Here is a 46,105-nt window from a genome sequence, read left to right on the forward strand (position 1 = left end):
TCCACGGCGACTCGCGCGGCTGGTTCAAGGAGAACTGGCAGCGCGCCAAGATGACCGCCCTGGGCATCCCGGACCTCAGGGTCGTCCAGAACAACATCTCCTACAACGACAGCCGCGGCGTCACCCGCGGCATCCACGCCGAGCCCTGGGACAAGTTCATCTCGGTGGCCCGAGGCTCGGTCTTCGGCGCCTGGGTCGACCTGCGCGAGGGCAGCGCCACCTACGGGAAGGTGTTCACCTGCACGCTCGACCCGAGTAAGGCCATCTACGTCCCGCGCGGCGTGGGCAACTCCTTCCAGGCCCTGGAGGACGGCACCGCCTACACCTACCTGGTGGACGCCCACTGGTCCCTCGAGCTGAAGAGGACCTACACCTTCGTGAACCTCGCCGACCCCGAGCTCGCCATCGAGTGGCCGATCCCGCTGGCCGAGGCCACCGTCTCCGAGGCCGACCTCAACCACCCGATGCTCGCCGACGTCGTCCCGATGGCTCCCAGGCGCACCCTCGTCACCGGCTGCAACGGCCAGCTGGGCCGCGCGGTGCGCGCGCTGGCCGAGGAGCGCGGTGTGGCGAAGGACTTCGACTTCTGCGACATCGACACTTTCGACATGTCCGACCCGGACGCCTATTCGCAGTACGACTGGTCGCTCTACGGCACCGTGATCAACTGCGGCGCCTACACGGCCGTGGATAAAGCGGAGACCCCCGAGGGCCGCGTGACCGCCTGGAAGGCCAACGCGACGGGGCCCGCGCTTCTCGCACGCACCTGCGCCGGGCACGGGATCACGCTCGTGCACGTGTCCTCCGACTACGTCTTCGACGGCACCGAGGAGGTGCATGACGAGGAGGAGCCATTCAGCCCGCTGTCCGTCTACGGCCAGACGAAGGCCGCCGGCGACATCGCCGTGGCCGGGTGCCCGCGCCACTACGTCATGCGCAGCTCCTGGGTCATCGGCGAAGGCCACAACTTCGTCAAGACCATGAAGGGCCTCTCCGACCGCGTCGCCGACCCCGAGGACAAGCTGGACAAGGTCACCGTCGTGGACGACCAGCTGGGACGCCTGACCTTCACGCGCGACATGGCCGAGGCCATCTTCCACGTGCTGGGCTCGCACGCCCCCTACGGTACCTACGACTGCACCGGCTCCGGTGCCGTGAGGTCCTGGGCGGACATCGCCCGCGCCGTCTTCGAGGCCGCCAACGGCAATGGCGACAAGGTCGTGCCGGTGTCGACCGCCGACTACTACGCGAATGCCGCCGGCCCCGTCGCCCCGCGCCCGGTCCACTCCGCGCTCGACCTGTCCAAACTCGAGTCGGTCGGGTTCCACATGCCCGACTGGGAGGAAGAGCTGGGGGAGTACCTCAAGACGCTCTAGCCGCTATTAACTTTTCGAGAGTAAAAGCCGCCGTTCTTTAACGGCGGCTTTTCTTTTGCCTGGTGAATAGCCCCGCTGCAACAAGGGCGGCGGCGGTCGCCAGACTCACTGCAAGCCCCGCAAGGGCGCCCGGAGTCTTGTAGGTCATCACGATCCTATTCGCGCCTTTCTGCATGTTCAGGGATGACAAGCCCTTATCGGCGGCGGGCGTTAGTTCTGTGGCGGTTCCGTTTGCCGTTACGTTCCAGCCCTCATCGTACGGAACGCTCAGCAGTAGGTTGCCGTCATCCTTGGCGGTATACTCGCCTTCGATCCTTCCGTCCTCAAAAACCGTCGGAACAAATTCGCTCATCTTAAGCTCGTTAATAATCTGCTCGAAAACGTCCAGATTGAGGGCGTAAAAGACCGGCTCATTGTCTTGGGGCATGTCTGTATAGCCCTCTGCGACTCCGATTGACACCGTATGCTGGCTCGGGGAGTCCGATGCATCCGCAATCTGGCGGATATTATTGTCGAATCTCCAGGCCTCGTTTCCGATCGTTCGCTGGTCGATGGTAAGGGTGACGGGCCAATAACTGCCGGCGGTCGCATCTTTGTTGATGTAGAGATACCCGATGGAACCCGACGGCACGGTGGCGTTCCACTGCCTTAAGTTCTCGTCATCCTCCGTGTTTTTGGCCTCGATTTTGGTATAGAGCATTACCTCGCGGCCCAGGATTTTGCTGTAGAGGTCGTTTTGCTTTTCGAAGGGGTTCTCGCCCTTCAACGTGCAGTTTTGAATGTCATTGGATGTCATGACACCAACGCTGAGCGCATAGGGGTTCTCGTACACCGCACTTGCTGTATCGGCTATTTCAGTCATTGCCGCGTATCCCGAAGGCGCGTGCTCGGCGATGGCGTACTTGACTCCCAACAGGGCATCAACGGCAAGAATGGGCTCGGCATAACGGGTCGAGAATTCGCCGACGCTGCTGTATCCAAGGGAGTTGAGCAGTGCGATGGCCTGCGGATTGTTGGCAGACGAATACGAAGACAACTGGTTGTACCCAAGCGCCAAGCCTTCGTTGAGGGCGGCGCTGTCGACGCGTGTGGTTGTGCGGTCAATGCGATAGAACGACGCCGAAGTCTGGTCTTGAATGGTCGTGATAGTGTCGGTTGCGGTGGCGACATAGGCGCTGTTGGCTTTTTCGGAATAGCCTGTGTACAGCTGGTTCCACATAACATGGGCGTTGGCAAACAACTCAATGGCGGTTAGTGCCAGGAGGGGCATGATGACGACGGGGCGATAGGCTTGACGCAATTTAGGCTGGTTTTTGAGCGCATGCAGCGCGTGTCCTGCGGCCCACAGCGCAAAGAAGCTCAGCAAAAAAGCCGTGCGCGAGTAGAAGCCGTTGGGAACGCGCATGCCGCACCAGATGTACTCGAGCGGGCTCAAAACGGAGCTTGCGACCAGGATTATCGTGACGACGAGTGTTGCGATGCGCGTCTTGATCGAAACCGTGCGGTTAACCAGCAGGCTCACCGCAAGCAGCATCATGACGATGCCGCAATAGAACTGCGGTGTGCTTTCGTTGCTTACCCACATGCAGGGAAGAAAGCCCCTGATGAGCGACTTGAGGCTGGTTTTAAGTAGGGGGCCGAGTGCTAGAACGGGACCGCCCTTGGACATGGCAAGGATGGTCGGCAAAAAGGTCCAGGCGGACAGAAGCAGTCCGAGCGCGATAGCCCCGGCGAACCGCAGGGCCCGATCGAGCATGAGCTTCCAGCTAAAACCTTCTTCTGCAACATAATCGACAAATTCGACCAATACGAAGATGCAGAGGAACAGGATGCTGATGTAGGCCGTATACCAGCAGAACATGACATTGAGCGCCGTTGCGATGACGAGGCGGATCATGCGCTGCTTGCGGATGAGCTCGTAGCATCCGTAGGCGCAGATGGGCAGCAGGATGAGGCAATCGATCCAGAGCGGGTTGCGTAGGTTGCTGATGGTCCAGCTGCAAAACGTGAACGAGAGGGAAAGCAGGAATGCTGCGGGCTTGGGTAGGTCAAAGCGCTTTTGCACATACCAAGCGCTGCTGATGTGGATGCAGCCCAGTTTGAGCGCGGAGATAACAAACACGAAGAGCGTTAGCTTGTCTGCGGGAAAAAGCGCGCAGAGCAGGTTGAAGGGGCTGGCGAGGTAGTAGCTATAGAGCCCCCATGTGTTCATGCCGAGTCCTTGCGAGAAGGAATAGCGAAGGCTTGCCTCGCCTAAAAGGACGCGCCGGAACCAAGCAAAGAAGTCGATGTATTGGTATTTGAGATCGTTGGTGAGAAACGAGTTGTCGCCAAAGGGGTAGACATGCCCTGCCACTGCAAGTGCGACAAAGAGTGCGACGGAAAATGCGAAGCAGGCGGCGTAGAACGCCACATTCTTGAGCGTGCTGTTATTGGGCCGTGTCATCAGATTCCTCGTTGGATTCTCGAATGATATAGATGGGACGTCGCTTGGTTTCCAAGTAGGCTTTTGCCAAGTATTCACCTATGATTCCCAGGCACAGAAGCTGCATGCCGCCAAACAGCGTTATGAGGCAGGCGAGCGACGGCCATCCGCCGACGGGGTCGCCCCAGACAAGCGTCTTTACTAGGATGACGACGAATCCCAGAATAGCGATGAGGCAGAAGACGATACCCGTGAGGGCGGCGAGGGAGAGCGGTGCCGTGGAAAACGCGACGATACCGTCGATGGAATAAAGGAGCAGCGACCAAAAGCTCCATTTGGTCTCGCCGGCCACGCGGTTGACGTTTACGTAGGGGAGCCATTTGGTCTTGAAGCCGACCCAGCCGTAAATGCCCTTGGAGAATCGGTTGTATTCGCCCATGGAGATGATGGCGTTGACCATAGGCCGCTTCATGAGCCTAAAATCGCGTGCTCCGTCGACGATGTCGGCCTTGGAAATGCGGTTGATGATCTTGTAGAACATACGGGCACAGAACGACCTGATGGGAGGTTCGCCTTTGCGGGTGGTCCTGCGCGTTGCGACGTTGTCGTAGTCTTCGGTCTGCAAGATCTCGTACATCTGCGGCAGGAGCGAGGGCGGGTCCTGCATGTCGGCATCCATGGTGGCGACATAGTCGCCTTTTGCGTGCTGGAGTCCGGCGAGTAGTGCCGCCTCCTTGCCAAAGTTGCGCGAGAAAGAGTGCCAGCGGATGGCGTATGGATGCGCCGCCGCGGCTTCCGCCTTCATGACGGCGAGCGTTTTGTCTGCCGAGCCATCGTCGATGAGGACGGCTTCAAAGGAGATGCCGGGGTCTTGCCGGGTCATGATGCGAACGACGCCATCGAGCTCTTTGAGAAAGATCGGAAGTGATTCCTGCTCGTTGTAACTCGGTACGACGATGGAGATGAGCGGCATGGTGGTTTACCTCTCGCTTGGCTTGGAAGTAGGGTGGCCGGGCTGGTCGTCGTAGGCGTACTTGCTATATACGTTGACCTCCCACTGCTTTTTTTCGACCTTTGCTACAGAATCCAGGATGAATCCGGTTGCAAGGCTCAGGCCGCACAGGAACATAAACGACGCGGCGAGCATGGCGGTGGGGAAGCGCGGAACGAGGCCGGTCTGGAAATACTCGACAACGATGGGCATGCCCAGGGCGAGGCCGATCACCGCAAACAGAAGCGCGACGAGGCTGAAGAACTTCAGCGGGCGGTAGTCCTTGAACAGCGTGCCGATCATCGCGACGACTTTAATGCCGTCGCTCACGGTATTGAGCTTGGACTCGGAGCCTTCCGGACGGTCGCGGTACTCGATGGGCACATCTTTGATGCGCCAGCGGTGGTCGACGGCGTGGATCGAGAGCTCGGTTTCGATCTGGAAGCCCTCGGAAAGCACGGGGAAGGTTTTGACGAACGGGCGGCTCATGGCGCGGTAGCCGGTCATGACGTCATCGAAGCTGTAGCCATAGATCCACTTGATCATGGCGCGGACCAGATTGTTGCCAAAGCCGTGGAAGGCACGCTTGTTCTCCTCGGCGTAGGTGCCGTTGGAAAGGCGGTCGCCTACGGTCATGTCGGCCGTGCCGTTAAGGATGGGCTCGCAGAGGGCTTTGGCAGCCTCGGCGGGATAGGTGTCGTCGCCGTCGACCATCAGGTAGCAATCGGCGTCGATATCGCGAAACATCTGGCGGCACACGTTGCCCTTTCCCTGACGGGGCTCAAAGCGGACCGTGGCGCCGTGCTCGGTGGCGATGCGTGAAGTATCGTCCGACGAGTTGTTGTCATAGACATAGACCGTCGCTTGCGGAAGCTCGCGGTGAAAGTCGTCGATGACTTTGCCGATCGTGAGGGCTTCGTTGTAGCAAGGGATGATGACGGCGATGGATTCAGAATTCACTCAATGCTCCTTATACTTTCAATCCTTGAAAGTATAGCCGTTTGGGCTTGGCATCCTAAGATGTGGGTTAGTTCTCCAGTTTTGTTGCGCGAATCGTTTGCATGGCCGTCGGGTCTATACTGTTCGTTTGTCAACGATTACGAGTAAAGGAGTTGCATCCGTGTCGGATCAGACAAAGCAACAAGAAACTCGCAGTCTGCCTGCGACGTTTGCTAAGAACGAATTTGAGAAGGATGCGTTTATCCTTCGTCAGCTGGTTACCAAGGATTTTAAGATCAAGTATCGCCGTAGCGTTCTGGGTGTCGCATGGTCGGTGCTCAATCCGTTGCTGATGATGATCGTCATGGCCATCGTGTTCTCGACGATTTTTGGCCAAGGCCGCAATGGCTCAATGACGCCCGAGATGTACCCGCTGTACTTGATCGTGGGTAACATTACCTTTGCCGTCATGTCCGAGTCTACGAACCAGGCCCTGACGTCTATCGTGGGCGCTGCCCCTCTGCTCAAGAAGGTTAAGGTGCACCGCTGGGTCTTCCCGGTGCAAAAGGTGCTCTTCTCGCTGGTCAACTTTGCCTTCTCGCTGGTCGCCGTCGCCATCGTCATGCTGTGGTTCCGCGTTATGCCTTCTTGGCACCTCATTCTGCTGCCGGTTTGCCTGCTGCTGCTTATGTGCTTCTGCATGGGCCTGGGCATGATGCTCTCTGCTCTTACGGTCTTTTTCCGCGACGTTATGCATCTATGGAGCGTCGTCATTACGGCGTGGACTTACATTACGCCCATCTTCTGGACGACTGACTATATTGCGCAAATGCCGCATCTCGTGCGTATCTTGATGTATGCGAACCCCATGTTCAACTACCTGCAGTTTATGCGCGATATCTTTCTGTTTCAGACTACGCCCTCGCTCATGACGTTTGGTATGTGCGTTGCCTGGGCGGTTCTTGCGCTTATTATTGGCTACACCGTGTTCCATAAGTCCGAGCGCAAATTTATCCTCTACATCTAAGGAGTGCTGTGATGACTGAATCTGTTGTTGATTACAGCGAGCAGCCTCTGGCTGTCGAGGTCGACGACGTCACCATGATCTTTAACATGGCGTCTGAGTCGCTGACCAACCTCAAGGAGTACTTCATCAAGCTCGCCAAGCACGAGTTGTTCTTTGAGGAGTTTAGGGCGCTTAAGCATATTTCGTTTGATATTCATCGTGGCGAGGTCGTGGGTCTGGTTGGCACCAATGGCTCCGGCAAGTCTACGATGCTCAAGATTATCGCTGGCGTGCTTGAGCCAAGCGAGGGCAGCGTTAAGGTGCACGGTAACATCGCGCCGCTGATTGAGCTTGGTGCCGGCTTTGATCCCGAGCTGACCGCCCGCGAGAACATCTATCTGAACGGCGCCCTGCTCGGCTATACCAAGGAGTTCATCGACGCCAACTTTGACGGCATTATCGAGTTCGCTGAGCTTCAGAACTTTGTCGACATGCCGCTTAAGAACTTCTCCTCGGGCATGGTTGCGCGTATTGCCTTTGCAATCGCGACGATTACCGAGCCCGATATTCTGATCGTTGACGAGACGCTGTCCGTCGGTGATGTGTTCTTCCAGCAGAAGTGCGAGGCCCGCATCCAGCACTTTATCCAGAGCGGCGACGTGACGGTTCTGTTCGTTTCGCACTCCATGGAGCAGGTTGAACGCATCTGCCAGCGTGCCGTTTGGATTGAGAAGGGTGACCTTCGCATGGACGGCCCGGTCGATGAGGTCTGCAAGGCGTACCGCGAGCAGTTCAACTAGGTTATAATTACTTGCGCCTGACAGGTTTGCGCTTGCTTGGGCGTGCGGTTATTTGCTCCATTAGCTCAGTTGGATAGAGCAGGGGACTTCTAATCCCAAGGTCGACGGTTCGAATCCGCCATGGAGCACCATCATTTATTAAGCCCGGACCGCTTGGTGGTCTGGGCTTTTTTCATCTTGCGTGCTGCGGTTTTGAAGGGTTCGCCATGGGAAGTAAAAGGCTCGACTGGATAGATATTGCAAAGGGGATTGCAATGATTCTGGTCATTGTGGGGCACACCGTCCCAAATCCTTCTCCCTTGCGGCACGCGATCTTCTCGTTTCACATGCCGGTGTTCTTTATTCTTGCCGGGTATACGTTTAGGCCGAAGCCGTGGCGCGAGCTGCTGAGTGGTTCGGTGTCGCGCCTGCTGGTGCCGTATGTGGTTCTTGCACTGGCGTGGCAGGTGCCGACGTTCTTGATGAGCGGTGTTTCTTTGACGAGCGGTACGCTGGTTGCGGGGCTTAAGACGCTTGTGTTTGCCTCAGGCGTTGATGTGCCTCGGCTTGGCGTTGCCGCCGTTGGCATGGCATGGTTTTTGGCGGCGCTGTTTACGTCGCGCCTGTTGTTTAATGCGCTCGTGCGGCTGTTTGATCGCCGCGGGATCGGGGTTGTTTGGCAGGGCGTTGTCTGTGCCGCGATTGCCTTTTGCGGATTGAGCGTGTCTCGATTAATGGGTGTTTACCTGCCGCTCGATATGGATCTGAGCTGCTATATCTTGCTGCTGATGTGGGTTGGCTATACGGCGCGCCAAAAGGGGCTGGAGCCGAGCGTGAGCAAGCCCCTGCTGTTTATTGGAGCCGGTGTCGCTTGGCTTGTCCTTGCCGCGCTGAGTGGGCTTGAGCTTTCGAGCCGCCGCGTGGATGGGTTTGTGGTTGCGACAGTTGCCGCTCTTGCCGGCAGCTACTGCGTGTGCTGGGTTTCCATGGCGCTGGAGAAGTTGAAAGACGTGCCGGTTTTGGGGTCCTTTGAACAAGCCCTCGTGTTCTGCGGACAGGCCAGTCTTGCCATCTTTGCAATCCACGCGGTCGATTGGTTTATTCCTTGGCAGACGATGCCGCTGCTTATGACGCTGCCGGCATCGTGGCTCTTCGCGTCAATCGTACGCTGTGCCTGCGATATTGGATTGGCATTCGTGATTAAGAAGGCGTAACAAAAGCAGTGTGACTAAGTTGGCCCCCGCTGTTTCATTTGGGTTTTAAGTATTCTGGTAAGACTTTTCTAACGCATTCAGCGATTGCGGCCATAGAACCTAGTGCAGCACTCTGGCCGTATCATCAACATCCAAAAAGTCATTGGTGGCACCGACGAACTCCTGCATGTTCTTGACGATGCGGCCGTCATTTTCAATACGGATTTCGAAACGCTTCCAGGGGAATTTCATGATGTGATAAAGGGTTACCAGCACGTCTTGCTCTTTGCCAATCTTGAGCAGCCAACGGGCGCAGTTGTCTCCGCAGGTGGAAGCATTAAATACCATGTCGGGGAGATTGCGTACCAGCAGCAACGTCTTGACACCGCCAGAAAGCTCGAGTGGCGTAATCGAGCCAAGCTGCTTGCTGATGATGTTGTGGGGGCCGATGAGCTCTGAACCGTCAACACCATTAATCATCTGTGCAGCCATGGGATCTTCGAACCATGAATCCAGGTACGAGTTCCTAAAGTAGGTCTTGGTATCGTAGATGGAACCGGGGTAATCCCCCAGGTGAATGCTCAGCATGTGGGTCTCCAGACGTAGTGTGACTGCAACGATTATATGCCAGTAACAAAATGCCGGAAGCAGCGAGGTCGCTGCTTCCGGCGCTGGAGTTTTGTTCGCGTGAATCGGTGTTAATGAATTGATCCGCGAGGCTACTTTTCGAGATGCTCCTTCAGCAGCTCCAGTGCATGCGCATAGCCTTTCAGGCCTTCGCCGGTGATGGTGGCGAAGCAGGCTAGGCGTGCATAGCTCACCTGGCGGAAGTCCTCGCGGGTCTCGACGGCGCTGATGTGGACCTCGACGGCAGGGATGGCGACGGCCTTGAGGGCATCGAGGATCGCGACGCTCGTGTGCGTGTAGGCCGCCGGGTTGATGACGATGCCGTCGACCTTGCCGTAGGCCTCCTGGATCTTGTCGACGATGCTGCCCTCGTGGTTGGATTGGAAGACCTCGACCTCGTTAAAGCCCTGCGTGGCGCCTGCCTCCTGGCAGATCTGGACCAAACGGTCGTAGTTATCGCTTCCGTAGATGCCCGGCTCGCGAATGCCGAGCATGTTGAGGTTGGGGCCGTTGATGACGAGTGCCTTCATGGTTGCTTCCTTTGCAGTTGGTTGGCGTGGCTGGTCTTGCGATCTTCGGCGATTGCCCAGATAAAACCTGCCAAAATAAACCTGTCCCTTTTTGGCAGGTTAGAGGGTCTCGACGATGGCGGCCGCGGTTTTGGCGGCGCAGTCGCGTGAGTCGATGATGTAGTCGGCCCAGGAGCGGTAGCGCGGCATGCGCTGCTCGGCGAGCTTGTCGATGCCATCGCGCGCCGTGATGGGGCGGCCCTTGTGGGCGAGCTCGTCGAGCTTGCGATTGAGCATCACAATCTGGCTGTTCTGGTGCAGCAGCGGGTAGTTCTCGTCGCGCGTGACCACGCCGCCGCCGGTGGAGAGCACCAGGCCGCTGCGCTTGGAGATGTCGGCCAGCGCCGCCGTCTCCTGCTTGCGGAAGGCCACCTCGCCGCGCTCGACGATAAAGTCGGCACAGGTCATGCCCAGACGCTCCTCGAGCGCGTGATCCAAGTCGATGTGCTCGCGACCCGTGAGCAGGGCGATCTGCTCGCCCACGCGGGTCTTGCCCGAACCCGGCATGCCGATCAGGGCAATGTTTTGCTCGCGGCGGGACAGACGCTCCGTTATGTCCAAGATGCGCTTGCGCGGGGTGACCTGGCCGGTATAGCGCTCAACGGCCTGTGCCGCTTGGGCCACGAGCATCAGTAGGCCGCCGATGCAGGGGATGCCGCGGCGCTCGGCCTCGAGCATCAGGCCCGTGCGAGCGGGGTTGTAGACAATGTCGATAACGCCTTCGAGCGCATCTAGCCCTTCGAGCGTGCAAGGCGCGTCGGGGCAGTGGGGGAACATGCCGGCAGGTGTGCAGTTGACGAGCAGTGCCGCATAAGATTGCTGCGCGATGTTGTCGTAATTGACCTCGCTCGTACGACCCACGGGTACGACGACGGCGCCCAGGTCACCGAGTACCATGCTCGCCGTGGTGCCGGCGCCACCGGTGGCACCGAGCACGAGGACCTTCTTGCCGGCAACCTCTACGCCCAGCTCCTCGACAAGGCACTGAAAACCGAAGTAGTCGGTGTTGTCGCCGCGTAGGCGGCCGTCGGGCAGGCGCGTGATGGTGTTGACGTTGCCCATGCGCTCGGCGAGCGGGCTCAGCTCGTCCAGGTATTCCATGACGGCGCGTTTGTAGGGGATGGTCACGTTGGTGCCTTCCCATTCGTTACACGTCATAAAAGCCTCAAGATCCTCGGGCTCGCGCTCAAATCGCACGTAATCGAGCCCAGCGAGCTCTTTGTAGATGGTTGGGGTGTAGCTGTGGCCCAGCACGCGGCCCAGCACTCCGTAGGGGCGGGTTGCGGCGGTATCGGTCATCTAGAGCACCTCCGTGTAGCTGCCAAAGTAGGTGAAGCTCTCGCACACGTCGTCGATAGAATCGAGCAGGTCGTCGAGGGCCTTGCTGCCAAAGGGGCAGTCCAGATCAAAGTAGAACATAAACTCAAAGTCGCGGCTGGGGATGGGGCGGCTCTCGAGCTTGATGAGGTTGATATTGAGCGCGTAGAAGCGCTCGAGCACGCGATAGAGGGCGCCCGGCTCGTTGACCGTGGTAATCATGAGCGAGGTGCGGTTGGCGCCGGGGTAGACGCGCGGCTCGCGGCTGATGACGACAAAGCGCGTGTAGTTGTTGTCCGAGTCCTGAATGTTGGACTCCAGCGCCTCCAGGTCGTAGAGTGCCGCGCAGCTGCGCGATGCGATGGCGGCAACATCGGTGCGGTCGGAGTTGGCGACCATCTCCGCCGACATGGCGGTATTGGGGTACTTGGTGGCGTGCAGGCCGTGGGCCTCGATAAAGCTGGCGCACTGCGCGATGGCCTGACCGTGGCTGTAGACCTCGCGCACGTCGGCGAGCTTGGTGCCGGGCTTGACGAGTAAGTTGTGGTCGATCTTGAGGCGAAGCGAGCGCACGATGTGGAATTCGAACTGGGCGAGCAGGTCGTAGACAGCGTTGACCGAGCCGGCGGTGGAGTTCTCGATTGGTAACACGCCAAACTCGCAGAACCCGTCGCGTATAGCGCGCATGACGCCCTCGAAGGTCTCGAAGAACGCAATATCCGGCACGTCGAAGAGCTTGCATGCGGCGATCTGGCTGTAGGCACCCTCAACGCCCTGGCAGGCGACGCTGGCAGTCTGGGGGAAGGGCGTGTCGAAGGCTACGGCCGTGGCGTGGGCCTTTTGCGACACTGTGATGCCCTTGAGTTCGTTGATGTAGCGCTGCTGCTCGGCCTTGCTCATGCTCATGAGGAGACGGAACAGGGTGATGGTCTGGGCCTCGTAGCGCTCGGGTGCGCGGCTGGCGAGGTTGTTGAGCTTGGAGCGCTCGCGGGCGGGGTCGAAGACGGCCTTGCCCATCTCGATTTTTGACTTGGCGACCTCGGTGGCAATGTCCATGCGCTCGACAAAGCTGTTGAGGAGCGTGGTGTCGATGCCATCGATGGCCTGGCGAATGTCAGCAAGGTCCATGGAGACCCCTTTCACGTGTCGGGGGATGTTGAGGGGTGGATAGTTAGCGCTAGGCGGCGTCTTCGAGGAGGGCGTCCCAGATGGCGAGGGCGGCGGCTGCCTCGGCTACGGGGACGGCTCGGGGGACGATGCAGGGATCGTGGCGGCCATGGACCGAGAGCTCGGCATTTTCCATAGCGTCCATGTCCACCGTCTGCTGCTCGCTGCCAATGGAGGGCGTCGGCTTTACGGCCATGCGCCACATGACGGGCGCGCCGGTCGAAATACCGCCCAGGATGCCGCCGGCGTTATTGGACTCGACCTTGATCTCGCCTGTCTCGGCATCGATGCGATACGGATCGTTGTTCTCGCTGCCGCGCATGGCGGCCACGGCAAAGCCCATGCCAAACTCCACGCCCTTTACGGCGGGAATGCCAAAGGCGATTTGCGCGATGCGGTTCTCGATGCCGTCGAACATGGGGTCGCCGATGCCCGCGGGAAGCCCGTAAATGCCGCACTCCACGATGCCACCGATGCTGTCGAGTTCGTCGCGCGCAGCTAGGATTTCCTCGCGCATGCGGCCGGCTGCGGCGGCGTCAATGCACGGCAGATCGTTCGTAAGGATCGCCTTGCGGTCGGCCTCGCGATAGACCATATCGTCCATCGGCAGGTCGGAGATGCCGCCGATCTGCGCCACATGTGCCATCACTTTAATGCCGCGGGCCTCGAGTGCCTGCAGCGCAATGCCGCCGGCGATGCACAGGGGTGCCGTTAGGCGGCCGGAGAAGTGTCCGCCGCCGGCGACATCGTGCATGTTGTGATACTTCACGCGCGCAGGGAAGTCCGCATGTCCGGGGCGGGGCTTGCGGCGCAGTTCGGAGTAATCCTTGGAGCGCGTGTTGGTGTTCTCGATAATCGCGGCGATGGGCGCGCCGGTGGTATGTCCATCGACCACACCGGCGATGATGTGGGCGGCGTCGGCCTCGCGGCGTTTGGTCGCGGTCTCGTCGCGACCGGGGGCACGACGGTCAAGGAAGGCCTGCAGCTGCTCCTGGTCAACAGCGATGCCCGCCGGAATGCCATCGAGGGAGCAGCCGATGGCGGGGGAGTGCGACTGGCCGAAGATGCTTACGTGCAAGACGTTGCCAAAGGTCGAGGACATGCTATTCCTCCTCGAGTGTGACCTTGCCGCCCAGCAGGCGGTAGTGGTCGAAGAAATCGGGATAGGACTTGTTGACGGCCTCGGCGCCGTGGATCACGACCTCGCCGGTGGCGCGGCTCGCGGCGATAGCGGCCATCATGGCGATGCGATGGTCGTTGTGCGAATCGACCTTGCCGCCGGTGAAGGCATCGACACCCTTGATGATGAGGTCATCGCCGGCAATTCGTACCTGCGCGCCCAGCGCGGTGAGCTCGCGGGTGGTGGTGACCAAGCGGTCGGATTCCTTGATGCGCAGACGGGCACAATCGCGGATAAAGGTGCGGCCCTGTGCCAGCGAGGCCACGGCCGAGATGACGGGCACCAGGTCCGGAATGTCGTGGGCACTCATCTCAAAGCCGGCGAGCTTGTCGGACTGCACGGTGGCGGCGTTGGTGGAGCGCACGATGCGGGCGCCAAAGCGCGAAAGCGCGGCAAGCACGTTACGGTCGCCCTGTGCGGAGCTTAGCGACACGCCCTCGACGGTGATTGGGTCGGTACCGATGGCGCCGGCGCACAGCCAAAAGGCGGCGTTGGACCAGTCGCCCTCGACGGCCACGCTGCCGGGCGTGCGGTACGAGCCACTGCTCACGCGGAAGTTCGTGACCTCGGGCTGGCCGTCCTTGGCCGGAATGCGCTCGACGTCGACCTCGACGCCAAAGGCCTTCATGGCCTGTATCGTCAGGTTGATGTAGGGGCGGCTCTCGATGAGGCCGGTTACCTGCACGCAGGAGGGCTGGGCCAGCAGCGGGGCTGCCAGCAGCAGGCCCGAGATGTACTGCGAGCTCACGTTGCCCGGAAGCACAAAGGTGCCCGGGCGCATGCGGCCGCTCGTCTTGAGCGGAAAACCGCCCAGACCCTGTAGGTCGCAGCCGGCGGCGATGATCTCGTCCGAGAGCGGGGAGAGCGGGCGGGCGCCCAAGCGCCCCTGACCCACAAAAGTTGCTTCTGCGCCCAGCGCGCAGGCGACGGGCAACATAAAGCGGAGCGTGGATCCGCTTTCACCGCAGTCAAGCGTGCCGCCGGCAAGGGCCTTGAGCAGGCCAAATTCAACACTCTTCATGGTGGGGTGGACCTGGAAGCCGTCCTCGACGGTCTCGATGCGAGCACCCAGGGCCGTAAGGCAGCGCACCGTAGCCTCGATGTCGGCGCAGGTGGTGTTGCAGGTGACGTGTGTCTCGCCGTTGGCAAGCGCAGCGCAGATGATCAGGCGATGCGCCATCGACTTGGACGCGATGGCGGGAACGGTGCCCTTGAGCGGGGACGGGGTGATGCGGGCTAGCATGCGGATGCGTCTCCCTTCTGGCCGAGGCCCTCGGCAATGAGTTCGTGGAAAGTGGAAAGCGGTGTGCGGTCGATGCTGCAGCGGCCAATGCCGTGCGGAATCACTAGATCGATGGTGTCACCCGCGCGCTTCTTGTCGTGGAGCGCCTCGGCAAAGACGGTATCGGCATCTAGGTCGCAGCGGGTCTTGAGGCCATGGCGGGCGCAGAGTTCCTCAATACGATCGGGCAGTGCAGCATCGCAAATGCCGTGCAGGGCCGCGGCGCGCGTGATGATGCCCATGCCGATTGAAACGCAGTTGCCGTGTCCGAGCTCAAAGTGCTCGCAGGCCTCGACGGCGTGCCCGGCGCTGTGTCCAAAATTGAGGAGCTTGCGCTGGTTGGTTTCGCGCTCGTCGGCGACGACCACGGCGCGCTTGATGTCGATATTGCGGGCGATGATGAGCGCTACGCGGGCCACATCGCGGTTGAGCAGCTCCAGCGTGAGCGGGGTCTTCTCCAGCTCGGCGAAAAGCTCCGGGTCGGCGATCACGGCGTGCTTGACGACCTCGCCGCAGCCGTCGGCGAACTGCTCGGGCGTGAGGGTGGCCAGGCACCCCACGTCGGCAATAACCATGCTCGGCTGCCAAAAGGCGCCGGCCAGGTTCTTGCCGGCAGCCAGGTCTATGGCGGTCTTGCCGCCCACCGACGAATCCACCATGGCGAGCAGGCTCGTGGGGATCTGCACAAACTTGCAGCCGCGCATGTAGGTGGCGGCCACAAAGCCCGCCACGTCGCCCACGACGCCGCCGCCGAGTGCCACGATCACGTCGGAGCGCGAAAGCTCGTGCTCGGCCACAAACTCCAAAATGGCAACGTAGGTCTCGGCGCGCTTATGGGCCTCGCCGGCCTCGAAGGTGCAGATGCTCACCTCGTAGCCTGACGCCTCCAGGCTCTGCTTAACGGGCATCTGGTAGAGCGGGCCCACGTTGGTGTCCGTCACGATGACGGCCTTGGTGCCGCCGGCGGTGGCGCGCACGAGCGGCCCCGCCTGCTCCAGCAAAAACGTGCCAACATGCACCTGGTAGGGGCGTGCAGTGTCGATATCGATGGTAATCGCCATAAGCTTCGGTCCTTTCGACCTGGCGTGATGGGTTGTCTAGTGGGAGGCCTCGTCGTCGAGTGCGCGCTTAATGCGGTCGCCCTCGGCAAGGAGATTCTCCAGATAGCGCTGGTCGCGGTCCTTGAGCGCGCGGCTGTAGGCGCCGAGCGATTCGATCAGATGGTCGATCTCGAAGGCGAGCGCATTGGCGTCGTCGATCATGAGCTCGGACCACATCTGCGGATTGAGGTGCGCTACGCGGGTGAGGTCGCGGTAGCTGCCGGCCGAAAAGCCGTGGTGAACCTGAGCGGTCGGGCTCTTAACATAGGCGTTTGAGACGACATGCGCGAGCTGGCTCGTAAAGGCGATGACGCGGTCGTGCTCGGCGGCGCTGGTCACGCTGAACTTGCCAAAGCCCAAGGGGCGCACCATCTCGCGCACCTGGCCCAAGAGCTCGAGCTTAAGGGCATCGTCTACCGCGGGTGGAACGAGCACCAGGGGAGCGCCCTGGAACAGGTCGGCGCGGGAGTGAGCGTAGCCCGAGAACTGGGTGCCCGCCATGGGGTGCGCGCCCACAAAGTAAAAGCCGTGCTCGCGGGCAAGCTCAAAGGCGCGCTCGCACACGATGCCCTTGACGCCCACCGTGTCGATCACCACGGGGCCCATGATGGCCTCGGTATCGGTGGCGTCGGCGAGCGCCTGGGCGTGCGCCTCGAGCCACTCGATGCAGGCTTCGGGGTAGCAAGCCAGGACGATGATGTCGCATTCGCCGAGCGTCTCGTCGTTGAGCTCGCCGGCAACGGTGCCCATGCTGGCGGCCGTCATGACATCGTCATCGGGATCCCAGGCCAGCACGCGGACGCCCGCCTGCGCATAGCCGCGGGCAAAGCTGCCGCCAATGAGGCCAAGGCCGACGATGCCGGCGCACTTGGGGCCGCCCTGGTTAACGCGCGCGTTTCTCACCGTGCCCATGGGCTACTCCATGGTCTCTTGGCAGACAACCTCGCGGATGGCCCGGATGCGGCGCATGGTGTCGTCGAACTGATCGGGGGTGAGGGCCTGGGCGCCGTCGGACCATGCGCGGCTGGGCTCGTCGTGGACCTCGATCTCCAGACCGTTGGCACCGCAGGCGGTCGCGGCGAGCGCCATGGGCTCAACGTAGCGGGTGTAGCCGGTGGCGTGGCTGGGGTCGGCGACGACGGGCAGGTGCGACAGGTGGTGCAGCACCGGCACGGCATTGAGGTCGAAGGTGTTGCGGGTGCGGGTCTCGAAGGTGCGGATGCCGCGCTCGCACAGAATGACGTTGTCGTTGCCCTCGCTCATGATGTACTCGGCGGCCATGAGCAGCTCATCGATCGTGCCGGACATGCCGCGCTTAAGCAAGATCGGAGTCTTGGTCTTGCCGACCTCTTTAAGCAGAGGGAAGTTCTGGGCGTTGCGGGCGCCGATCTGCATGACGTCGATCTTCTTGTCCAGGAAGACCTGCACGTCGCGCGGGTCCATGATCTCGGTGACGATCGGCATGTCGAGCTCGGCAGACGCCTCGCACAGCAGGTCCAGACCGGCGGGGCCCATGCCCTGGTAGGCGTACGGGGAAGTGCGGGGCTTGTAGGCACCGCCGCGCAGCATCGTAGCACCGGCGGCCTTCACGCGGCAGGCGATGCGGATGAGGTTCTCGCCCTCGACGGAGCACGGGCCGGCGATGACCTGGAACTGGTCGCCGCCGATCTTGACGCCGTGGCCGCAGTCGATGACGGAGTCCTCGGGGTGGAACTTGCGGTTGGCGCGCTTGAACGGCTCGGAGACGCGCTGCACGCGCTCGACGACGTCCATGGACTCGAGCAGGAACGGGTCGATCTTGGTCGTATCGCCCACCAGGCCGATGATCGTCTCGTTCTCGCCGCGCGAGACATCGGTCTTCAGACCCTTTTTCTCAATCCAGCTGACGATATGGCTGACGGCCTCGTCGCTGGCGCTCTGCTTTAAAATTGCAATCATGGTGTGCCTCTCACCTCGATGGATAACCCTTGCAAAAACGGCCCGCATCGCGAGCCGTGTATATATGGTGCATGAGAGTTTATACTATCTGATTCGCTTTTGCCTTCTAAAGTGAGCCGTTGCGCCACGTCTTCCCCGGAATTGCAAAGCTTTTTCTTTTATTTTGATAGCCCGTGGTGCACTTGGGTATAATGCCAACCGTTGGCCCTATTAGCTCAGGGGATTAGAGCGTCTGCCTCCGGAGCAGAAGGCCGTTGGTTCGAATCCAACATGGGGCACCATCGAACGTAAGACCGTCCGAACCTCGCATGGTCCGGGCGGTTTTTCTTATACCGACGCGACGTGATGGGACGTGGTATGGCAGCAACGGATATCGAGCGCGGACTCTCGACCGCCGAGGTCGAGGAGCGCATCGCCGCCGGTAAGATCAACCGCAACATGGAGCTCAAGACCAAGTCGGTCCGCGAGCTCATCATCGAGAACCTCTGCACGCTGTTCAATTTGATCAACGTGATCTTGGCGTTCCTGGTCATTTTGACCGGTTCGTTTAAGAATCTGACGTTCCTGTTCGTGGTGTTCCTCAATACCGCTATTGGCGTCATTCAGTCCATGCGTTCCAAGAAGATGGTCGATAAGCTCACGCTGCTGACCTCCAAGAAGGCCATCGCGGTGCGCGACGGCTCCGAGGTTGAGCTCGACCTGGATCAGATCGTGCTCGACGACATCATCCGCCTGGGGCGTGGCGACCAGATTCCCGCTGACGCCGTGGTGGTTTCGGGCGAGGCGCTCGTGAACGAGAGCCTGCTGACGGGCGAGAGCGACCTTATTAAGAAACAGCCCGGTTCCGAGCTCATGAGCGGCAGTTTTATCGACTCGGGCCTGCTGCGCGCCCGCGTGATCCATGTCGGCGCCGACAACTACGTGGCCAAAATTAATAACGAGGCCAAGTACGTCAAAAAGGTCAATTCCGAGATCATGAACGCGCTTAACGCCATCGTGCGGTTTGCGAGCATCATCATGATCCCGCTCGGTTTGGCGTTGTTTTCCTCGAGTGTGAGCGAGCTGTGGGATGCCGCGGGAACCCCGGGCGATAGCGCGCTTTCGTGGTGCTTCTCCGAGCTGCTGGCCGGCCGCGTGCCCTCGTCGGCGCTGCTGTCCACGGTGGGCGCTCTGCTGGGCATGATCCCGCAAGGCCTGGTGCTGCTGACCTCGTCGGTGCTCGCCATCGCCACGGTGCGCCTGGCCCGCCGCAAGGTGCTGGCGCAGCAGCTCTACTGCATCGAGACGCTCGCGCGCGTCGACGTGCTGTGCCTGGACAAGACGGGCACCATCACGTCGGGTCGCATGGAGGTCGAGGGTACCTATCCGCTACCGGTCGAGGGTATGGGTGTGGGGGAGAGCGACGCCGCCGTTCCCGTCGATACCACGGTGCTCGATTTTGCGCTGGCTAACGTGGCGCGTGCGACCTCGGCCGATGCCAACGAGACCTGCCAGGCGCTGCTCAACTATTACGCCGATCGCCCGGTCGAGGTGTCTGAGCCGCTGTCGGTCATTCCGTTCTCGTCGTCTAAAAAATGGAGTGGCGCTTCATTTGCGCAGGGCTCCTACGTAATGGGTGCGGCGCAGTTTGTGCTCTCTGATCGTGCGTTTGCCCAGGTCGAGAACCGTGTCGCCGAGCTTGCCGATACCTGCCGCGTGCTCGTGGTGGCACTCGTGGACGGCTTTACGCCCGATGGCGATATGGTGGGCGAGGCCGAGCCCGTGGGCTTTGTGACCATCCGCGACGAGATTCGCACCTCGGCGGCCGAGACCATCGGCTACTTTAACGAGCAGGGCGTGACCCTCAACGTGATCAGTGGCGACGACCCGCGTACGGTGTCGTCGATCGCGCGCGTTGTGGGCGTGCCGGGGGCGGACGCTTATGTGGACGCCACGACGCTCGATACGCCGGCCAAGCTCGATGCCGCAGTGGACCGCTACCATGTCTTTGGTCGTGTGACCCCGCAGCAGAAGCGCGAGCTCGTGCAGGCGCTCAAGCGCCGCGAGCACACCGTGGCCATGACAGGCGACGGCGTCAACGACGTGCTGGCGCTCAAGGAGGCCGACTGCTCCGTGGCCATGGCGGCCGGCTCCGATGCCGCGCGTAACGTGGCCGAGATCGTGCTCGTCGACAACGACTTTGCCTCGATGCCCGCCGTGGTGGCCGAGGGCCGTCGCTCCATCAACAACCTGCAGCGTTCGGCTTCGCTGTTCTTGACCAAGACACTGTTCTCGATGGGCCTGGCGGCGCTGTGCATCGCGCTGCCGCCGTACCCTTTCGAGCCGATTCAGATGACGCTCATCAACTTCTTCTGCATTGGCGCGCCGGGCTTTGTCTTGGGCCTGGAGCCCAACAATGCTCGCGTGAAGGGGTCGTTCCTGACGAACGTGCTCAAGCGGGCACTGCCGGCGTCGATTGCGGTCATTTTGGCCGCGGCGCTCGATATCTTTGTGGCGCGCGTGTTTGGCTTTAGCCAGCTCACGCTGTCTACGATGTGCCTGCTTACGTCGTGCGCGGCGAGCGTCAGCCTGATCTGGCGAATCTCGCAGCCCCTCACGCCCTTACGTGTGGTGCTCTTTGTGTTTGTAGTCGCCGGCATCTTGGTAGGCGTTATCGGATTCCCGGAGCTGCTGTCTATTGCCAATCTGACGATGGGTCAGATGGTTTTCTTGGCTGCCATCGTGGTCTTTACCTGCTCGGTGTTCTTTAAGCTCGCCACGATGATGGATTCGCTCAGGCCGCGTCGTCGTCATGCCGCAACTGGTTTTGGCCGCGGTGTGCGCGTCCGCCTGGGTCGCGGTGGCGGCAAGGTGAGCTCGACGGGTTCGACGGCGGAGCGTTTTGCCAAGCGCGTCGCCGCCGACATGGCGCAGCGCCGTGAGGCGCGCACCGTTCGTGAGGCCGAGGCCCGCGCACTCGAGGGCGTGGCCCAGGCCCAGCCCAAGAAAAAGAAGAGTACCGGAGCCAAGCGCTCTCGCGTAACCAAGTCCGCCCAAGGCATCAAAGTCTCGATGCCAAGCAAAAAGAAGAAGTAACTACGCGCCCTGGCGATGTTGAATTGGTGCCTTGCTCCTGTGGGGCCGTGGCGATGTTATGCTCTAACCTCGATTATTTGAATTGCTTCGAAAAGAGGATGCCGTGATCTGCCCGCATTGCCTTAAGACTATCGAGGACGGCGCCTCGTTCTGCCCCTACTGCAACGCCTATGTGGGTCCGGGCGATGGTCCCGAGCACACCGAGTTCGTGTTCTGTGAGGGCTGCGGTGCCCGTCTTTCTCCGCATGATCGTACGTGCCCCAAATGCGGACGCCCTGCTCCGGGTATCCTCTCCGAGGACGCGGCCGCATCCGACCTGGCAGCGGGCCGCACGGCGGGCTTTCCGCGCCTAACGCAAGAGCAGATCGACACCGAGGTGCCGCATGCGCCGGCCTCTGCCGCTGCGGTGCTTTCGGACGCCGCCGACCCCAATGAGACCTGCGTGCTGCCGGCTTTCGATAAGGATTTCGGTATTCCCAAGGTCGATATTCCCATGCCCGTTTCCCTGCATGACGATGCTCAAAAACCCAAGCGCAAGGTGCACCCCGACGAGGACGCCTATCACAAGCACAAGCGTCATATTCCCAAGCCGCTCATTATCATCGCGGTCCTTGCCGTCGTTTGCGGCGGTGCCTATTGGTTCGTGACGACCGATCCCATGGGTGTTATGCCCGGCTTCTACGACCAGTTTGGCCAAGCTGCACAGACCACCTTCCCCACGCGCCAAAAGGGCGAGGCCACTGAGGACGATGCCAAGCAGGACGATTCTGCGGAGGTGGTCCAGGAAGAAACCGTGCTCACCGATGATCAGCTCTATACCAGGCTGGACGGTCTGTATCAGACCATCGTGTCCTATGCTGACGAGGACCAGATTGGCGAGGTCATCGATTCCTTTAACAACGGCTATCTCCGAACGCCGCTGTCCACCCGTCAGGAGCTGTCGCAGAGTGCCTACGCCCTGCGTGACCAGATTAAAAAGACGCAAGATGAGCTCAACAATCTTAAGTATCAGGACGATACGGTCTATGCGGACGACATCGCCCACTTAAAGCAGCTTGCCGAGTGGATGTATGAGCGCGTTGACGTGATCTGCCAGAGCTGGGATATCTCGCTGGCCATTCCCGATGGCGAGTCGATGAGTTCCCACCAAAGCGAGATCCTGGCGCCCATCGCGCAGGGTGGCAACAGCGCGCTGAACCAGTACGACGCCAATGTGGGTTCCTGGAAGCCGCAGCAGCGTTCCTAAAAATAGTTCGCCATAGTCGGCATAACCTACGTGCGCAATTGATGTAAGCCCGTGCTTATTGCTACAATTCGTACAAATATGCTTTAAACGCACGAGGAAGGAACCACATGTTTGGTTTTAAGAAAGAGCTCTACACGCCCGGGTATCAGCTTGTCGGCGACGAGTGCGCCGTAATCGAGACGTCGAAGGGTACCATCAAGGTCAAGTTTGACGGCGAGGGCGCTCCCATTCATGTCGCGAACTTCTGCGAGCTTTCCACGATGGGCTTCTATGATGGCCTTAAGTTCCATCGCTATGTGCCCGGTTTTGTTATCCAGGGCGGGGACCCCAATACCCGCGACATGTCCGGCGCCGACGTCGCCGCCGGTCTTGAGGGCCCCGACGGCATGCCCGGTACCGGTGGCCCCGGCTACTGCATCAAGGGCGAGTTCGCCACCAATCCGCGCAACAGCCATGTCGATGGCGCCCTTGCCATGGCGCGCTCCATGGACCCCGATTCCGCGGGTTCGCAGTTCTACTTCTGCCTGGGTGCCCAGCATAACCTCGATTCCGGTTACACCGTCTTTGGTACCACGGTCGAGGGTCTCGATGTGATTTCGCAGCTGCGTGCCGGCGACGAGATCGTTCATGTCGAGATCGTTCACGAGTAAAGGGGACTTCCTTGAATAGCCAGCTGATCCAACAGGGCCGCGCCGCTTACCGCGCGGGTGATTTTTCCGCTGCAGCCCAGATGCTTGGGGCGGCAAAGACTCCCGATGAGATTATGGGCGAGGCCGACCACCTTCGTGGCAACGCCTTGATGCACCTGGGCATGTATGCCGAGGCCGCCGAGGCCTATGCCGCCGCCCTCAACGACGGCACCTATGGCAAGCGCGGCGCGCTGCTCACCAACCGCGGCAAGGCGCTCGCCGCGGTGGGCGACTACACGACGGCCGCTCAGGCGTTCTCTGCTGCTACGCAGGATGCTTCCTATGCCACGCCGTTCAAGGCCTATCTGGGTCTGGGCAATGCGCTGTTCCAATCGGGCGACTATGCCAACGCGGGAACCGCCTTCCGTCAGGCTGCCATCGACGGCGCCAATCCGGCTCCTGCCGCCGCACTCGGCGAGCTCGGTCGTTGCTTCATTAAGCTCGGCCGTCCGGCGGATGCCGTGGAGACCTACCGCACGGCTATCGACTTTGCCGGCCCCCGCGACGACACGCGTGCGCTCAACGCCGGCATGGGTCAGGCGCTTTCTGCCGCCGGCCGTCCCTCCGACGCACTCGACGCCTTTAACGCCGCTACTGCCGATGGCATCTACCAGCTCACCTCCGAGCAGGCCGATGAGCTTGCCCGCGTGCAGGATTCGCTTGCTGCGCTGTCTGCCCAGACGGCTATGGCCACGGCTCCGGCGCCCGCGATGGACGCTCCTGCCGTCGATCCGCTCGATCCTACGGGCGCGACCGGTCAGTTTATGCCCGATCCCTCGGACACCGGCTTCTTTACGCTGTCCGAGTCCGAGATGGTCCAGCAGGACCGTCAGGATCGTAAGCAGGCCAAGGTCCGTCGTCGCCATCGCCACACGGGTCTTAAAGTCTTCATCGTGCTGCTTCTGCTCATTTTGATCGCCGCGGGCGGTCTGGGCTTTGCCTACACGCGCGGCTTTGGCTTCCCGTCTCAGGAGTCTGTCGTTACCGATCTGTTCCAGGCTGCCGGCGACGGTGACGCCGCAAAGGCCGAGTCTTGCCTGGCCTCGAGCCTGTCCGAGGCCGCTAAGTCGATGATCATCTCCTCGATTCCGCAGGGTGCCACCGTGTCCGTCGAGGGCATGGATCAGTCCATGACCGAGACGACCGCCAAGGTGAAGGCATCGCTGTCCAAGGGCGGCGAGCAGGAGTACACCGTCAAATTCGTGCGCTCCGACAACCATATCGGCTGGGCCGTTTCTTCGCTCGATATGGATTTCTCGGCTGCTGACAACCAGTAGTGACCTTATGGGATTTAGCTTTGCCCGGCGCTTCACCGCAAGTGAGGTGCCGGGCTTGCGCTAGTATGATGGGCTAGTAGTTTTCCAGCAATCATCCAACACATCAGGAGTTGCGTTGTTTTCTTTGATGGATATGTTCTTCGGTAGCTATGCGGGCGATCTTGCCATCGACCTCGGCACCGCAAATACGCTTGTCTCCGTGCGCGGCAAGGGCATCGTCATTCGCGAGCCCTCTGTTGTCGCCATCGACAAGAACGACGAGCGCATCTTGGCGGTCGGTATCGAGGCAAAGCGCATGCTCGGCCGTACGCCCGGCAACATCGTGGCCGTTCGTCCCCTGAAGGACGGCGTCATCGCCGACTTCGATGTTACCGAGGCCATGCTTCGCTACTTTATCGATAAGGCGTCCGAGAAGCGCTATCCGTGGACTCCGCGTCCGCGTGTCGTCGTCTGCGTTCCCTCCGGTGTCACGTCGGTTGAGAAGCGCGCTGTCTTTGAGGCCACGATCCAGGCCGGTGCCCGCCAGGCCTATCTGATCGAAGAGCCTATGGCAGCCGCTATCGGCGCCGACCTGCCCGTCGAGGAACCCACCGGCTCCATGGTCATCGACATCGGCGGCGGTACCACCGAGGTCGCCGTTATCGCTATGGGCGGCATCGTCGTCTCGCAGTCCATTCGTATTGCCGGCGACGAGTTCGATCAGGCCATCCTCACGCACGTTCGTGATGCCTACAACCTGGCCATCGGCGAGCGTACGGCAGAGGACATCAAGATCAAGGTCGGTTCCGCCGTGCCGCTCAAGGACGAGCTCGACGTTGAGGTCAACGGCCGCGACGTGATCACCGGTCTGCCCAAGACCGTGCGCATCGAGAGCGAGGAGATTCGTCGCGCGCTCAACAAGCCGCTCGACGAGATGGCCAAGGCCGTCAAGGACGCACTCGACGCTACGCCTCCCGATCTTGCCTCGGACCTTATGTACTACGGCATTTTGCTGACCGGTGGCGGCGCGCTGCTGCGCGGTCTCGACGTGCGCCTGCGCGATGAGACCGGCGTTTCGGTCAATGTTAGCCCCACGGCGCTCGATAACGTCGTTAACGGCTGTGCCCGCGTGCTCGAGGCCAATGCGTTTGATGGCGGCTTCGTCCAGACCAATGCTTAATTTCCAAAAGGTGGATTCCATTTGGCACGATCTTCGGGTTTCTCCACAAATCTGAATACCAAGCGACAATCAACGGGTATGCGCCCGTTGATTGTTTTCAGCCTGATTTCGGTGTTGCTGCTCACGTTTTACATCCGCGAGGGCGAGGCAGGACCGATTCATGCCGTGCGCTCGGGCGTGACGACGATTACCTCGCCGGTGCGCTTTGTGGGCTCGGCTGTGGCGGCTCCCTTCAATGCGATCGGTAACGTGTTCTCTAACCTTACGGCGTCGCAGGACACGCTTGACGAGCTTAAGAAGCAAAACGAGGAACTGACCTCTAAGGTTGCCGAGCTCTCCGAGGCTCAAAAGACCGCCGAGCGACTGGAGGGGCTGGTCGGCCTGCAGTCGACCTACAACCTCAAATCAACCGCAGCTCGTATCATCGGCGCTTCGGGCGATGCCTGGACCTCGACCGTCACCATCGATAAGGGTTCTGCCGACGGTCTTACCATCAACATGCCTGTGACGAGTTCTGCCGGTGTCATAGGCCAGATTATCGAGGTCTCGGCCAAGACGTCCACCGTGCGCCTGATTGGCGATGAGAACTCGGGCGTGTCCGCTATGGTGCAGGACACGCGCGCCCAGGGCATGCTGCAGGGTCAGGCTGACGGCACGCTGCGTCTTGAGTACGTGAGCGTCGATTCCGACGTTAAGGTTGGCGACATCATCGTGACCTCGGGCATTGGCGGTGTGTTCCCCAAGGGTCTACCGCTCGGCACCGTCTCGTCTGTTGAGAAATCGGCTAACGACGTGTACTACACCATTGTGGTGCGCGCCCAGACGACGGCCGAGAACAACGAGGAAGTGCTGGTCATTACCTCGCTGACCGACGAACAGTCGGCCTCGGATGAGGACGTGAATACGGCCAACAGCACGCCGCAGGGAACGTCGCGCGATGCTGCGACCAAGACGAAGGACGAGAGCCCGGATGACAGTTCCGACACGTCCGAGACGACCGATTCCGGCTCGAGCGAATAGGGGGCATGTCCATGGATCTACACGAGCAGGGGATGAGCTCCCGCACGTTTGTAATCGCCGCCATTGTGTGCGTGCTGCTGCAGGCAGGCCTGGCACCGCAGATCTCCATTGCGGGCGGTCGCGTCAACTTTATGATTATCCTGGTGTGCCTAAGCGTGTTCTCGGGCGACCCGACCCGTGCCGTCGTGTGCGGTTTTTGCAGCGGCTTGTTCTATGACCTTTCCGCTGCCGTGCCGGTGGGCGTTATGTCGCTCCTGCTGACCGTGGGTTCTTTTGCCCTGGTGCATAGCGCTGCCGGTCAGACGGGCGGTGCCCCGAGTGCGCGCGGCATCACGGTGGGCGCCTTCGCGTTCGTCATTAATGTGATCTACAGCATCATCTTGCTGTTTATGGGTTTGGAGACGAGCTTTGTCGTGGCGATCTTCGGCCATGCGCTGCCGTCTTCGATCCTGACGGGTCTGGTTGCCATTCCGTTTTTGATGTCCGGCGTCGTGCCGCAGTCCGGTTATGGATTCTCCGCACGTGGCGGACGCCAGACGGGCATGCGCTTTAAGCCCAAGACCCGTAAGCTCAAATAGGGGAGGCTCGTAGATGTCTTCCCAGATGACGGTTATTATCGCCGGTATCGTGCTGGTTGTGGCTATCGTGGTCGCACTGGTCATTATGCGTCGCGGCGATTCTCGTTTTACCTACGATACGCAGCATGGGACGGCCCCGCGCGCCACCGAGGGCGAGGGCAATACCGCGGCGACCGCCTTTAAGGGCCGCTTCTCCATCCTCACCACGGGTGTGGGCGCGATGTTCGCGGCGCTTGCCGTCAAGCTGTGGGGCATGCAGATGGTCTCGTCGGACTATTACGAAAAGCAGGCTAATAGCAATCAGACGCGCACCGTTACCACACCCGCTGTGCGCGGCCGCATCCTCGACCGCAATGGCGTGGCGCTTGTCCAGAACCGTCCCTCACTTGCTGTCGTGGCCTACCGCGACCTTGCCGAGGATGAGGTTCTGGTTCGCCATCTTGCCAACGTGCTCGGTATGCCCTACGTGGCGGTGCTGCGCAATATTCAGGACAATTCCGAGGGCGCTCAGAGCCTGCATACCATCGCGACGGACGTCCGTCGCTCCACGGTTGCCTATATTCAGGAGCACGCCGGCGAGTTCCCGGGCGTCAAGATTGCCGAGCGTACCGAGCGCCAGTATCCATATGGCGAGACGGCATGCCATATCTTGGGCTATACCGGCACCATTACCTCCGAGCAGCTCGAGGCCCAGAATAAGAAAACCTCTGGTGATGATGATGCTTCTGCTGGCCGGATTACGTACCAGTCGGGCGATATCGTGGGCCAGGCGGGTGTTGAGAGCTACTACGAAAACCTGCTGCAGGGTATTCGTGGCGAGCAGACCGTCAAGGTCGATGCCTCGGGCAATGTGACCGGTCAGGCCGGCGCCGTGCCCGCCAAGGCCGGCTCCGACATTAAGCTCACGCTCGATCTTAAGATCCAACAGGCCTGTGAGACGGCGCTGGCGAGCGCCATCGAGCTTGCCAAGACCACTGGCTACAGCAATGCCGGCAACGGCGCTGTGGTGTGTCTCGATCCCAACAATGGCGAGATCCTGGGCATGGCGAGCGAGCCCAAGTTCGATCCGTCCGTCTTTATCGGCGGCGTCTCAAATGACGTGTGGACCGAGCTCAATGATGACAAGGGTTCGCACCCGCTGCTCAACCGCGCCATTAGCGGACAGTACATGTCGGCTTCGACCATCAAGCCGCTCTCGGCACTGGCCGGTCTTGAGTTTGGAACCTACACTTCAACGCAGACAACCAACTGCACGGGCTATTGGACGGGCCTGGGCAAGGCTTGGGGCAAGCGCTGCTGGCTGACGTCTGGCCACGGCACCATGACGCTGCAGTCGGGTATCGCCAACTCGTGCGACCCCGTCTTCTACGACATGGGCAAGGCCTTCTTTTATGACGAGCAACATTCCGAGGGCCTGCAGGAGGTCTTTCGTCGCTGGGGCCTAGGCAAGACCTGCGGTATCGATCTGCCGAGTGAGGGCGCGGGCCGTATTCCCGATGCCGAGTGGAAAGAGTCGTACTTTACCGACGCCTCTGCCGAGGACCGCAAGTGGAATGCCGGCGATATGACCAACATTGCCATCGGCCAAGGCGACATCCTGGTGACGCCCCTGCAGATGGCGTGCGCCTATATGGGTCTTGCCAACGGCGGCAAGCAGTACGTGCCTCACGTGTTTTTGTCTGCCGTGTCGCGCGATGGCGACGGCGATGCCTATAAGTACAACGGCAAGGGCAAGAAGAAGCGCCTGGAGGCCAAGATCAACAGCGATTCGGATTTGACTCTTGTTCGCAACGGCATGCACGACGTGATTTACACGGCATCGACGTCCCTGGCGGCTCACTTTGGCACCCTGACGCCGCAGGTGTACGGCAAGTCGGGCACGGGCGAGAAAAGCGGCGAGGACGAATACGCGTGGTTCTGCGCCTATGCACCGGCCGATGATCCCAAGTATGTCATCGCTACTGTCCTGGAGCAGGGCGGCGGTGGTTCGGATACCGCGATGCATGTCGTGCGCGACGTGCTCGGCGTGATTTATGACGAGCCCGATACCTCTTCGGCCTCGGGCGATTCTTCGGTTCGATAGGAGGTTGCGATGGATTTTTCTCCGGCGGATCTGTTCCGTTCAACCAAGACCGGCTCTCGCAGCAGCCTGGACCGCGTCAACAAGCAACTTTCGGCCTCGCGCGGTACGTTTCGCCAAAAGGTGCATATCGGTGTGCTGCTGGCTACCGTCGCGCTCGTTGCCTATGGCGCCATCATTATTTGGTCGGCGTCACAGTTTAAGGCCGACGCCTCATTCTCGCGCCACCTGCTGGGCATTGGCATTGGCGCGGTGCTTGCGGTGCTCGTCTGGCGTACCGATCTGCGCGGCATCTCTAACTTCTCGACGGCGCTGCTCGTCATTGACCTTATTGTGATCTTCTCGCCCAAGATTCCGGGCCTGTCCTATACGGGCGGTCTGGGCATGACGGGCTGGATCAAGATTCCCGGTATCGGCTTGACATTCCAGCCGGTTGAGCTTGCCAAGCTCATCACCATCTTCTTTATCGCCACGCTTGGCTCGCAGTATAACGGCCGCATCGATACCGTTCGCGACTACGTCAAGCTCTGCGGCATGCTGTCCATTCCGTTTTTGGCCGTCGTCGCCATGGGCGACCTGGGCTCGGGCCTGGTCGTGCTGGTCTCGGGCGCCATCGTCATCTGCATGAGCGGTGCACGCCGCGAATGGGTGCTGTCGACCCTGGCCCTGCTCGTGGGCCTGGTGGCCCTCGTCCTGGCGCTCGATTCGGTCTTTGATTCGTTGCTCGGCCACGATGTGCTCATCAAGCAGTATCAGATGAACCGTCTGACGGTCTTTATCGACCCCGATAATGCCGATTCGGACGATGCCTACAACCTGCAGCAGTCGCTTATCGCCGTTGGCTCGGGCGGCTTCTTTGGTAAGGGTTTGGGCCATGCGACGCAGTCGGCCGGCGGCTTTCTGCCCGAGTTCCACACCGACTTCGTCTTCGCCTTCCTGTCCGAGACCTTTGGCTTTTGCGGTTCCTTTTTGCTCCTGTGCCTCTACGTGCTGCTGATCTTTTCGACGATTCGCGTCGCCTTTAAGTGTGAGTCGCTGTTCTTGCGCCTATCGTGTGTGGGCATCGTTGGCATGTGGGCGTTCCAGACCTTCGAAAACATCGGCATGTGCATCGGCATGATGCCGATTACCGGTATTCCGCTACCGTTTATTAGCTTCGGTTCTTCTTCGATGATGATTCAGCTGCTGACGGTGGGTATCGTACAATCCATATGGCGGCATCGTTCGGGCGCCGCGTAACCGCTGGAGGGGTTTGCTATGAAAATTCCCGTAGATAAGCTGACCCGCGCTTTTAAGATGGGCGCGTCCGTTAAGAAGGATTCCGATACGCCGGTGCGCGTCTCGGTCTATTTGGATTCGTCCGCCTCGCGCTTTCTGGCCGAGACGGTGCGTGACGCCTTTGTACCGCAGACGACCTCGGGCATTGTGCGCGTCGAGCGTCTGGGGGAGGAGCGAATTGCTCCAAAGACCGATACCGATGTGGTACTGGTGCTCTCGTGTGGTTCCGACCGCTTGGAGAGTGCCGTGCAGGAGCTCGTGATCGCCGGCGCGCCCGTGTGCGTGCTTGCCGAGTCTGCTGTGGAGGTGCCGTTTATCGAGGAGTCCACGCCCATGCTCGGCGTGGTAGCGGCAACCGATAAGACGTATCTGCTCGAGACGCTTGCCCGCTGGATTCTCGATCGCACCGAAAAGGAAACGGCTTTTGCGGCGAACTTTGCCTTCATGCGCATCGCGGCGGCCAATCGTATCATCACCTCGTGCGCGCTCACCAATATGGCGACCGGTGCGCTGGTGTTTTTGCCGGGCGCCGATTATCCCGTTATGGCGCTGGCGCAGGTGGGCATGCTCTTTGAGCTCGCTGCCGTCTTTGGACGCGGCATTAAGCCTGAGCGCGGCTACGAGGTCGCTGGCGTGCTTGCCGGCGGTCTTGTGATCCGCGCGGTCACCCGCGCGCTCGTCAAGCAGACGCCGCATATTGGGTTTGCCGTCAAGGCGCTCACTGCTGCTGCGGGCACCTATGGCATGGGCCGTGCGCTCGTTTCGCTCTACGAGCGCGATGTCGACTACAGCCGTGCCAACGAGGTGGTCACTGCCACGTTCTCCCGCGTTCGCGATCTGGTGACCACGGTCGCGGGCGCTACCCGTCCTATGGCGTCCTACCAAGACGCATCCGATCTCGCTGCTTAGGGGTTTTCCGTTGCGCGTTCCGTATCAAGACTGCTTTCATTTAATTGAGCCGCTGCTCGCCAAGGTCGAGAAGCCGAGTCGCTATATCGATCACGAGTGGGGCACGCTTTCCAAGGCCGATGCCGACTACCGTTGCTGCTTGATCTACCCGGATGTGTACGAGGTTGGTCTGCCCAACCAGGGCATCGCCATCCTCTACAATATCCTTAACCAGGCCGAGGGCATCTCCTGCGAACGTGGCTATGTGCCGTGGCCCGATATGGGTGACGCCATGCGCGAGGCGGGTATTCCGCTGCTGTCGCTCGAAGGTGCTGCCCCCGTCGCTTCGTTTGATATCGTCGGTCTGCATGTGCCGCACGAGATGGCGGTGACGAACTTCCTCGAGGCTCTCGACCTCGCTGGCATTCCGCTGTTAGCGGCCGACCGAGGCGAAGACGACCCCATCATCATCGCCGGCGGTCCCTCGGTGTACAACCCCGAGCCGTACGCGGCCTTTTTCGATGCCATCCTCATCGGCGAGGGCGAGGAATCGCTGCTCGAGACCTGCCAGCTGCATCGCCGCCTGCGTGACGAAGGGGTCCCGCGCGCGCAGATTGTTGAGCAGCTTGCATCCATTGCCGGCAACTACGTGCCGTCGCTCTATGAGGTTCGTCACGACGAGCCCTGCTCGCCGCATGGCTACACCGTGCCGCGTGAGGGCAAGGATGCGCCGACCGTGGTCTACAAGCGCGTCGTCGAGGATTTCGGCGCCACGAATCCGCTGTCGCAGTCGTGCGTACCCTATGCGCAGCTGGTCCACGACCGCCTGTCTATCGAGATCCTGCGCGGCTGCGCCCGCGGCTGTCGCTTTTGCCAGGCCGGCATGACGTATCGCCCGGTGCGCGAGCGCTCGGCCGACCAGATCGTCTCGTCGGTGATTCAGGGTCTGGAAAAGACCGGCTATGACGAGGTGTCGCTGACCTCGCTCTCCACGACCGACCACTCCTGCATTCGCGACGTGCTCGGCAGGCTCAACCGTCGCCTGGAGGATACGGGTATTCGCGTGTCTATTCCGTCGCAGCGCCTGGATTCGTTTGGCGTGGATATGGCCGAGTCGGTCGCCGGCGAAAAGAAGGGCGGCCTGACGTTCGCACCCGAGGCCGGCAGCCAGCGCATGCGCGACATCATTAACAAGAACGTGACCGAGGAGGACCTGGACCGTGCGGCCAAGGCGGCCTTCGAGGCCGGCTGGAACCGCATGAAGCTCTACTTTATGATGGGCCTTCCCGGCGAGCGCGACGAGGACATCGTGGCCATCGCCAATCTGGCCGATCACGTGCTGGAGCTCGGTCGTTCCGTGGTGCCCAAGGCTCGTCGCGGCTCGATCTCGGTGTCCATCTCGGTTTCGGTCTTTATCCCCAAGGCTGCCACGCCGTTCCAGTGGTGCCCACAGCTCGACTACGACGACGTCAAGCGTCGCCAGAAGCTGCTTATCACGAGCGTTCGCAACCGTGCCGTCCGCGTGCATTACCACGATGCCGAGACCTCGCTCATCGAGGCCGCTCTGTCCCGCGCCGGTCGTGACATGACGCCCGTCATCATCGATGCTTGGCGCGCGGGCTCTCGCTTTGACGCCTGGGTAGAGCATTTCTCGCTCGATAACTGGAAGGAGGCTGCTGCCAAAAACGGCATCGACCTCAATGAGCTCGTGCACCTGCCCTACGAGTTGGACTGGCGCCTGCCGTGGGAGCACGTGAGCCCCGGCTGCACGCGCGGCTTCCTCGAGCGCGAGTACCGTCGCTCGCTCGAGGGTGTCACGACTCCCGACTGCACCCGCACGTCGTGCACCGGCTGCGGAATCTGCCCCACGCTCCACGCCAAGAATGTATTGATGGGTGATCGCGCATGAGTGAGCGCCTGACCGAAAACCCCACGCTCTTTAGACTTCGTGTTCGCTATGGCAAGCGCGATCGCCTTAAGTACCTGGGCCATCTCGAAGTAATCCATACCATTGAGCGCATCGTGCGCCGTGCGGGACTTCCCTATGCCGTCACGCAGGGCTTCTCTCCGCACATGCGCGTGGGCTTCTCTTCGGCGTTACCGGTGGGTACGTCGTCGACCTGCGAGTGGTATGACCTGTTTATGACCGAGTTCGTGGCGCTCGACGAGGCGTTTGGGCGCCTGGCTGCGGCGTCTCCGGCCGATCTGGCGCCCATCGAGGCGGCGTATATCGACGTGCGCACGCCGGCGTTGACGGCGCAACTCACGCGTCTGTCGTATCGCATCGACCTGCACTTGGATCCCGAGGCGCCCGTAAGCGCCGACGAGGTGCGTCGTGCGATCGACACGCTGCGCGCGGACCATGGCATCGACTACGCGCGCGGCAAAAAGAGCAAGCGACTTGATCTGGACCATACGCTCGTTGGCTATGAGCTCACGGCGGGGGAGTGTGAGGACCATCTGGTGCTCATGCTCGACACCCATGCCGACAACGAGGGCTCCATGCGTCCGGAAATTTTGCTTTCTGCTGCTGATGTTTTGTTGCAGGGCTTGACCCCGGGCGTGGATGCACCTATTGTTTCCACCGGTATGCAAGACCTCGTGACCATCTGCTCCTACGATGTCGAGCGTCAGAATCAAGCATGCGAGGACGACGAGGGCCGACTCGTCAGCCCCATACCTGTGCGAACTTGTGGATTTGCTCCACATACTCGTTGACGGGGGTATTTTCGCCTGCTACTATATTCGGCTGTTGCACTAACTGATGCATGAAGGGCAAGTAAACATGTACGCAATCGTTAACACGGGCGGCAAGCAGTACAAGGTCGCCACCGACGATGTCATCACCGTCGAGAAGATCGAGGGCAATGAGGGCGACAAGGTCACCCTGCCGGTCATCTTCCTCAACGATGGTAAGAAGATCGTCACCGATCCCGACAAGCTGGCCAAGGCCAAGGTTACCGCTCAGATCGTTGAGCAGTTCAAGGGCGAGAAGCAGCTGGTCTTCAAGTTCCACAAGCGTAAGCGCTATCGTCGTCTGAAGGGTCACCGTCAGCAGCTCACCAAGCTGAAGATCGTGAAGGTCCAGGCTACGTCCCGCGCCAAGAAGGCTGTCAAGGCAGAGGCCGAGGCTGTTGCCGAGGCTCCCGTCGCCGAGTAGATTACACTCGTAACGAAAGAGTAGGTATACACAATGGCACACAAAAAAGGACTCGGTTCCTCCCGTAATGGCCGTGACTCCCGCGGTCAGCGCCTTGGCACGAAGCGCTATGCCGGCCAGACGGTAACCACGGGCACGATTCTCGTCCGTCAGCACGGCACGCACATCCACCCGGGTGAGAACGTTGGCCGCGGCAAGGACGACACGCTGTTCGCGCTGGTCGACGGTACCGTTGAGTTCCACAAGGGTATCAAGCACAGGGTCAGCGTACGCCCGCTCGCGAACGCGTAATTTACCCTTCATAGAGCACATATGTGGGAGGCACTTGAGTTTTAGGATTCAAGGGTCTCCCTCTTTTTGTAGGAGGCGATTCTGTTGTCACAGTTCACCGATATCAGCCGCATTAACGTGTGCGGCGGCGACGGCGGAGCCGGATGCATGTCGTTTAGGCGCGAGGCATTTGTCCCCAAGGGCGGCCCCGATGGCGGCGACGGCGGTCGTGGCGGCAATGTTGTCATCCAGGCCGATGCTCAGCTGTCTTCGCTGATCGATTACCGCTTCAAGCATCACTTCCGCGCCGAGCGCGGCACGCATGGGCAGGGTGCCCGTCGTAACGGTAAGAGCGGCGAGGACCTGATCCTGAAGGTTCCCATGGGTACCGTGGTGCGCGAGCTCGACCCCGAGACGCAGACCCCGATGTTCGAGATTGCTGACCTGGTGCACGATGGCGAGCGCGTTGTCGTGGCGCCCGGCGGTGTCGGTGGCCTGGGCAACACGCACTTTGTGACGTCGGTGCGTCGCGCGCCCGCGTTCGCTCAGCTGGGCGAACCGGCCGAGGAGCACTGGATTGAGCTTGAGATGAAGCTTATGGCCGATGCCGCGCTCGTGGGTTTCCCCTCGGTGGGCAAGTCCTCGCTTATCGCGCGCATGAGTGCCGCCCGTCCCAAGATCGCCGACTATCCGTTTACAACGCTCGTGCCGAACCTCGGCATGGTGCGTGCCGGTGAGTATTCTTACGTCGTTGCCGACGTTCCTGGTTTGATCGAGGGCGCGAGCGAGGGCAAGGGCCTGGGCCACCAGTTCCTGCGCCACATTGAGCGCACGGCGCTCATCATGCATGTCGTTGACATGACGGGCGGGTTTGAGGATCGCGATCCGGTCGAGGATTACCGTATCATCAACCGTGAGCTCGAGCAGTATGGCGCCGAGCTTTCGGAGCGTCCGCAGATCGTCGTCGCCAACAAGTGCGATGCGCCGGGCACGGCCGACAAGATTGCCGACCTCAAGCGCGCCGCGCTCGACGATGGACATATGTTCTTTGCCGTGTCCGCCGTGACGGGCGCCGGCCTCAACACGCTGATGCTTGCCGTGGGCGAGCAGGTGGCTAAGCTGCGTGCCGAGTTGGTGGTCTCCGCTGAGCCAGTCGATCTGCGCGACGAGGAGTGGGAGCGCCGCCGTCTGCAGCGCGAGAAGCGTTTCCGCATTGTCCAGGAAGAGCCCGGTGCCTTCCGTGTGGTTGGTCGCGCGATTGAGCGCATGGTCATCCAGACCGATTGGGAAAACGAGGAAGCTGTCATTTATCTACAGCACAAGTTTGCGCGTATGGGTGTTGACGACGCGCTCGAGAAGGCCGGTTGCCGTGCGGGCGACGAGGTCCGCATTTGCCAGCGCGCCTTTGACTTTGAGGGCGCTGAGGACTTCTCGGAGTACGAGGAGCTCGAGGACGCTGGCGAGGACGTTGCCGTTGAGGCCCTTGACGTGACCGATGCTCCGGATGAGGGCGTCGAGGTTGTCGATGCGGCGGATGTCGCGGACGATGCCGAGACCTCGGAGGGCGAGTAAGCCATGTCGCTGCGCGGTGGAATCGGTTTGCCCGAGCTGCCCATAAAAGAGGGCAAAGAGTTTCGGCTTGGCATTATGGGCGGCACATTCGACCCGATTCATTACGGGCACCTGGTGACTGCCGAGCAGGCGCGCGAGTCGCTCGACTTGGACGCTGTGCTCTTTATGCCGGCGGGCTCTCCCGCCTTTAAGCTTGACAAGCCGGTGACGCCTGCCGAGGACCGTTATGCCATGACGGTCCTCGCCACCGCCGCGAACCCGGCCTTTTTGGCGAGCCGGTTCGAGATTGACCGTCCGGGCGTAACCTATACGGCCGATACGCTTCATGCCCTTCGCGACTTTTACCCGCCGCAGGTAAAGCTCTACTTTATTACGGGCGCCGATGCGATTATCGATATTGTGACCTGGCATGATGCCGAACGAATTGCTGAGCTTGCTACCTTTATTGCGGCGACGCGACCGGGCTTTGATATCGATACGGCGCGTGCCCGAATCAAAGAGTCGGGGCTGCCGTTCGACGTGCGCTATATTCAGATTCCGGCGCTGGCGATCAGCTCGACGAACATTCGTAAGCGAGTTGCCCGCGGCATGAGCGTGCGCTATCTTACGAGCGAGTCTGTGCTCGGCTACATTCGCAAGCGCAGTTTGTATGTCGATCTGGGTCAAGAAGATTTTGAGTGATGGGGGCTACGTTGTCGGTAGAGGATCAGTTTGAGGGCGATGAGCGCGCGCTGCTCAAGCGCATTCAAGAGCTGCTCGATGTTCGCATGAAAGATAAGCGCAAGCGCTATGTGCATTCGCTGGGTGTTGCCGAGACCGCACTTCATCTGGCCGAGGTCTACGGCGTTGACCGCTTTGATGCCGCTGCCGCCGGCTTAATTCACGACTGGGACAAGGTGCTTTCCGATGATGAGCTCGTGGCCCGCGCGCTTCACTATGGCATCAAGGTTGTCGGCTCTCCTTCCGCCGCGACGCCGCTTTTGCATGGCCCTGTTGCCGCCTATGAGCTTCCGCAGCTTTTTCCCGAGCTGTCACCGGCCGTTTTCCAGGCTGTCGACCGTCACACCGTGGGTGCCTGCGACATGACGCCGCTCGATATGGTGGTCTTTGTGGCAGATGCCATCGAGCCCAACCGCCACGGCGACTATGCCCATGCGCTGCGCAAGATGGTGGGGAAGTCCTCGCTCGACGAGTTGTTCTTCTCCTGTTTTGCGCAGGGTCTGGTCTATGTGATCCAGTCCGGGCGCTATCTTTATCCCACGGCTATTACGATTTACAACCATTACGCCCAGCTGCGCTAGCTCGGGTGTGTCTAGAAAGAGGTATTCCATGGCCGACGAGACCATGACTGACGAGCAGATTCTTGAAGGTGTGGAGCACAAGAGTTTCGTTGCCACGTCCGACCGCACCGCCGCCTCGCTGTCCGCGAGCGGTGTCGCCGCCGAGGATGTCGCCCGCGCCGCCGCGCAGGCCGCCTACGACAAGAAGGGCGAGGACGTGCAGGTGCTCAACCTGACCGAGCTTTCCGACGTGTGCGACTACTTTGTGCTTGCCACCGGTACCAACAACCGCCAGGTCGATTCGATTGTCGACGAGATCGAGGAGAAGGTCGCCGAGGCTTGCGGTGAGCATCCGTTCTCCATCGAGGGCCGCGAGCAGAAGATCTGGATGCTCATGGACTACGGCTCGGTCGTCGTTCACGTCTTCACTCCCGAAGCCCGCGACTTCTACCGTCTAGAAAAGCTCTGGGGTGACGCCCCCCAGCTCCCCCTCGACCTCCTCTAGTGGCTCATTTGATACGGGGCTTTTAGTTAGCCTCGCGCATTTTGCCGGGCAGTTGCGGTTTTCCGTACCTGCCCGGCTTTCTTTTTGCTCAAAGGCGGTTAATCGCTGAAGCGGGATTGGCGGCCGAAGGATAGGGCGGTGTCGCCGAACTTGTCTCGGACGGCATCGATCGCGACGGAGAGGTCGCGACGGTCGCTCGATTGGGCTCCGCGGTCGTCGACTTCGCAGAACAGGTCGGTCTGGATGCCGCCTTGGTGGTCGAAGTCGCTCATACCGATGCCTGCTAAGCGAACATGCATGCCTTCCTGCCAGATGTTGTCGAGTAGCTCGAGCGCCACGGCCACGAAGATGTTCTCATCGTCGGTCGGATGAGGCAGCCGGCGCTGTGCCGTACGCCCGCTTCCATACGAATACTTGAGCCTGAGCGTTACCGTGCCGCCCGTCAGTCCCTGACGGCGCAGGCGGCGTCCAACCGACTCACCCAGCAGCGCAATCGCCGCTTCGATGTCCCCGCGCTCAGTCAAATCTTTCGCAAAGGTGCGTTCATTGCTGACCGACTTGACCTCGCGCCCTTCATCGAGACTCGTGACTTCGGAGATTTCGAGTCCCAGCGCACGCTGGCGCATGCGTTCGCCGTTGACGCCAAAAATAGAGGCCAAGGTGGATTCCGGTGCACGTGATAGCTCGCCGAGCGTGTAGATGCGCATGCGGCGCAGTCGCTCCTCGGCCGAGCGCCCGATGCCGCTCATGGCAGATACCGGCAGCGCGGCCAAAAAGCGCTGCTCGGTTCCGGGGCGCACGATGGTCAGCCCAAACGGCTTATCCCGCTCGCTTGCGATCTTTGCGACCGTCTTGTTGCAGCCTACGCCAATGGAGCACGTCACTCCCAGCGCTGCCACGCGGTCGCTTATACGCCGTGCAACCAGCAGCGGGTCCTCGGGCGCAAAGCGACCCGGTGTGATATCGATAAAGGCTTCGTCGATCGATACGCGCTCAACGCGCGGCGTCTCCTCGGCAAGAATCGCCATGACCTGCGCGCTCACCTCGCGATAGCGATCAAAGTGCCCGTGCGTCCAAATGGCTTGCGGGCACAAGCGCCGTGCCTCGGCTGAGGGCATGGCGGAGTGCACGCCAAAGCGACGTGCCTCGTAAGAACAGGTGGACACAACGCCGCGGGAATCGGCGTCTCCGCCCACGATGAGCGGCTTTCCGCGCCATTCGGGATGATCGAGCATCTCCACGCTCGCAAAAAACGCATCGAGGTCCATCAGGCCCACCGCCGGACCCGTCCAGGGAGGCGGCGTGACGCCCATGGCATCCTCATAACCGTATGTATGTTCGCGTCTTTCCATGTCATGAGTATACCGCGCAGCTCATGTGGGGTGCGTGTATGTGCTTGCAAATCGCGAATTCTTGTCTAAGATATGGATTTGCCTTCGACTACACCGAAGAAGTTGGTCTCACGGACTTCACCTGCCCGCGTCGATGGCGTATTATGTTCAACTGTTTGTTTGTAGTTGCAGCCTAAAGCTGCTTGGTTGGAGGAGTTTCCTTTGGCAGTCAAGATTCGCCTTGCTCGTCACGGCGCTAAGAAGCGTCCGTACTACCGTGTCGTCGTCGCCGATTCCCGCGCCCCGCGTGACGGTCGTATCATCGAGGAGGTTGGCCGCTACAACCCGATGACCGCCCCCAAGACCATCAACCTCGACCTCGAGAAGATCGCCGACTGGCAGTCCAAGGGCGCTCAGCTCACCGACGCCGTCGCCGCTCTGGTCAAGGCCGCCAACGAGGGCGAGAAGACCGAGACCGTCGTCAAGAAGTCCAAGAAGCAGCTCGCCAAAGAGGCCGAGGCCGCTAAGGCTGCCGCTGAGGCCGCTGAGGGCGCCGAGGAGTAAATCGTGCCTGAGGTTGACGCTGCACAGCTCGAGGGTGAGGCAATGCTCTCAGATCGCATCGCCGATCTCGTCGAATATCTCGTTGTTCAGATCGTCGACGACCCGGATTCCGTGAGCCTTGAGGTCATCGATGGTGACGACGCCTCTACGATCGAGGTTTCGGTCGCCGAGGATGACGTCGCTAAGGTCATCGGCCGTCGTGGCCGTACCATCAAGGCCATTCGCACGCTCGCCCGTGCACTGGCCGCTCGCCTCGACACTGCTGTCGAGGTAGAGGTTCTGGGCTAGGACCTTGAGGTTCCAGTACAAAAACATCGCCCGTGTGGTCAAGCCGCACGGAAGGAAGGGGGAGGTCCTCGCGCAGCCGCTGCGGGGGCTTCCTTCTGTATTAGAGCCGGGTATGCGCGTCGCCCTGACGCCGCCGGCGCTCAAGCGCGACCGCTTTTGCACGGTCGTGTCCGTCACCGATACGGGCGATGGCGATCTGGTCTCGTTTGAGGGCATTGACGACTTGACGGCCGCCGAGGGCATCACGGGATGCTATGTGTTGGCAAATCGTGACGATTTTGAGCTCGATTCACTCGACGCCGCCTATTCCGACCTGATGGGTCGCGAGGTGGTCGACGAGCGCTTCGGTTCACTCGGTACGATCGTCGAGATCATGTCGACGCCCGCTAACGATGTTTGGGTTGTCGAGGGCGATCGGTACGGCGAGGTACTGATTCCCGTGATCGAGCAGGTTGTGCTCGATCTTCCCGACACAGGAACAATTTCCGTCCACGTTATGGACGGCCTGATCGATATGGACAAGTAGGGAGGACAACATGCTGATTGAGACCCTTTCGGTCTTTCCCGAGATGTTTGAGCCCGTCATGTCCACATCGATTTTGGGCCGCGCCCGCAAGGCCGGCCTTTTTGATTTTAAGGCGTATAACCTGCGCGACTGGACGCACGACCGCCATCGTACCGTCGATGACGAGCCGTACGGCGGCGGGCAGGGCATGCTCATGAAGGTCGAGCCTATCGCCGAGGCCATCGAGGCCATTAGCGCGGAGGGCCCCAAGCCGACGGTGGTGTTCTTCACCCCGTGCGGCGAGCCTTTTACGCAGCATGTGGCCGAGCGCCTGCTCAAAAGCGAGCGCCTGCTGTTTGTGTGCAGCCGTTACGAAGGTGTCGACGAGCGTGCCTATGCGTATGCCGACGAGCGCCTGTCGATCGGCGATTACGTGCTCACGGGCGGCGAGCTTCCCGCTATGGTCGTTGCCGATGCCGTCGTACGCCTGATCCCCGGCGCCCTTGGTGATGAGATGAGCAACGTCGACGAGTCGTTCTCGACCGCCGAGGACGGAGGCCTGCTCGAGTACGCGCAGTACACCCGTCCCGCCGAGTTCAACGGCGAGGGCGTGCCTCCGGTGCTTGTGAGCGGCGATCACGCCAAGGTCGATGCCTGGCGTCGCAAGAACGCCATCGAGCGCACCTGCCGCTGGCGTCCGGACTTGATCGAGACGGCGCGGCTCACGCCCGAGGAGCGCGCTTACGCGCAGGTGATCCTTGACGCTTCGTATTCGCAGAGCGAGGAGTGAGTATGGTTCCTACGCAACATTCCGCGTTGAGGGGCGCTTTTGAGTGGATCGCGGTCATCGCGATCGCACTGGTCGCCACCTTCTTGATTCGCTCGTTTGTGGTCGAGCCCTTTGTAGTGCCCACCGGTTCCATGGAGGACACGATCGAGATCGGCGATCAGATTCTGGCGCAGAAGGTGACGCTCGAACTCGGACAGCCCGTCAAACAGGGCGATATCGTGGTGTTTCACAACCCCGATGCCACATCCGAGCATGACGTGCTGGTAAAGCGCGTCATCGCCACGGCCGGCCAGACGGTCGACCTTCAGGACGGCAAGGTCGTCGTTGACGGCCAGGCGCTCGACGAGGACTATACGACGGGCATGAGCTGGCCGCTTTCGGTCCAAGCGCCTGGCGCCCAGGTGAGTTATCCCTACACCGTTCCCGACGGGTGCGTGTGGGTGATGGGCGACAACCGCGAAAACTCTGCCGACTCGCGCTACTTTGGTCCCGTCGATCGCTCTGATTTGATCGCTGTGGCGCTTGTGCGCTACTGGCCGCTCAACCGCATCGGCGCTATCGACTAAAAACCGCTATAGTACAGTACCTAACCGTGTAATCGTTTCGACGAGGGGATATTAGAGGCATGAACGCTTCATCGCTTTCCTTCCAAGACATCATCCTGCGCCTCCAGCAGTACTGGGGCGAGCAGGGCTGCGTCATTATGCAGCCCTATGACTCCGAGGTCGGTGCCGGTACCTTCCATACCGCGACCACGCTGCGCTCGCTCGGTCCCGCCGAGTGGCGCACCTGCTATGCGCAGCCTTGCCGCCGTCCCGCCGACGGCCGCTACGGCGAGAACCCTAACCGCATGCAGCACTACTATCAGTTCCAGGTGCTCATCAAGCCGTCGCCGGTCAACGCCCAGGAGCTCTACCTGGGTTCGCTGGCCGCCATTGGCCTGGACCCCAACGACCATGACGTCCGCTTTGTCGAGGACGACTGGGAGAGCCCGACCCTGGGCGCCTGGGGCCTTGGCTGGGAGGTCTGGCTCAACGGCATGGAGGTCACGCAGTTTACGTACTTCCAGCAGGTGGGCGGTATCGAGGTCGACCCCGTGCCCGTCGAGATTACCTATGGCCTGGAGCGTATCGCCATGTACGCCCAGGGCGTCAACTCGGTCTACGATCTGGTGTGGAGCTACCTGCCCGATGGCACGCCCATGACCTACGGCGACGTGTTCCTCGAGAACGAGCGCGAGTTCAGTGCCTATAACTTTGAGGTCGCCAACGTCGAGATGATGCGTCAGAAGTTTGACGACTACGAGGCCGAGTGCCATTCCTGCCTGGAGCGCAAACTGCCGCTACCGGCGTACGACTGCGTCATGAAGTGCAGCCATGCCTTCAACCTGCTCGATGCCCGTGGCGCCCTGTCCGCGGTCGAGCGTGCCAACTACATCCTGCGCGTCCGCGCCGTCGCCAAGGCGTGCTGCGAGGCCTACATGGCCGAGGTCGCCGGAGTCAACGAGAATGCCGACCAGGAAGGCGAGGTGGCGTAAGCCATGGCAGACGCTAAGGATTTCCTGTTTGAGATCGGTACGGAGGAAATGCCCTCCGCACCGCTGAACAATGCTGTCAAGCAGCTTGGCACCATGATCGCCAAGGGCCTCGACGAGGCCGGTCTGGCCCATGGCGAGGTCCGCGTGATCTCGAGTCCGCGTCGTCTGGCTGCGCTCGTGGCCAACGTCGCCACTGCGACCGATGAGGTTCACGAGGTCAAGCGCGGCCCCGCGGCAAACATTGCCTTTGATGCCGACGGCAACGCCACCAAGGCCGCACAGGGCTTCGCCCGTAAGTTCGGTGTGGCTGCCGAGGACTTGGTCCGTCGTGAGGACACCGACGGCCGCGAGTATGTGTTCGCCGAGAAGAACATTCCCTCCGCACCGGCTACCCCGATCCTGACGGCCCTGTGCGAGAAGACTATCGCCGGCCTGCAGTGGCCCAACTACCGCAGCCAGCGCTGGGGGCACGAGCACGCGACGTTCGTGCGTCCGGTCCGCTGGATTTGCTGCCTTCTGGGCGAGGATATTGTGCCTGTGTCGTTTGCCGACGTGACGAGCGGCAACACCACGCGTGGCCATCGCGTGCTTGGCCCCGGTGACCATGTTGTCGCTAGCCCCGCCGTCTACGAGCAGGTGCTCGAGGACGCCGGCGTGCTTTCTGCCGAGCGTCGTCGTGAGGCCATCCTTGCCGGTATCGCCGAGGTCGAGGCCGCTCGCCCCGGCTGCCATGTCGACACGCCCAAGAAGGTCTTTGAGGAGGTCATTAACCTCTGCGAGTGGCCGACGGTGCTCGTCGGTACCTTCGACGAGGAGTTCCTCAAGGTCCCGCACGAGATCATCTGCGAGTCCATGCTCACCAACCAGCGCTACTTCCCGATCTATGACGGCGAGGGCAAGCTTACGCGTGAGTTCGTGGTCGTCTCCAACAGCAAGCCCGAGAACGCCGAGCGTGTGATCGACGGCAACGAGCGCGTCGTGCGCGCCCGCCTGGACGACGCCAAGTTCTTCTACGAGGAGGACCTGAAGATCTCCCTCGACGAGTTCCGCGAGCGTCTGGCCAAGGTCGCCTTCCAGGAGAAGCTCGGCAGCGTGCTCGCCAAGTCCGAGCGTGTTGAGCAGCTCGCGCTCGCCATTGCCCGTGAGGCCCATCTGGGCGCCCACCTGGCCGCCGACGCCGCTCGCGCCGCTCACCTGTGCAAGGCCGACCTGGTGTCCAACGCCGTCGTCGAGTTCACGAGCCAACAGGGCGTGATGGGCGGTTATTACGCGACCGCGATGGGGGAGAACGACGAGGTTGCCCACGCCATTCGCGATCATTATCGTCCCCGCTTTGCCGGCGACGAGCTGCCCGAGGGCACCGCTGGCTGCATCGTGGCCTGCGCCGACAAGCTCGATACCATCGCCGGTATCTTTGCCATCGGCGAGCCCCCGACTGGCTCCTCCGATCCCTACGCGCTGCGTCGTGCCGCTATCGGTATCATCAACATCCTGCGCGACCGTCTGCCGATCGATCCCACGTCGCTCATCGACTTTGCGCTCGAGCTCTATAGCGAGCAGGGCATTGAGTTCGACGCCGCCGAGGTCGCGCAGCAGGTTCGTGACTTCTTCCATGGCCGCCTGGTGAGCATGGCCCGCGACGAAAAGATCCCGGCCGATACCGTTGCCGCTGTCTCCGCGGTGCACATTATCGCCCCGTCCGTCTTCTTCGCCCGCTGCGCCGCCCTCGACGAGGCCCGCAAAAACGACGCTGAGACGTTCGACAACCTGGCTACCGCCTATGCCCGTGCCGCGCATATCTCGAAGCCCGAGCTGGGTGCGGAGTACGACCGCGCCCTGATGGGCGAGGCCGAACTCGCGCTCGCCGACGCCTCCGAGGCTGCTCAGACCGCTGTCGATGCCGCCCTTGCTGCCGAGGACTACCCGGCCGCATTTGCTGCCCTCGCCGCCCTGCGTGCCCCCATCGACCGCTTCTTCGACGAGGTCATGGTCATGGACAAGGACGAGCAGCTTCGCGATAATCGCCTTAAGCTGCTCAACCGCTTCGAGGCCGTTTTCTCCGGCATCGCCAACATCGGTGAGCTTGCCCGCAAAAAGTAAGCCAGCCTGCGCATAAGCGCAAAAGGAGCCCCGCATGGATTGCCCGGTCACCGCTCGTCCCACCGTTATCGTTATCTCCGATTCGCTCGGCGATACCGCTTGTGAGGTGGTGCTTGCGGCGTCCGGGCAATTTGATGAAGGGGCTTTTCGTCTCTTGCGCCTGCCCAAGGTGACCTCGGTGGAGCAGGTCAAGTCATTTGTGGGGCCGCGCGTCGATGCCGACCATCGCGATGTCGCCGTGTTCCATACCATTGTCGATCCGGCGCTTCGCGCCCGCGTGCTCGATTACCTGGGTATGCTGCATATCCGTTCGGTCGACCTGATCGGCCCGACGCTTGCCGTGCTGTCGTCGCTCATCGGTATGCCGCCCAAGTGCGTTGCGGGCGTGATTCACAAGACCGATGACCGCTATTTCCATCGTATCGAGGCCATGGAGTATTTCGTTGAGCACGATGACGGTCGTGGTTGCGACGATCTGTCGGGTGCCGATATCGTGCTGCTGGGTGTGTCGCGTACATCCAAGACGCCGCTGTCGATGTATTTAGCCTATCAGGGCTACAAGGTCGCCAATGTCCCACTGGCGCATGGCATGGAGCCGCCCAAGTCGATTTACGAGGTTGACCCGATGCGCCTGTTCGGCTTGATTTCGACCGTCGATGTGATTTCCGAGATTCGCGATAGCCGCTTGGGCGACGACTACGCCCGCGCCGTCGCAGGCTCCTATGCCGAGCCCGAGAGCGTGCGTAGTGAGCTTGCGGAAGCCCGCGCGCTCATGAAACGCCTGGGCTGCTTTGTAGTGCGTACCGACGGCAAAGCCATCGAGGAAAGCGCTGCCGAGATCATTGCTCATCTCGAAGAGATTCAAGAGGCAAGAGCCCGCCGTGCCGCCCGCCGCGCTCAACAGCAGTAGTCCTTTCTGTGACGATTTTTCTGGGACGGGGATTAAAAAATCATTAGGTACTCAATGATTTTTTAAGGCTCTGTTAGACCAGGATTGACATTCCGCCCCATCATCTTCTTGCGA

At 61.0% G+C, this 46,105-nt stretch carries 43 protein-coding genes and 2 tRNA genes; 32 read left to right on the forward strand and 13 right to left on the reverse strand.

Features of this window, described 5'->3' with window-relative positions:
* Nucleotides 1-1,376: sugar nucleotide-binding protein (locus DW754_RS08240; RefSeq protein WP_117833487.1), on the forward strand; the 1,376-nt coding region annotated here is incomplete at its 5' end.
* A 37-nt stretch (nt 1,377-1,413) separates the two neighbouring features.
* Here the strand turns inward: DW754_RS08240 and DW754_RS08245 are convergent.
* Genes DW754_RS08245 through DW754_RS08255 form a run of 3 tightly spaced genes read right to left on the reverse strand, consistent with a single transcriptional unit; the run spans nt 1,414 to nt 5,752 of the window.
* Nucleotides 1,414-3,822: a YfhO family protein gene (locus tag DW754_RS08245; RefSeq protein ID WP_117759323.1), complete on the reverse strand. Its 2,409-nt coding sequence runs from the start codon at nt 3,820-3,822 to the stop codon at nt 1,414-1,416.
* The gene (locus tag DW754_RS08250) at nt 3,806-4,774 is read right to left on the reverse strand and encodes a glycosyltransferase family 2 protein (protein ID WP_117759321.1); all 969 of its coding nucleotides are present in this window, start codon (nt 4,772-4,774) and stop codon (nt 3,806-3,808) included. The genes DW754_RS08245 and DW754_RS08250 overlap by 17 nt, the downstream gene beginning before the upstream one ends.
* Before the next feature lie 6 nt (nt 4,775-4,780).
* On the reverse strand, nt 4,781-5,752 hold the full coding sequence (locus DW754_RS08255; protein ID WP_117759319.1) for a glycosyltransferase family 2 protein: 972 nt from the start codon (nt 5,750-5,752) through the stop codon (nt 4,781-4,783).
* A 160-nt stretch (nt 5,753-5,912) separates the two neighbouring features.
* On the opposite strand from DW754_RS08255, the gene DW754_RS08260 reads away from it, so the two are divergent.
* From DW754_RS08260 to DW754_RS08275, 4 genes are all read left to right on the forward strand, one after another.
* Nucleotides 5,913-6,758 carry an ABC transporter permease gene (locus DW754_RS08260; protein WP_022094778.1) on the forward strand — a complete coding sequence of 282 codons (846 nt, stop codon included), beginning with the start codon at nt 5,913-5,915 and terminating at the stop codon, nt 6,756-6,758.
* A gap of 11 nt (nt 6,759-6,769) precedes the next feature.
* Entirely contained in the window at nt 6,770-7,537 is a 768-nt protein-coding gene (locus DW754_RS08265) for an ABC transporter ATP-binding protein (RefSeq protein ID WP_006236046.1), read from the forward strand.
* Between the two features lie 54 nt (nt 7,538-7,591).
* Nucleotides 7,592-7,668: transfer RNA gene (locus DW754_RS08270), tRNA-Arg, on the forward strand.
* A 75-nt stretch (nt 7,669-7,743) separates the two neighbouring features.
* A complete protein-coding gene (locus tag DW754_RS08275; protein WP_117759317.1) occupies nt 7,744-8,730 on the forward strand; it encodes an acyltransferase family protein in 987 nt (328 codons plus the stop codon).
* Between the two features lie 99 nt (nt 8,731-8,829).
* Here DW754_RS08275 and DW754_RS08280 read toward each other — a convergent pair whose 3' ends face one another.
* The 9 genes from DW754_RS08280 to aroF form a co-directional block, all read right to left on the reverse strand.
* Nucleotides 8,830-9,297: a DUF4869 domain-containing protein gene (locus tag DW754_RS08280; RefSeq protein ID WP_117759315.1), complete on the reverse strand. Its 468-nt coding sequence runs from the start codon at nt 9,295-9,297 to the stop codon at nt 8,830-8,832.
* A 131-nt stretch (nt 9,298-9,428) separates the two neighbouring features.
* Nucleotides 9,429-9,866, reverse strand: a complete 438-nt coding sequence (gene aroQ / locus DW754_RS08285) for a type II 3-dehydroquinate dehydratase (RefSeq protein ID WP_117759313.1) — start codon at nt 9,864-9,866, stop codon at nt 9,429-9,431.
* Between the two features lie 99 nt (nt 9,867-9,965).
* A complete protein-coding gene (locus tag DW754_RS08290) occupies nt 9,966-11,204 on the reverse strand; it encodes a shikimate kinase (protein ID WP_117759311.1) in 1,239 nt (412 codons plus the stop codon).
* Entirely contained in the window at nt 11,205-12,350 is a 1,146-nt protein-coding gene (pheA, locus tag DW754_RS08295; protein WP_117759309.1) for a prephenate dehydratase, read from the reverse strand.
* Between the two features lie 49 nt (nt 12,351-12,399).
* Nucleotides 12,400-13,491, reverse strand: coding sequence for a chorismate synthase (gene aroC / locus DW754_RS08300; RefSeq protein WP_117759307.1), 1,092 nt, complete (start codon nt 13,489-13,491; stop codon nt 12,400-12,402).
* Nucleotide 13,492: 1 nt separating this feature from the next.
* Nucleotides 13,493-14,812 carry a 3-phosphoshikimate 1-carboxyvinyltransferase gene (gene aroA, locus DW754_RS08305; protein ID WP_117759305.1) on the reverse strand — a complete coding sequence of 440 codons (1,320 nt, stop codon included), beginning with the start codon at nt 14,810-14,812 and terminating at the stop codon, nt 13,493-13,495.
* Nucleotides 14,806-15,912: a 3-dehydroquinate synthase gene (gene aroB / locus DW754_RS08310; protein WP_117759304.1), complete on the reverse strand. Its 1,107-nt coding sequence runs from the start codon at nt 15,910-15,912 to the stop codon at nt 14,806-14,808. Before aroB ends, aroA begins: the two co-directional genes overlap by 7 nt.
* 36 nt (nt 15,913-15,948) lie before the next feature.
* A complete protein-coding gene (locus DW754_RS08315) occupies nt 15,949-16,863 on the reverse strand; it encodes a prephenate dehydrogenase/arogenate dehydrogenase family protein (protein WP_117759302.1) in 915 nt (304 codons plus the stop codon).
* 3 nt (nt 16,864-16,866) lie between these two features.
* Nucleotides 16,867-17,889: a 3-deoxy-7-phosphoheptulonate synthase gene (gene aroF / locus DW754_RS08320; protein WP_117759300.1), complete on the reverse strand. Its 1,023-nt coding sequence runs from the start codon at nt 17,887-17,889 to the stop codon at nt 16,867-16,869.
* Nucleotides 17,890-18,093: 204 nt separating this feature from the next.
* Here aroF and DW754_RS08325 point away from each other — a divergent pair.
* The 19 genes from DW754_RS08325 to rsfS all read left to right on the forward strand — a co-directional run bounded on the left by DW754_RS08325 (nt 18,094) and on the right by rsfS (nt 37,966).
* A tRNA-Arg gene (locus DW754_RS08325) sits at nt 18,094-18,170 on the forward strand.
* A gap of 76 nt (nt 18,171-18,246) precedes the next feature.
* Nucleotides 18,247-20,964, forward strand: a complete 2,718-nt coding sequence (locus DW754_RS08330; RefSeq protein ID WP_117759298.1) for an HAD-IC family P-type ATPase — start codon at nt 18,247-18,249, stop codon at nt 20,962-20,964.
* A 103-nt stretch (nt 20,965-21,067) separates the two neighbouring features.
* Nucleotides 21,068-22,210 (forward strand): zinc ribbon domain-containing protein, encoded by a 1,143-nt coding sequence (locus DW754_RS08335; protein WP_158561643.1) that lies wholly within the window; start codon nt 21,068-21,070, stop codon nt 22,208-22,210.
* Between the two features lie 107 nt (nt 22,211-22,317).
* Nucleotides 22,318-22,860, forward strand: a complete 543-nt coding sequence (locus DW754_RS08340) for a peptidylprolyl isomerase (protein ID WP_117736658.1) — start codon at nt 22,318-22,320, stop codon at nt 22,858-22,860.
* An 11-nt stretch (nt 22,861-22,871) separates the two neighbouring features.
* On the forward strand, nt 22,872-24,176 hold the full coding sequence (locus tag DW754_RS08345; protein ID WP_233512210.1) for a tetratricopeptide repeat protein: 1,305 nt from the start codon (nt 22,872-22,874) through the stop codon (nt 24,174-24,176).
* Between the two features lie 127 nt (nt 24,177-24,303).
* Complete coding sequence (locus DW754_RS08350; protein ID WP_006236061.1) at nt 24,304-25,335, forward strand: rod shape-determining protein; 1,032 nt, start codon at nt 24,304-24,306, stop codon at nt 25,333-25,335.
* A gap of 78 nt (nt 25,336-25,413) precedes the next feature.
* Nucleotides 25,414-26,355: a rod shape-determining protein MreC gene (mreC, locus tag DW754_RS08355; RefSeq protein WP_117759294.1), complete on the forward strand. Its 942-nt coding sequence runs from the start codon at nt 25,414-25,416 to the stop codon at nt 26,353-26,355.
* Between the two features lie 11 nt (nt 26,356-26,366).
* The gene (locus tag DW754_RS08360; RefSeq protein WP_117583249.1) at nt 26,367-26,933 is read left to right on the forward strand and encodes a hypothetical protein; all 567 of its coding nucleotides are present in this window, start codon (nt 26,367-26,369) and stop codon (nt 26,931-26,933) included.
* 13 nt (nt 26,934-26,946) lie between these two features.
* Nucleotides 26,947-29,016, forward strand: a complete 2,070-nt coding sequence (mrdA, locus tag DW754_RS08365) for a penicillin-binding protein 2 (RefSeq protein WP_055249986.1) — start codon at nt 26,947-26,949, stop codon at nt 29,014-29,016.
* 9 nt (nt 29,017-29,025) lie between these two features.
* Nucleotides 29,026-30,252: an FtsW/RodA/SpoVE family cell cycle protein gene (locus DW754_RS08370; protein ID WP_055249988.1), complete on the forward strand. Its 1,227-nt coding sequence runs from the start codon at nt 29,026-29,028 to the stop codon at nt 30,250-30,252.
* A gap of 18 nt (nt 30,253-30,270) precedes the next feature.
* Nucleotides 30,271-31,200, forward strand: coding sequence for a YcjF family protein (locus tag DW754_RS08375; RefSeq protein ID WP_055249990.1), 930 nt, complete (start codon nt 30,271-30,273; stop codon nt 31,198-31,200).
* Nucleotides 31,201-31,210: 10 nt separating this feature from the next.
* Nucleotides 31,211-33,088 carry a TIGR03960 family B12-binding radical SAM protein gene (locus DW754_RS08380; protein ID WP_055249992.1) on the forward strand — a complete coding sequence of 626 codons (1,878 nt, stop codon included), beginning with the start codon at nt 31,211-31,213 and terminating at the stop codon, nt 33,086-33,088.
* Entirely contained in the window at nt 33,085-33,897 is an 813-nt protein-coding gene (locus tag DW754_RS08385) for a TIGR03936 family radical SAM-associated protein (protein ID WP_117759292.1), read from the forward strand. The genes DW754_RS08380 and DW754_RS08385 overlap by 4 nt, the downstream gene beginning before the upstream one ends.
* 67 nt (nt 33,898-33,964) lie before the next feature.
* Nucleotides 33,965-34,339, forward strand: coding sequence for a 50S ribosomal protein L21 (rplU, locus tag DW754_RS08390; RefSeq protein WP_035138585.1), 375 nt, complete (start codon nt 33,965-33,967; stop codon nt 34,337-34,339).
* 33 nt (nt 34,340-34,372) lie between these two features.
* Nucleotides 34,373-34,630 carry a 50S ribosomal protein L27 gene (gene rpmA, locus DW754_RS08395; RefSeq protein ID WP_006236075.1) on the forward strand — a complete coding sequence of 86 codons (258 nt, stop codon included), beginning with the start codon at nt 34,373-34,375 and terminating at the stop codon, nt 34,628-34,630.
* An 84-nt stretch (nt 34,631-34,714) separates the two neighbouring features.
* Nucleotides 34,715-36,181, forward strand: a complete 1,467-nt coding sequence (obgE, locus tag DW754_RS08400) for a GTPase ObgE (protein WP_199411476.1) — start codon at nt 34,715-34,717, stop codon at nt 36,179-36,181.
* A gap of 3 nt (nt 36,182-36,184) precedes the next feature.
* Complete coding sequence (nadD, locus tag DW754_RS08405) at nt 36,185-36,862, forward strand: nicotinate-nucleotide adenylyltransferase (protein WP_055249998.1); 678 nt, start codon at nt 36,185-36,187, stop codon at nt 36,860-36,862.
* 86 nt (nt 36,863-36,948) lie between these two features.
* Nucleotides 36,949-37,482 (forward strand): bis(5'-nucleosyl)-tetraphosphatase (symmetrical) YqeK, encoded by a 534-nt coding sequence (gene yqeK, locus DW754_RS08410; RefSeq protein ID WP_199411477.1) that lies wholly within the window; start codon nt 36,949-36,951, stop codon nt 37,480-37,482.
* A gap of 28 nt (nt 37,483-37,510) precedes the next feature.
* The gene (gene rsfS / locus DW754_RS08415; protein WP_117759286.1) at nt 37,511-37,966 is read left to right on the forward strand and encodes a ribosome silencing factor; all 456 of its coding nucleotides are present in this window, start codon (nt 37,511-37,513) and stop codon (nt 37,964-37,966) included.
* A gap of 98 nt (nt 37,967-38,064) precedes the next feature.
* Here the strand turns inward: rsfS and dinB are convergent, their stop codons facing one another.
* Nucleotides 38,065-39,318: a DNA polymerase IV gene (gene dinB, locus DW754_RS08420; RefSeq protein WP_199411475.1), complete on the reverse strand. Its 1,254-nt coding sequence runs from the start codon at nt 39,316-39,318 to the stop codon at nt 38,065-38,067.
* Nucleotides 39,319-39,519: 201 nt separating this feature from the next.
* On the opposite strand from dinB, the gene rpsP reads away from it, so the two are divergent.
* From rpsP to DW754_RS08460, 8 genes are read left to right on the forward strand one after another with little or no spacing between them, the layout of a single operon-like run.
* Nucleotides 39,520-39,861: a 30S ribosomal protein S16 gene (rpsP, locus tag DW754_RS08425; RefSeq protein ID WP_022094749.1), complete on the forward strand. Its 342-nt coding sequence runs from the start codon at nt 39,520-39,522 to the stop codon at nt 39,859-39,861.
* Nucleotides 39,862-39,903: 42 nt separating this feature from the next.
* Complete coding sequence (locus DW754_RS08430; protein WP_171021534.1) at nt 39,904-40,149, forward strand: KH domain-containing protein; 246 nt, start codon at nt 39,904-39,906, stop codon at nt 40,147-40,149.
* A gap of 4 nt (nt 40,150-40,153) precedes the next feature.
* Nucleotides 40,154-40,675 (forward strand): ribosome maturation factor RimM, encoded by a 522-nt coding sequence (rimM, locus tag DW754_RS08435; RefSeq protein ID WP_117759282.1) that lies wholly within the window; start codon nt 40,154-40,156, stop codon nt 40,673-40,675.
* A 10-nt stretch (nt 40,676-40,685) separates the two neighbouring features.
* Nucleotides 40,686-41,444 carry a tRNA (guanosine(37)-N1)-methyltransferase TrmD gene (trmD, locus tag DW754_RS08440; protein ID WP_089573450.1) on the forward strand — a complete coding sequence of 253 codons (759 nt, stop codon included), beginning with the start codon at nt 40,686-40,688 and terminating at the stop codon, nt 41,442-41,444.
* 2 nt (nt 41,445-41,446) lie between these two features.
* Nucleotides 41,447-42,010, forward strand: coding sequence for a signal peptidase I (gene lepB / locus DW754_RS08445; protein ID WP_089573451.1), 564 nt, complete (start codon nt 41,447-41,449; stop codon nt 42,008-42,010).
* A gap of 59 nt (nt 42,011-42,069) precedes the next feature.
* Complete coding sequence (locus DW754_RS08450) at nt 42,070-42,981, forward strand: glycine--tRNA ligase subunit alpha (protein ID WP_006236091.1); 912 nt, start codon at nt 42,070-42,072, stop codon at nt 42,979-42,981.
* A gap of 3 nt (nt 42,982-42,984) precedes the next feature.
* A complete protein-coding gene (gene glyS, locus DW754_RS08455; RefSeq protein ID WP_117759280.1) occupies nt 42,985-45,081 on the forward strand; it encodes a glycine--tRNA ligase subunit beta in 2,097 nt (698 codons plus the stop codon).
* A gap of 34 nt (nt 45,082-45,115) precedes the next feature.
* A complete protein-coding gene (locus DW754_RS08460; protein WP_117759278.1) occupies nt 45,116-45,991 on the forward strand; it encodes a pyruvate, water dikinase regulatory protein in 876 nt (291 codons plus the stop codon).
* Nucleotides 45,992-46,105 lie beyond the last annotated feature (114 nt).

This window comes from Collinsella sp. AM29-10AC (genome assembly GCF_003469085.1).
GTDB lineage: Bacteria > Actinomycetota > Coriobacteriia > Coriobacteriales > Coriobacteriaceae > Collinsella.

Excerpts from the sequence above, each read along its gene's own strand:
- aroC (WP_117759307.1), bottom strand. The coding sequence starts at position 13,491 with ATGTCCTCGACCTTTGGCAACGTCTTGCACGTAAGCATCTTCGGCCAG.
- DW754_RS08360 (WP_117583249.1), top strand. The coding sequence starts at position 26,367 with ATGGATCTACACGAGCAGGGGATGAGCTCCCGCACGTTTGTAATCGCC.
- lepB (WP_089573451.1), top strand. The coding sequence starts at position 41,447 with ATGGTTCCTACGCAACATTCCGCGTTGAGGGGCGCTTTTGAGTGGATC.
- DW754_RS08430 (WP_171021534.1), top strand. The coding sequence starts at position 39,904 with ATGCTCTCAGATCGCATCGCCGATCTCGTCGAATATCTCGTTGTTCAG.
- DW754_RS08450 (WP_006236091.1), top strand. The coding sequence starts at position 42,070 with ATGAACGCTTCATCGCTTTCCTTCCAAGACATCATCCTGCGCCTCCAG.
- aroF (WP_117759300.1), bottom strand. The coding sequence starts at position 17,889 with ATGATTGCAATTTTAAAGCAGAGCGCCAGCGACGAGGCCGTCAGCCAT.
- nadD (WP_055249998.1), top strand. The coding sequence starts at position 36,185 with ATGTCGCTGCGCGGTGGAATCGGTTTGCCCGAGCTGCCCATAAAAGAG.
- mrdA (WP_055249986.1), top strand. The coding sequence starts at position 26,947 with ATGTCTTCCCAGATGACGGTTATTATCGCCGGTATCGTGCTGGTTGTG.
- pheA (WP_117759309.1), bottom strand. The coding sequence starts at position 12,350 with ATGGACCTTGCTGACATTCGCCAGGCCATCGATGGCATCGACACCACG.
- DW754_RS08340 (WP_117736658.1), top strand. The coding sequence starts at position 22,318 with ATGTTTGGTTTTAAGAAAGAGCTCTACACGCCCGGGTATCAGCTTGTC.
- DW754_RS08375 (WP_055249990.1), top strand. The coding sequence starts at position 30,271 with ATGAAAATTCCCGTAGATAAGCTGACCCGCGCTTTTAAGATGGGCGCG.
- trmD (WP_089573450.1), top strand. The coding sequence starts at position 40,686 with ATGCTGATTGAGACCCTTTCGGTCTTTCCCGAGATGTTTGAGCCCGTC.
- DW754_RS08315 (WP_117759302.1), bottom strand. The coding sequence starts at position 16,863 with ATGGGCACGGTGAGAAACGCGCGCGTTAACCAGGGCGGCCCCAAGTGC.
- DW754_RS08290 (WP_117759311.1), bottom strand. The coding sequence starts at position 11,204 with ATGACCGATACCGCCGCAACCCGCCCCTACGGAGTGCTGGGCCGCGTG.
- yqeK (WP_199411477.1), top strand. The coding sequence starts at position 36,949 with ATGAAAGATAAGCGCAAGCGCTATGTGCATTCGCTGGGTGTTGCCGAG.
- DW754_RS08280 (WP_117759315.1), bottom strand. The coding sequence starts at position 9,297 with ATGCTGAGCATTCACCTGGGGGATTACCCCGGTTCCATCTACGATACC.
- DW754_RS08350 (WP_006236061.1), top strand. The coding sequence starts at position 24,304 with ATGGATATGTTCTTCGGTAGCTATGCGGGCGATCTTGCCATCGACCTC.
- rsfS (WP_117759286.1), top strand. The coding sequence starts at position 37,511 with ATGGCCGACGAGACCATGACTGACGAGCAGATTCTTGAAGGTGTGGAG.
- aroA (WP_117759305.1), bottom strand. The coding sequence starts at position 14,812 with ATGCTAGCCCGCATCACCCCGTCCCCGCTCAAGGGCACCGTTCCCGCC.
- rpmA (WP_006236075.1), top strand. The coding sequence starts at position 34,373 with ATGGCACACAAAAAAGGACTCGGTTCCTCCCGTAATGGCCGTGACTCC.
- rplU (WP_035138585.1), top strand. The coding sequence starts at position 33,965 with ATGTACGCAATCGTTAACACGGGCGGCAAGCAGTACAAGGTCGCCACC.
- aroQ (WP_117759313.1), bottom strand. The coding sequence starts at position 9,866 with ATGAAGGCACTCGTCATCAACGGCCCCAACCTCAACATGCTCGGCATT.
- DW754_RS08250 (WP_117759321.1), bottom strand. The coding sequence starts at position 4,774 with ATGCCGCTCATCTCCATCGTCGTACCGAGTTACAACGAGCAGGAATCA.
- DW754_RS08460 (WP_117759278.1), top strand. The coding sequence starts at position 45,116 with ATGGATTGCCCGGTCACCGCTCGTCCCACCGTTATCGTTATCTCCGAT.
- DW754_RS08245 (WP_117759323.1), bottom strand. The coding sequence starts at position 3,822 with ATGACACGGCCCAATAACAGCACGCTCAAGAATGTGGCGTTCTACGCC.
- DW754_RS08265 (WP_006236046.1), top strand. The coding sequence starts at position 6,770 with ATGACTGAATCTGTTGTTGATTACAGCGAGCAGCCTCTGGCTGTCGAG.
- DW754_RS08385 (WP_117759292.1), top strand. The coding sequence starts at position 33,085 with ATGAGTGAGCGCCTGACCGAAAACCCCACGCTCTTTAGACTTCGTGTT.
- mreC (WP_117759294.1), top strand. The coding sequence starts at position 25,414 with ATGCGCCCGTTGATTGTTTTCAGCCTGATTTCGGTGTTGCTGCTCACG.
- DW754_RS08330 (WP_117759298.1), top strand. The coding sequence starts at position 18,247 with ATGGCAGCAACGGATATCGAGCGCGGACTCTCGACCGCCGAGGTCGAG.
- glyS (WP_117759280.1), top strand. The coding sequence starts at position 42,985 with ATGGCAGACGCTAAGGATTTCCTGTTTGAGATCGGTACGGAGGAAATG.
- dinB (WP_199411475.1), bottom strand. The coding sequence starts at position 39,318 with ATGGAAAGACGCGAACATACATACGGTTATGAGGATGCCATGGGCGTC.
- DW754_RS08275 (WP_117759317.1), top strand. The coding sequence starts at position 7,744 with ATGGGAAGTAAAAGGCTCGACTGGATAGATATTGCAAAGGGGATTGCA.
- aroB (WP_117759304.1), bottom strand. The coding sequence starts at position 15,912 with ATGGCGATTACCATCGATATCGACACTGCACGCCCCTACCAGGTGCAT.
- DW754_RS08370 (WP_055249988.1), top strand. The coding sequence starts at position 29,026 with ATGGATTTTTCTCCGGCGGATCTGTTCCGTTCAACCAAGACCGGCTCT.